We start from the raw sequence: 57,671 nt of genomic DNA, 5'->3' as shown, positions 1-57,671 counted from the left end.
ATCTTCACGCGCGCGGTGACCTTGGCGATCTTGCCCGGTCCCTGGCCGATCGGGCCGATCTGGAATTCGTCGCCCGCGATCGCTCCGATCGCGTCGCCGACGCGGTCCTCGGAGACGGCAATCTCGAAGAATCTGCGACCGAATTCCTCGTAGGTGATGTAGTCGTGGTCAGCCATGGTCCTGATACGGTCTCACGTCCGCCTGCCGCGGCGGTACAACCGGGCCGAAACCCGTGCGCCGTTTCGGCTCACACAGCGAAGTATCGCAACCGGCTGACCGTGAGCGGTTTCGGCGTCAGATCCGCGATCAGCACCGCGCGGCCGCGCTCGCTTCGCAGCCCCGCCGCCAGGCTGTAACCCGACGCGACGAGTTTGTCCCACTGTGCGCCCGCACACAGCTCGATCAGGTGCGATACGGCGAGCGGTCCGGTTTCCCCGGCATGTACCGCGGTGCCGCGGGACAGCCTGCGGCGCACGGCGACCTCGTTGCCTGAACACAGCTCGTCGAGGAGCCCGGTGACCAGCCGCTTTCCCCGTCTGCCCGCACCACGGAAGCCTTCGGCAAAGCCCATCGCGCCGGTCGGGCCCTGGTTGCGCAGCAGGGCCCGGGACAGCTGCAGGCCGGCCGGCAGCGCCGCGAGCCCGGCTCGCACGAACTGGACCACCATCGTGGGCAGCTCCCAGTACGCCTGCAGCTCGGCGATCCGCAGCTCCGGCGTCAGCGCGTACCGCAGGTAGGCCGGGATGCGCATGGTCACGGCCCCCATGACCACCTGCAGTTCGAGGTCGCGGATGACCGTGGTGTCGGAGACGATGTCGACGTTGGGGTGAAAGGTGATCTGCCGCGGCCCGATGAACGTGTCGTAGAACCTCCCGATCTGCCCGGCCCCGCAGTGCGGACGAGAGCCGACCGGGTCCTCGACCCGTCCGCCGTCAGCGAACAACCCGACCCAGCTCTCACGGTCGCGCGCGCCCGCCGCCTGCAGTGATCGGCGGGCTGCGGCGAGTCGGTCAGCGGGTGTGAAAGCCATATGGTTCGTTTACCACCCTGGTGTTCACCGGATGCGCGCACACTGGTGTTTGACGCCCGGTTGGCTGAGGAGGACGTGATGAGCGGCAACGGACCATTCGGATTCGATCCCGAGGATTTCGACCGCGCCGCGCGTGAAGCATTGGACGGTATCGGAAGGCTACTCGGGAGTGGCAGGCCGGGTTGGAGCGGTCTGGTCGATGAACTCGGCCGGTTCACGCGGCCCCGGACCGACCCGGAGACGACGGGCGAGGCCGGCGATGGGGTGTGGGCGATCTACACCGTGGACAGTGACGGCGGCGCACACATCGAACAGGTGTTTCCCACCGAGCTCGACGCGCTGCGCGCCAACAAGACCAACACCGATCCGACCCGGCGGGTCCGTTTCCTGCCGTACGGCATCGCGGTCAGCGTGCTCGACACCGACACCGACACCGACACCGACACCGACACCGACACCGAGGACTGACTCGCAGCAAAAGGTGACCGGGCCGCCGCGCCACCGACTAGGCTGCAGCCCCAGGGCCGACGAGCCCGGCCGGTGGGCCGGTGAACCTGAGGGTGGGACATGATTCGCGAACTTTTGGTCACCGCGGCAGTCGCCGCGGCCGCTGTGGCAGCCGCACCGGGGGCAGCGGCCGACAACACCAACATGTATTTCGATCAGCCGGGCCACTACGCCACCGATGTGCCGGGCATGAGTTACGACGCGTCAAACGGAGCGCCGTGCTTCAGCTGGGAGACCAACGTCTTCGGCCGGGGCCCCGGCGGCGAGGCCATGCAGTGCCGGTGGATCCCCAACCAGTGGCCTCCGGTCGACACGGGCTTCTGGACCTACGCCTACCCGCTGCAGGGTGTGCAGCAGATCGGTTCGCCGTGCCCGGGCCCGCAGACCGCGGCGCAATCGCCCGACGGCCGACCGCTGTTGTGCCTCGGAGCTCAGGGCTGGCAGGCGGGCGTGCTGACGGGGGACGGCTTCTTCCCGCAGTGAGTACGTAACGCCGGCGCTGCACACGTGACCCGGACCACTCGGCCATACAGTGGTGTGATCGATGTATGGTCGAGTGGCCTTTGAGTCCGCGCACACAGGAGTGCCATGAGCGGTGACGTGTTGTTCAACCTGTCGACAGTCTTTTCCTCGGTGGCCCGAGCCATCCCCGAGCAACCCTTTCTGGTGTGGCGGGACCGCCGGTTGAGCTATGCCGAGTTCGACGCGCGGGTCGACGGCTTCGCGCACTACCTGGTCTCGGCCGGTTTCGGGGTGCACACCGACCGCGACGCCCTCGCGGGTCACGAGTCGGGCCAGGACCACCTCGGGATCTACCTGCGCAACGGCAACGAGTACCTCGAGGCCATGATCGGCAGCTACCGGGCGCGGGTGGCCCCGTTCAACGTCAGCTACCGCTACGTCGAGGAGGAGCTGCTCTATCTGCTCACCGACTCGAACGCCTCGGCGCTGGCCTACAACGCCGAGTTCGCGCCGCGCGTCGCGGCGATCCGCGACCGGCTGCCGAACCTGCGGGTGCTCATCCAGGTGGCCGACGACTCCGGCAACGCACTGCTGCCGGGCGCCGTCGACTACGAGACGGCACTGACCACCCCCGTCCCCGATGCCGGGATGCCCGAGCCCTCAGGCGAGGACCTGTACATCCTCTACACCGGAGGCACGACGGGCATGCCGAAGGGTGTGCTGTGGCGCCAGCACGACATCTTCCTGTCCTCGATGGGTGGCCGGCCGTTCGGCAGTGACACCGCTATCGCGTCGTACGACGAGCTCGCGGAGCGTGCCCGAACCGCCGCGGGCGGGATGTCGCTGTTGATGATTCCGCCGTTCATGCACGGAGCCGCGCAATGGGCGGCCTACAACACCGTCACCATGGGCGGACGTCTGGTGATCCCCGACGACGTCGTGCGGATGCGTCCCGACGCGGTCCTGCGCCTCGCGGAACGCGAACGGGTGCTTGGCATTCCGGTGGTGGGCGATGCCATCGCGCGGCCGTTGGTGGACGAGATCGAGACCGGCGACTACGACCTTTCGGGCCTGATGACGATCACCAACGGTGGCGCGCCGCTGTCCCCGACGGTCCGGGCGCGCATCCTGGCCGCACTGCCGCACCTGATGCTGCTCGACGCGGTGGGTGCGTCCGAGTCCGGCGCACAGATGAGCACCTATGCGACCGCGGGCGCGGATACCGAGGTGGCGACGTTCAATCCGCAGTCCGACACGGCGGTGATCGCCGAGGACCTGTCCCGGGTGCTCAGCCCCGGCGAGGGCGGCGGTTGGCTGGCCCGGCGCGACCTGATTCCGCTGGGCTATCTCGGCGACGCGGAGAAAACTGCACGCACCTTCCCGACCGTCGCAGGCGTGCGTTGGTCGGTGCCGGGCGATCGGGCAAACGTGTTGGCTGACGGTCGGATTCAGCTGCTGGGCCGTGACTCGGTGACCATCAACTCCGGTGGGGAGAAGATCTTCGCCGAAGAGGTCGAACGGGCCGTCGCGGCGCACCCCGCCGTCTACGACGTGGTGGTGGTCGGCCGCCCGTCCGAACGCTGGGGCAATGAGGTGGTGGCCGTCGTCCAATTCGCCGAGGGCGCCACGGCGACCGACGATGAACTGGCCGCCGCCTGTGAGCGCTCGATCGCGCGGTACAAGATCCCCAAGGCGTTCGTCCGGTCGGCGCAGATCGTCCGCTCCCCCGCCGGCAAGGCCGACTATCGCTGGGCCAAAGCTGTTGCTACCGAGAACGATTCGGTTGACGCCTAAACCATCGCGATGACATCGGTACTGCACGAGCTTATTTCGCAGGCGCCGACGCCGGATCGCCCCGCGCTGATCAGCGACGACGGAACCATGACCACGTTCGCCGAGTTCGAACGTCAAATCCGTTGTGTTGCAGCCTGGGTCACCGCACGGACCGCCCCGGGCGACCGCATTGCCGTCGTCGCCGACAACAGCACCGCTTACGCGGCGCTGTATTACGGGGTGCCGCGCAGCGGGCGGGTGCTCACGATGATCAACCAGCGACTCGCCGCCGCAGAGCAGGCCGCTCACCTGGCCCTTACCCGGCCCACCGTACTGTTCGGCGACCGCCGCTATCTGGCGGCGCTGCCCGCCGCGGCCGCCGAGCACATCGTCGCGTTCGACTCGGCCGACTGGCAGGCCAGCCTCAGCGGCGCCCCGCACGTCGTCGACGTGGCCCAACCCGAAGACGCTGCGTGGTTGCTGTTCACCAGTGGTTCGACCGGCGTGCCGAAAGGCGTTGTCCACAGCCATCGTTCGCTCTTGGCCGCGGTCAGGGGCACGGTGCAGGGGCGGTCGGTCGAATCCGGCGGGGTCTATCTGCTGCCCTTCCCGATGTGCCACATCGCCGGTTACAACATGCTTGTGCACCACTCCACCGGGTCGACGGTGGTGCTCACCGCCCAGTTCCGCCCGGAGACGTTCGCCGACCTGGTCGCCAGGCACGAAGTGCGGTCGTGTTCGCTGGCCCCGACCATGCTGCATGCGCTGCTGGGCTACCTTGAGCGCTCGGGCCGGTCGCTTCCGACACTGCGCTCGGTGGCCTACGGCTCGGCCGCCATGCCGCCGGACTTGCTGCACCGGGCCATCGACACCCTCGGCGTGGACTTCCACCAGGGTTACGGCATGACCGAAACCGGCGGAAACGTCACGTTTCTCGGGCCGGCAGAGCACCGGGCCGGGGCTGCGGGCGATGCCGCGATCCTGACCAGCGCCGGCTATCCGCACCGCGAGGTTGAGGTGGCCATAGTCGATCAGACCGGAAACCGGCTGCCACCGTCGGGCGTCGGCGAGATCATGATCCGCGGCGATCAGGTCACCCCCGGGTACTGGCCGGACGGCGTCGGTACCACCTCCGACGGATGGCTGGCGACGGGCGACGTGGGGCGGATGGACGACGACGGCCGGCTCTATGTGGTGGACCGGCTCAAGGACATCATCGTCACCGGTGGGGAGAACGTGTCGTCGCGCGAAGTGGAAAACGTGCTGTCGCTGCATCCCGACGTGGACATGGTGGCCGTGGTCGGGGTGCCAGACGAGTATTGGGGCGAGGCGGTCTGCGCGGTGGTGGTCCCAGCGGCCGGTCAGCAGCCGACCGCGGCCGATCTCATCGCTCATGTCCGTTCGGCCATCGCGGGTTTCAAGCGACCTCGGGAGGTGCTCTTCGTCGAAGAGCTGCCGCTGACCGGTAACGGCAAGGTGGCCAAGGCGCGGGTGCGCGACTACGCACGGTCGGCCCTGGGACGCGGTGACGTCAACGCTGCGACGCCGCCCCCAGCGTCGTGAGCAGATCGGGCTTCATGCGCTGCAGTTCCTGACCCCAGTAACCCCAGCTGTGGATGCCGTCGGGAAAGTTGAACACGCCGTTGTGCCCACCGGCGGCGATGTAGGCGTCGGTGAATGCGTGGTTGGAGTCGATCGCGAAGCCTTCGAGGAAACCCAGCCCACCGATGGGCGCGTCCGGGCTGGCGAGCGACGGGTCGCGCGCGGTGCCGTTGCCGCAATAGATCCAGATGCGGGTGTTGTTGGCGACCAGGCGCCCGACGTTGACCGTGGGGTCGTTACGGGCCCAGGCGGGGTCACCGGGCGGCCCCCACATGGCATCGGGGTTGAATCCGCCGTTCCACATCATGGCGATCCGCACCTTGGCGGGCCAGTCGGCCGCTGAGAGGTTCAGAAAGCCCGACAGCGAGCCCACGTAGATGAACTGCTGGGGGTGATAGGCGGCCAGCACCAGGGCCGAGGAGCCGCCCATCGACAGACCGACCACCGCGTTGCCTGACGATGCGACATCTCGGTTGGCACTCAGCCAGGCAGGCAGTTCCTCGGTGAGGAACGTCTCCCACTTGTAGGTGTAGGTGCCCCCGTTGCCCACCGCAGGGGCATACCAGTCGCTGTAGAAGCTCGATTTGCCGCCGACCGGCATCACCACCGATATTCCGGTGCCCTGGTACCAGTCGAACGCGGCGGTGTTGATGTCCCAGCCGTTGCGGTCGTCGCCGGCCTCCATGCTGTCGAGGAGGTACAGCGCGTGCGACCCCCGTCCGCCGTCGAGAAACTGGACCCGCACGTCACGGGCCATCACCGCGGACGGCACCACCAGGATTTCGCTCGGGGCATTCGAATATGCCCGTGCCAGTGGGGAACCGGCGGTGCCAGAGAGGCCCGGCGCGGCGAGCGATAACAGGGCCGCCAGTATCGCGACCATCCATCGCCGTGAGACTCCAACGATGGTCATCAGCGCCCCATCCCGCCGCGCGCGTGCGCTCACATGGACGACGCGGCCAACCCCTCGAACGGCCCCGACACCGCTTGACAATACGCGATGTCCAACAGTTTTCGACGCGTTTTGCAGAATGCCGACAATTGTCAATTTGACGGTCGCGATAATCGATGACACGGACAGGAGGTCGAATATGACGGACAAAGAACAAGACTGGAGCAGGCCGGCCGCAATGGCCATCCCCAAAGAGGGGTACTTCGAGCTGCAGCGCGGCCGCTACGGGCCGCTCTACCCGAAAACGCCCGCCTGCTACGGGTTTTCCATCATCGCCAAGGTCAAAGAAGGGCGTGAGGAGGCGGTCCGAGCCTACGGCAAACAGATCGAGGACGCCGTCGCCGGCAGCCCAGAGGTATTGGCTCCATTGCGCCTGCACTATTTGCGATGGCAATTATTCGACGTGGGCTCAGGATTGCATTTCCAGTACCAGGGCATCTTCGACACCGACTTCGACAAATACACCGAGGATGCCGTCGCCCTGTTCAGCGCCACCGGTATCACGACCGTATTCACCAACTTGGAGGGCTTCCCCGAGGATTGGAAGGAGAACCCGGCGGCATTCGTGAAATTCGTTCGGGAGCATCAGGTACCGAGTTTTCTCGAGTACGGCGAGTACCCCTACGTCACCGCCGACGAGATCAAGAAGGCGCTACGGCTCAAGGCGGCGTTCTCCGACATGCTCGATCAGATGCAATGACCGATACGCCACTGAACGCCGTCCAGGCCTACCTGGACGGCTTCAACGCCGGCGATGCCACGGCGATGTCGGCGGTGTTCGCACCCGACGGCTCCATCCTCGACGGTATGGTCCAGGCCACGATGGACTCGTCGGATCGCTGGGTCACCCTCGCGTTCACCTGGACGGGCCTGCGGGCGCTCAGGATGCCCGAGGACGCGCTGGCCAGCTTTCCCGACGCCTTCCGCGAGGGAATGGCCGCGCGCGCAAGCATTCTCGGCGATACCGGCGCTCTTTGGAGCCCGGGGAGTTCATCCTGGGCTACCCCGACGAGGACGGCCCCGTCACGCTGCTGCCGCAACCGTCCGAACTGTCGCGCAACGGTAGCTACCTGGCCTACCGGCGGCTGGAAGACTACGTCGCGCTGTTCCGCGAGTATCTCCGGGATCACTCACAGAGCCCCGAGGGTGCGGATCTGCTGGCCGCGAAGTTCATGGGCCGGTGGCGCAGCGGTGCCCCACTGGTGCTGACCCCCCACCACGATGACCCCGAGTTGGGCGCAGACCCCATGCGCAACAACGACTTCGGCTACAAGGAGATGGATCCGTTCGGCTACGCCTGCCCACTGGGCTCACACGCCCGCAGGCTCAATCCCCGTGACACCGCGCACAACATGAACCGGCGACGGATGATCCGATCTGCGGCACCCAGGACGGAACGCTCGACTTCACCCTCCCCCGCGGCCGATTCGCAAGGTGTACAAGGGAATTCCCGCGTTCACCAGGCTGCGGGGTGGCGCGTGCTTATTCCTGCCGGGGCTGCGGGCCCTGCATTACCTCGCTTCACTTCAGGAGTCGTCATGACCGGCGCACAGTGGGGTCTGCGGCCTGCCGTCGTGCCGGGTACCACCGAGATCGCCCCGCTGACGGGCAACCATGACCTGGACGCACCCCGCTTGCTGGCCAACGTCACCACGTTCAACTTCCACCCGCATCTACCGGACTACGAGCTCACCGCGCCCGAAAGCGACGCGCTGCGGGTGCTGGGACGCCAACTCGTCGACCCCACCCGGCCGCATCCGTTCACCGCGGCGGGCGACATCGTGCTGGTCGACTCCACCAACTTCACGACGCTGTTCGGCGGCACCGAGAGCCTGAAGAACTTCTGGAACAACCTCGCGACGATGCGCTAGCGACCGTTACGGCAGGCTGGCGAAGATGTCGAACGGGTTCACCGGGGCGGCCGGGGCCGGCTGCGCGGGCGCCGGTGGTTGCGGCGTGGGTACCTGACTTGCCGCCGCAGGTGAAGCCTGGGTGGCAGACGGGGCCGCAGTGGCCGGCGCGGCGGTGGTCGTCGGTGCGGCCTGTGCGGGAGCCGCAGGCGCCACGGCGTCAGCCGGGCCAGGGGCGATCGGCCCCGGCAGGTTCTGCGGCAGGTGGGCCGTGGCCGCGCCCGGTGCGTTTTCGGCGGCGAGCGGGGCGGCGGGCACCGCCGAGGTCGGCGCAGCAGCAGTCGTCGGCGCGGCAGCAGTCGTCGGCGCGGCAGCAGTCGTCGGCGCGGCAGCAGTCGTCGGCGCGGCAGCGGCGACCACGGCCGGGTGAGCGGCCGGAGTCACCGGTTTGGCTGGCTCCTCGACAGGCGGCGTCCACGTGGTGACCGGCGCTTCAGCCTCGGGACGGCCCACTCGTGCGGCCACCTTCCTGGCCGGCTGCACGTCCTGCGCCTGCACGGCGATCGTGGGCGGTGTCAGGCGCGGAGCCGCGGCGGTGACGATTTCCGGGGATCCGGCCGCGGTCAGGGCGGCCGCGTCGGTGGCCGGCTCGGTGTCACCCACCATGAACAGTGCGCCGGCCGCGACCACGCCGATCACCACGGCTGCTGCGCTGGCACCGCCGATCCACACCCACTTGGCGGGCCGGCGAGGTGTCGGCGCCGGCTCGGTCATCTGTGCAGGCACGGCGTCGGTGACAACAGCACGGGCGGCGCCGTGGGCCCCGGACGACGCGTCATCGGCGACGAGGGCCGCGGGAACGACACGGACATCGTCGAACCCCGCAGACTTCAGCGCCGCGATCAGCTTGTCAGCCTCGGCCGCGGTGTCGTCGTCGCAGGTCAGGCCGACTGTGCGCACGTCGTGGCCGCTGGAGGCCGCGATCGCTTGCGCGCCGCGGGCTGCGGCGATACCGCGTTCGGCCAGGTCATCGCCCTCATCGACGGCGAATGCGTCGTCATCGAGGACGGCGTCATCGGTCACGTCACCGGCGAGCAAGGCCCAGCTGACGTCTGTCGACGTCAGTGCCAGTCCGAGCACCGTCTTCAACCGCTGACTCCAATTCCTTCGTCGCCCCGACGCTCTGCCGCCGCGCAGGAGCATATTTTGCTTCGTCGCGGACGGCATCTCATCGAAAACGCCCAAATTGCCGATACGTGGCATCTATCGGCGCCACCGAATCAGGTGTTACCTGCGCCGTTGAGGATTTTTCGGCCGCGGTTCCCCAGGCGCCTGTTCACCCGTCGATCACAAAGAATTCATCCGTGCGGCACGATGCAAACGTCGCGATGCGACAGCGATGACCGAACAGGAGAGCATCATCGGCACATACGCGGTGACCGGGTCGGCATCCGGCATGGGAAACCAAGCGGCGCAACGATTGCGCGACCGAGGCCATACGGTCGTCGGGGTGGATCTGCGCGACGCCGAGGTGGTCGCCGACCTGTCCACCCCGTTGGGCCGGCGCGCCGCGGCCGACGGGGTGCTCGCGCGGTGCGATGGACGCCTCGACGGTGCGGTGCTGGCCGCCGGTCTCGGCCCGGGGTCGGGGGCGGACCGGACACGGCTGATCGCGGAGGTCAACGTCCTCGGAGTCGTCGAACTGCTCGATGCGTGGCGTGCGGCGCTGGCGACTGCCGACCGCGCCAAAGTAGTGGTGCTGGCGAGCAATTCCGCGACGACCACGCCCGCCGTGCCGGGTCGCACCATCCGTGCGCTGCTTGCCGGCGACATCGGCAAGGCTGTCCGGTCGGTGCGCGTGCTCGGGCCCGGCTCATCGGCCATCATGTACGCCGCGTCCAAGATCGCGGTCAGCCGGTGGGTGCGCCGCACCGCGGTGACACCCGGATGGGCCGGCGCCGGTATCCGGCTCAACGCCCTGGCGCCGGGCGCCGTCATGACACCCCTGCTGCAGGGCCAATTGGCCGAGCGCCGCGAGGGTGCGGCGGTGCGGGCGTTTCCGCTGCCGGTCGGTGGCTTCGGCGATGCCGGCCAGCTCGCCGAGTGGATCTGCTTCATGCTCTCGGACTCTGCCGATTTCCTCTGCGGCAGTGTGGTTTTCGTTGATGGCGGCTCGGATGCCTTCTTCCGCCCCGACGACTGGCCGCGCGCGGTGCCGCTGCGCAGGCTGCCGCGGTATCTGTGGCGGTTCAAGCGCGGTGTGCGGCGCTGAGGCGGGTGACTTATTCAGGTGCACAGCAGGTTTCATCGAACGCACAAGCAAAATCGGACTGGTTTCCGCCAGCCATTGCCAGGCCTTGCCGGTGGTAGGACGATGGACTGGTCCGGCGGCGCCGTCGAGACGCTGCCCCACATCGACGGAGGCAGATAATGTACGCACGAAGTAGCACAATCCAGGCACAACCCTCAAACCTTGACGTCGGCATTGCCCACGTGCGCGACAGCGTGATGCCCGCGCTCAAGCGCATCGAGGGATGCATTGGCCTGTCCTTGTTGGTCGACCGGACGTCCTGCCGCTGCATCGCCACCAGCTCCTGGGTATCCGAGGATGCGATGCACGCGAGCGCGGGGACCGTCCGGCCAATTCGTGACCGAGCTGCCGAACTCTTCGGTGGCAGCTCGCATGTCGCCGAATGGGAGATCGCCGCCATGCACCGCGAGCATCGCGCAAGTGAGGGCGCCTGGGCCCGACTCACCTGGGTCAAGTCCAACCCGGCCCAGCTGGACCGAGGCATCGATATCTACAAGATGACCATTCTGCCCGCCCTCGAGGAGCTGGAAGGCTTCGCCAGTGCCAGCCTGCTTGTCGACCGAGCGTCCGGTCGTGGCGTGGCCGCCGCGAGTTTCGACAGCGCCGAAGCGCTCGAGCAGAACAAGCCGGCGTTACAGAGGATCAGAGCCATGGGCAGCCAGCACGCAAACGCGGAGATTCTCGAGCAGCGCGACTTCGAATTGACGCTCGCCCACCTGCGGGTGCCGGAACTGGTCTGATCGCCCCGCCGCCGCCTTTACCTAACTTGCCATCGCGTCGAACAGCCTCGCGATGTCTGCGGGCGCAACCTGCACGTTGCACTGTTGGCGCAATGCGCGCAACGGCTGCGCAATGCGTTGCAGGTCGGCCCACTCCTGCGGATGAGCGACAAAGTACGTCCGGATCGCGCCCTCAGGGTCCGGCGAACCACCGGCGTTCGTGACCGCGTCGTTTGCGCCAGGATGGCTGGCCAGGTAGTCGCCCGTCTGCGCACCGACTGAGCCGATCGCGCTGGACAGCCCTGCCGCCGTGCATCCCGGCTGGGCGGCAGCTGTCGGCAACGCAATTGTGGTGGCCACGAGTGTTCCGACAGCACCCCCGATACATGCGCTGACGACTCCACGACGAATGCCGATGGTTGGAATATGCATTTCCTCACCCCTTATGATCGCGACCCCGACGCTGGGCTAAAAGTACCCAGATCGCGGGCAAATTATCGGGTTGTTGCCTGCAGATCGCTTTCTTCTGCGGATCAGTCAGTCATCGCATCCCCTGCTGCGGTCTCGGCGGCGTCGAGGCCATCGACAGATGCGTTCTGCGGTAGGCACTTCGGCGAACCCGTTCCGCAGCCGCTCGGCGCCCGCGATGATGGATACCAGACCCGAGTTCGACGAGGAGCGGAGATTCATGTCCACGATCGAAACCAACGCACCCGCCAGCACCCCCTTCGACCAGGACGTGGCCGCGACGCAGGAGTATTTCGACAGTCCGCGCTTCGACGGCATCATCCGGCTGTACTCAGCCCGTCAGGTGGCCGAGCAGCGCGGCACGATCCCGTCCGACTATCCGGTGGCGCGCGAGGCGGCTGCGGCGTTCTACCCGCATCTGCGGCAACTCTTCGCCCAGAAGAAGAGCATCACGACGTTCGGCCCGTACTCGCCGGGTCAGGCGGTGGTGATGAAGCGGATGGGTATCGGCGGCATCTATCTGGGTGGGTGGGCCACCTCGGCCAAAGGATCCATCAGCGAGGATCCGGGGCCTGATCTGGCCAGCTACCCGCTGAGCCAGGTGCCCGACGAGGCGGCCGGGCTGGTGCGCGCGCTGCTGACCGCCGACCGGAATCAGCAGTATCTGCGTTTGAAGATGACCCCCGAGCAGCGTGCAGCCACCCCCGCAGTCGACTACCGGCCGTTCATCATCGCCGACGCCGACACCGGCCACGGCGGTGATCCCCACGTACGCAACCTGATCCGGCGTTTCGTGGAGGCCGGAGTTCCTGGTTATCACATCGAGGACCAGCGGCCCGGCACCAAGAAGTGCGGCCATCAGGGCGGCAAGGTGCTGGTCCCGTCGGACGAGCAGATCAAGCGGCTCAACACCGCCCGCTTCCAGCTCGACATCATGCGGGTCCCCGGCATCATCGTGGCGCGGACCGACGCCGAGGCGGCCAACCTGATCGAGGGCCGGGCCGACGAACGTGACCAGCCCTTCCTGCTCGGCGCCACGAACCTGAAGATCCCGTCGTACAAGTCCTGTTTCCTGGCGATGATGCGACGCTTCTACACCCTCGGCGTCACCGACATCAAAGGCCATCTGCTCTACGCCCTTCCCGAAGGTGAGTACGCCACCGCGGAGGCCTGGCTGGAGCACCAGGGCATCATGGGCTTGATCGCCGAGGCAGCCGCCTCGTGGCAACAGGACCCCGACCAGTCCCTCGACACGCTGTTCGACGGTGTGGAATCGCGGTTCGTCGAGGCCTGGCAGGACGACGCCGGGCTGCAGACCTACGGGGACGCGGTCGCCGAACTGCTTGAGTTCCGCGAGCGCGAGGGTGAGCAGACCGCGATGACGACTGCGGAATGGCGCAAATTCGCCAAAGACGCGTCGCTGTATGCAGCCCGGGAGAAGGCCAAGGAGCTCGGCGCCGACGTAGGTTGGGATCCCGAGCGGGTCAAGACCTCCGAGGGTTACTACCAGATCCGTGGCGGCATCCCGTATGCGATCGCCAAGTCACTGGCCGCCGCGCCGTTCGCCGACATCCTGTGGATGGAGACCAAGACGGCCGATCTCGACGACGCGCGCGAGTTCGCCACCGCCGTCCACGCCGTGTACCCCGACAAGATGCTGGCCTACAACCTGTCCCCGTCGTTCAACTGGGACACCACGGGCATGACAGACGACGAGATGCGCCGATTCCCTGAGGAACTCGGCAAGATGGGTTTCGTCTTCAACTTCATGACCTACGGCGGGCATCAGATCGACGGGGTGGCCGCCGAGGAGTTCGCCACCGCCCTGCGCCAGGACGGCATGCTGGCGCTGGCCCGGTTGCAGCGCAAGATGCGGCTCGTCGAATCTCCTTACCGCACACCGCAAACGCTTGTCGGCGGGCCGCGCAGCGACGCCGCGTTGGCGGCCTCCTCCGGACGTACGGCCACCACCAAGGCCATGGGTAAAGGGTCCACCCAGCATCAGCATCTGGTGCAGACCGAGGTGCCCAAGAAGCTGCTCGAAGAGTGGCTCAAGCTGTGGAGCGAGCACTATCAGCTCGGCGAAACGCTCAGCGTGCAGCTTCGGCCGCGGCGCGCGGGCTCCGATGTCCTGGAACTCGGCATCTACGGCGACAGCGACCACAAGCTCGCCGACGTCGTCGTCGACCCGATCAAGGATCGTCACGGCCGCAACATCCTCACGGTGCGCGATCAGAACACCTACGCCGAAAAGCTTCGGAAGAAGCGCCTGATGGATCTCATCCACCTGTGGCTGATCCATCGGTTCAAGCCCGAGATCGTCTACTACGTGACGCCTACCGAGGACAACATCTATCAGACCGAGAAGATGAAGGCGCACGGCATCTTCAGCGATGTGTACCAGGAGGTCGGCGAGATCATCGTCGCCGATGTCAACAAGCCGCGCATCGAAGAGCTGCTGGCGCCCGACCGCGAGGCGCTGGGTCGGCTGATCCGCAAGGAGGATTAGAAACGCGTCAATCCGCGGGGCTGCGTGCGGTGAGCTGCTCCAGTTCGGCACGCAGCGCACGGATTTCCGACCGAAGGTCCTCAATGTGCTCGACAGTGGCGGCCTGCGCTGTGGTGTCTTCCTCGGCGACCCTCTGCACGATCCAGGACGCGATCGTGGCGGTGATCGACCCGACGAGGCTGATGCCGCCGATCATCAACAGCGCGGCGATGATCCGGCCGGTGGTGGTGACGGGGTATTCGTCGCCGTAGCCGACGGTGGTGATCGTCGTGATGGACCACCACAGCGCTTGGCCGAACGTGGTGATCCCTGCGTTGGGAGCGTCACGTTCGGCCTGCAGGACAGCCAACGACGCGACGTACACCAGCAGCGTCGCCCCGGCGAACGTGTAGACCACCACCCGCCCGCGAATCGCGTTGCCGACGGCTTTCTGCAGCACCGTGATCAGAATCACCAAGCGCACGAGGCGCAATGGCCTGATGAGCGGGAGCACCACGATCGCAAGATCGAGCAGGTGCCGGTAGAACCACTGCCACCGGTCGGGTGCCAACCAGAGGCGCACCGCGTAGTCGACCGCGAACGCGGCCCAGCACAGCGCCGTCAACACGCGTACCACCTGCGCGGCGATCCCGTGCGGCTGTTCCAGGACGTCAACCGAATACCCGATCAGGAAGACCACGGCGACCGCGGCGAGCGGCCATTCGACGCGATGCTCCCAGCGGTCCAGCGGTGCTTGTGCAGTCACCCGGAAAGTGTGCGCCACGCTCGATCCGCAGAGTCGCTCGGATTGTTGTGTTCGTGTGGCAGAAATCTAAGCAAACGGTTACGTTACGGCGATGACTGCAGAGCTATCCGTGGCCGCGGCCAGGACGGCGGATGCGTCCCAGGCGGCGTACTTCCGCAGCATGCTCGCCGACGAACGTGTCCAGCTGGCAAGTGAACTCGCGCGCAGCCGAGCTCACCTGCGCGCATGTTCGGAAGGCGGGCGGGTCGTCGGGCTGCGCGCGATGGCGCGGGCCCGCGCGGAGGCCCGTGAGCTGGAAGCCAGAAACCGGGAGGTCCAACGGCTCCTCGCGCAGCTCGACCAGCGGTTCCCGCGCGGGTGGTTCGCCGACTGACGTCGGTCAGTCGGCGGCACGCCCCGCGCAGGCCCGGGCGCCCAGCACCGCAATCAGGAAGCAGCCCAACGCCGTCCAGCCGACGACACCGCTGAGTCCGCTCTTGGCCATCAGCACCAGGCCTGCCCCGGCCACGCAGACCAGCACACCGGTGGCCAACGCCCGGGCTCCGATCGGGCGCACCCGGCCGTCCCACCACGGCAACGGGCGGTGCTCCAGCGGCGACAGCAACCGGAAGGCCACCGCCATCACGACGGCGAACACCACCGCACGCAACGCCAGCAGGCCCCAGAAACCGGGAGCATGCGGGTCGAAGGCATCAAGACCGAACGCGTGCAAGGTGAATGTGGCGATCGCGATGGCCGGAATGTGCCACAGGTACAGCGTCATCGCTCCCCCGTTGCCGACCGCGACGACCTGCCAGACCCGGGGCCGTGCTGCCCAGCGCCGGATGGCTCCGGCGGCCGCGACGAACAAACACGACATCCATGTGCAGTGCAGTGCCAGAAGCAGGGTCGGGGGCGATACGTTCGACACCCGCTCGGTGCCGGTGACCACCAGAGACACGTCGTACGGGCCGTAGATCGCGAGAATGACCTGCGCGACGAACGCGGCCGCCGCGCCGAGGACGGCCGCACGGACACCGATCAGCCGACGCGCGTAGGCCACCCCGATGACCACGGGGATCAGCCAGACGACGAGCAAGTTCGCGGTGCCTGCCGCGGCGTCGTCGACCGCGAACCGCACAGCGTCCATCACCGCAGAGGCCACGATGAGCGAGACCACCACGACCGCGGCGGCCGTACCGCTGGACAGCCGCGTCAACGCGGGAACGAACGCCAGCGCCACCAGGTAGACGCCCAGAAACCACAGCAGCGCAACGCATTCCCGCCCGAGCGCTTCGGCGGATTCGGCGCCCATCGTCAGCTGCACCGCGATCAGGGCCACGGTCCACACCGCGAGGTACCAGAAGGCCGGCCGGCACAGTCGCTGAGCGCGGGTCAGCAGCCACGCGCCCCACGACGTCGTCGAGGCGCCGGGGTGCCAGCTATAGGCGCCAGCGGCACCGCCCGCGAGGAAGAACAGCGGCATCACCTGCACGATCCAGGTGATCGGCGCCAGCCCGGGGATCGCGCCGAGGATGTTGCCGATGCGGACGCCGCCGGCATCGATGGTGGCCAGCAGCAGCGCGCAGTGCCCGAACATGACCACTACGAGCGCGGCCAACCGGGCCACGTCGACGGCCCGGTCGCGCTCGGGCTTGGTCACATCGGCCACGGCGCCGGCGGACGACATCACATGAGAATCGGGCATGCCCACAGTCTGCCGCCGAGTCGGGGTGGCGCTGCAGAGTACTTGTACCTATGTTCGGAAACCCGTGTCATGACCGGCCCCTCGCCACGCGGGTGGAGCCGCCGAACTCGACGGCACCGCGCGTGGCCAGTTGGTCGGCGAGTTCATTGCCTTCGTGTCCAGCGTGGCCTTTCACCCAGCGCCATTCGACGGCGTACTGCGCCGCGGCTGCGTCCAGACGCCGCCACAGATCGTCGTTCTTGACCGGTTGGCCTGCTGCGGTTTTCCAGCCTTTGCGCTTCCACCCCTCGATCCAACCCGTGATGCCTTGGCGCACATACTGACTGTCGGTCCACAGCTGGACCGGGTGCGGCGTGGTGATCGCTTCGAGAGCCATGATCGCGGCTGTCAGTTCCATGCGGTTGTTGGTGGTGGCCGTCTCGCCGCCGTAGAGCTGCTTCTCGTGCGCGCCGAAGCGCAGCACCACGCCCCAGCCGCCGGGGCCGGGATTGCCGTGGCACGCACCGTCGGTGTAGATCACGATCGTCTGGGTGGCGGTATCAGTCACGCAGACCATCACATCAGGGATCGCGGCGGCCGGATCCGACGGGGGCGGCACACCGCGCGGCTGTGTCGCCGACGAGATTGCCGAGTCCGCGATGCAGCGTCCGGCACCTCAGTAAAGTAGCTGCCCGTGAGCGGGAAACTGTTAGCCAACGGCCGGGGTCGGCTGTTGGCGCTCGCGGCCTCGGTGGCCGCTGCAGCCGCCATGTTCTACGTTCAGAGCACAGAGCATCCGGGGGCCGTCGAGAACCCGACGCCGGTCCCGGCCGCGCAATCCGCCCCGGCCGCACCGCTGTCGGTCGCCGCGGTCCCGCCGGAGGCGGCTCTCGTGGCGGCCAATGCGCCCGTGGCGGCCCGCGACTTCCAGTTCCCACTGTCAGCAGGCAAAGCACCCGAGCAGGGCTTGCAGGTCCACACCATCTGGGTGGCCCGCGCCATCAGCATGATGTTTCCCGACATCACCACCATCGGCGGATACCGCCAGGATCCACTGAAGTGGCATCCCAACGGTTTGGCGATCGACGTGATGATCCCGAATTACCACTCCGAGAAAGGCATCGAGCTCGGTAATCAGATCGCAGGTTTCGCCTTGGCGAACGCGAAACGCTGGGGTGTGCTGCACGTGATCTGGCGTCAGGGCTTCTATCCGGGTATCGGCGCACCGAGTTGGACGGCTGACTATGGAAATGAAACGGCCAACCATTTCGACCACGTCCACATCGCGACCGATGGGGGCGGGTACCCGACCGGCCACGAAACGTACTACCTGGGTTCGATGGACCCGTAGGACGAATTCGACTGTGCCGCAGTCAGGCTGCGCTGCCGACGTGCGCCGCCGACGCACCGATGCTGGCCGCGCTGTCGCCGATGATGGTGTGCAGCAGGGCGTGCTGCTCGGCCCGGCCACGCGCGACCGAACGTGCCATGCCGCCGGGCAGCGTCACCGCCACAAGGCTGCGGATCACGTTCACCGGTACGCGCAGCACCGGGTACCACGGCGGCATGTAGGCCGGCAGCCCGAGGGTGCGCATGGCCCCGGGCCCGAGAAAGGCACTGGTGATCGACAGGTGTTGGGCCCACGCCAGTCGACGGCGCAGGCTGCTCATGTCGCGGTAGTGCCATGACAGCGGGTCGTCGGCCATCGGCACAGACAGCTGCTGGGTGGTTTCGTCGGGGCTCGCCAGCGCCGTGGAGGTGTGGTACAGCACGCGCACACTCTCGCGGAAGCTGCCTGGCAGCCATTCGTCTTCGACACCGATGAGCCAGCCGACGTACCGGGTCACGTGCGCGATGGCGTCGAGTTCGCCTGGCGCAGGGACGATCCCCATGCCCAGTCCCGCCACGGAAGGCGCGACGAGGGCGCCGACGAGCGTCGCGGCCATATCGGTCTGGTTGACGGGCACGCCCCACTCGTCGGCCCGCCAATCCGGCATGGCCGCCACGTGTCGACGTACGAACGCATGGATCAGCCTCACCCGCAGGGTCGACCGGTATCCGATGCCGAGCGGGTCGAGTCCGCCGTCGGAGATGACGTCCATCGCCCACTGCATGGTCTCGGCGAATCGCTGGTTCGAGCCTTTCTCCAAAGCCCCTGTGCGCAAAAGGGTTTTGTTGAAACCCGAGAATTGGTACCCGCCGAGCAGCGATACGTCGCGGGCGATGGACATGCCATCGGAACCACCCCGCACCAGCGCCCGCTGCCCTTTGCGGAGCTTGTCGCGGTCGACCCAGTCTGGAACGGCCTCGACGCGAATGAAGAACTCCCGCAACGGTTCCGGCGCCTCTGGCACGTTGGCGATACCTTCGGCGAGCACCCGCTCGAACAACGGCTTCATCTGCGCCATACCCACTGACGCCATCCAGTCGACCAGGCGGTCCATCGGTTCGTCACCGACGGTCAACCGCTCCCCCAGTCGGCACCACTGCTCGGCGTCGGGCTCCCGAATGCCGAGCATCCGCGCGAACGCCCGGATCCCAGCCGGTACCGGAAGTGGCCGTTCGGGGTGACGAGCGGGGATCATCGACGACCTCCTGAACATAACTGACTACATGCGTAGTCCGAACATAGGCTTGCCGGTAGGCTGCTGTCAATGAAGCGCACGCAGGTGGTGCGCGGATACGGCGGCATCAGTGCGGCCGACCGCCGCACCGAACGTCGGAGCAAGCTGCTCGCGGCAGGCCGCCAGATCTGGGGCGAATCCGGGGTCACCGAGGTGACCGTGCGCGGTGTGTGCGCCGCCGCCGGTCTCACCTCGCGGTACTTCTACGAACAGTTCCCGAGTCGCGAAGACCTGCTGTTCGCCATTTCCGACGACGTGCGTGACGAATTGATCGACGCGCTCGTGAATGCGGGAGTCGGCGATCCCGGCACTCTCGCCAACAAGCTCACGTCGGCGCTGACAGCGTTTCTCGACATCATCGCCGCCGACCCGCACGTCCACCGCATCGCCACCGGCGACGTGAGCAGCGTTGCGGGCCTGGCGCAGCACCGCACCCACATCCTCGACATGATCACCGATCTGGTGGTACAGCACGCTCCATCGGTCCTCAGCACCGAGACCCCGAACGAAACCGACCTACGCCGCAGCGCACGCTTCATGGTCGGCGGCGTGAACCAACTGATCGAGGCCTGGCTCGACGACCCGCAGGAGAGCAGCCAGGAATTGGCCGCGGTGTGCGCCGACCTGTGCGTCGCCGTCGTTCGCGGAGTCGCACCGCCCGACCACTAGCCGGCGGATCAATCTTCGACCGTCTCGCCGCCGTCGCGGGGGCGCCAGCCTGCCAGCAACTGCTCCATGTCGGTCAACTCTTCGGTGAACACGTCGCGTCGGACGCGCTGACCGCACGCCTGTAGCAACCGGACGAAGTCGTCGGCGGCCTTGCCGATCCGCAGGGCGAGCCCTGAGCCTCGCCCACCGAAGTCATCGGTGGCGGCGTACACACCGGTGGGTGACACGACCGCGTGCAGATACGAGAACATCGGCCGCAACGCGTGTTCGAGTACCAGTGAATGCCGTTCGGTGCCGCCGGTCGCGGCGATCAGTACCGGCATGTCCGAGAGCGCTTCTTCGGGAAGCACATCGAAGAACGACTTGAACAGCCCGCTGAACGAGGCGTTGAACGCGGGGGTCACGGCGATGACACCGTCGGCATCCGCGACGGTCTCGAATACCGAATTCAGTTCAGCCGAGGCGAATCCGGCCAGCATCGCGTCCACGATCGCGCGGCCCAGAGGCCGCAACTCGATCACCGTGGTGCTCACCGGAAGACTCCGGTCGGTCATCGCCGACTCGACGGCGGCGGTGATACGGTCCGCGAGAAGCCGGGTCGACGACGGCTCGCGCAGGCCGCCACTGATGACTGCCAACTTGGTCATGGCTGCTCCTCTGCGCCCGCTGCGCCCGCTGCGGCGGCTCGCACGAGCGAGTCACGCGTAGGAGCGTCGGGTACGTGATCGGGCCGACCGATCGCAAACTCCTTGCGCAGCACCGGGATGACTTCCTCACCCAACAGGTCGAGCTGCTCCAGCACCACCTTCAACGGCAGGCCGGCATGGTCGATGAGGAACAACTGTCGTTGATAGTCACCCGCGTAATCGCGGAAACCCAACGTCCGATCGATCACCTGCTGCGGCGAACCCACCGTCAGCGGCGTCTCGGCGGCGAACTCTTCCAAGCTCGGTCCGTGCCCGTACACCGGAGCATTGTCGAAGTAGGGCCGGAACTCGGCGATCGCATCCTGACTGCGGGGCCGCATGAACACCTGCCCGCCGAGACCCACGATGGCCTGATCGGCGCTGCCGTGCCCATAGTGTTCGAACCGTTGCCGGTACAACTGCACCATACGTTTCGTGTGCGAGGACGGCCAGAAGATGTGGTTGGCGAAAAACCCGTCACCGTAATAGGCGGCCAGTTCGGCGATTTCCGGGGTACGGATCGAACCGTGCCAGACGAATGGCGGCACACCGTCGAGCGGTTGCGGTGCAAGCGTGAAACCCTGTAGGGGCGTGCGGAATTCACCGCTCCAGTCAACACTCTGCTCGCGCCAGAGCCGCCGCAGCAACCGATAGTGCTCGACGGTCAACGGAATCGCAGCCCGGATGTCCTGCCCGAACCAGGGGTACACCGGTCCGGTGTTGCCCCGGCCCAGCATCACGTCGACTCGGCCATCCGAAAGGTGTTGCAGCACACTGAAGTCCTCGGCGATCTTCACCGGATCGTTGGTCGTGATCAACGTTGTCGACGTGGACAGGATGATGCGCTCGGTCAGAGCCGCGATGTAGCCCAGCAGGGTGGTCGGCGACGAGGGCACAAACGGCGGGTTGTGGTGCTCGCCGGTGGCGAACACGTCGAGCCCCACCTCCTCGGCCTTCCTCGCGATGGTCACGGTGGCGCGAATCCGCTCGGCTTCGGTCGGTTTTCGACCGGTCGTCGGATCCGCCGTGACATCGCCGACGGTGAATATGCCGAATTGCATGCCCGACAACCGCATCCCCCATTCGTTGGATATCGCGATACCAACCGTACGCGCCGCCACGATTGCGCATCAACGGACTGCGTTGTGACAATCATGGGTGCATGGACGACACGCGCACAGGGCACGGCCGCGGCGATTCTCCGGGCAACCCGCCACGGGTGCCCCTGGCGTCGTCGGCTGCCCGGTGGCTGGTTGCCGCCGCGGTCCTCGGCTCGGGCATCGCGTTTCTCGACAGCACCGTGGTCAACGTCGCACTGCCGGCGATCGGGCGGGATCTGGACACCGGGCTGACAGGCCAGCAGTGGGTGCTCGACGGCTATCTGCTGTCGTTGAGCGCGTTGTTGCTCTCCGGTGGCGCCGCGGGCGATCGGTACGGCCGCCGCCGCGTTTTTCTCGGCGGCTTGGTGGTTTTCACGGTGGCATCGGTCGTGTGCGGCCTGGCTCCGAGCGTCGGCTGGTTGATCGCCGCGCGCGTGGTCCAGGGCATCGGGGCAGCTGCCCTGGTGCCGGGCAGCCTCGCCATGATCGACGTCGGGATCCGGAACGACGACAGGGCTCAGGCCGTGGGGCTGTGGGCAGGGATGTCAGGCGTCACCTCAGCCCTCGGCCCGTTCATCGGGGGGTGGCTCGTCGACGCCGCGTCGTGGCGGTGGGTTTTCTTGTTGAACGTTCCGCTCGCTGTGGCCGCGATGTGGATAACGGTCCGCCACGTCCCGGAGTCCCGCGCGACCACTACCCACGGGCACCCGGACCTCGCGGGCGCCGCAGCAGTCATGATCGGACTCGCAGGCGTGATCTACCCGCTGATCGAAGTTCCGTCGCATGGTTGGACCGCAGCGGCGGTGACGGCCGTCGCCATCGGTGTTGTCGCGCTGGTGGTCTTCGCCGTGATCGAGACGCATGTGCAGGCACCGCTCCTGCCGTTGGGACTGTTTCGATCGCGCCAGTTCAGCGGTGCGAATCTCACCACATTCGCGGTGTACGCCGCACTCGGGGGTGCGCTGTTCCTGCTGACGTTGCAGCTGCAGCAGAGCCTGCACTACTCGGCCCTGATGGCCGGTGTGGCAACGCTGCCCATCACGGTCATCATGCTGATCGGCTCCCCATGGGCGGGCTCCATCGCGCAGCGCACCGGTCCGCGATTGCCGATGTCCGTGGGTCCGCTGGTCGCGGCCTGCGGGCTGGCATTGATGGCCCGTATCACTCCAGGAGCGTCATACCTCTCGGTGGTGCTGCCTGCCGTCGTCGTCTTCGGCGTCGGGCTGATGATCACCGTCACCCCGCTCACCGCGGCCGTCCTGGCAGCCGTGCCGGAAAGTCAGGCCGGAACCGCGTCCGGGGTGAACAACGCTGTCGCACGGCTGGCCGGGTTGCTGGCCGTCGCGATGCTGCCGGTGGCGGCCGGCATCAATCCTGGTGTCGGAGAGCCTTTGGGCCACGGCTTTTCGACAGCGATGCTCATCGCCGCGGCCGCATCCGGATGCGGCGGGATCATCGCGGCGGTGACCATCCGCACCGGCACCGACGTCGCCCACCACGTGTTGGCCGGGACGAGCCAGGCCTGCCAGCATCCGTGCACCAAGAGTCCCGATTCGGGTATTAGGCGCCGGGACTGACGGTGAGGTCCGGGCAGTAGTTGTGCAGCGCAGCGGCCACGACCAGTTGGGCTTTGCCGTAGGGATAGGCCGACCGGGCCTCGGCGATCTGCATCGCCAGATCACCCGTCTGCATCGCCGGGTCCTCGCGTGCGGTCAAGCATGTCTGCTGACCGAGCTGGATGAGGGTGTCGCGGTTGTCGTCGGACACCGGCAGGCCCGTCGAGGACAACTCATCCAGGTAGCCCTGATCGTCGGCAACAGCGGCTGGCGCGAAGGCGATCCCGGCGAGCACCACCAGCACCGGGAGGATCAGCGTCTTCATGGTTCGACATCGTGTCAGATTCCGCCCGGACTCCTCGGACGCGCGCCGGGCCGACGCGCTACACCGCTGCCACGGCGTCGACCGCCATCACCTCCGTGGCCGCCCGCTCACCGGATCGAACGGCGCCGTCGATCCAGCCGCACATGACCGCCGAACTCTCCGTGCCTGCCCAGTGGATTCGCCCGCACGCCTCCCGCAGGGTGTGGCCGAACTCGGTCAGCACCCCCGGTGGTGCATGGCTGATCATCCCGCCACCCGAGTAGCGCTCGACGGTCCAGTTCTGCTCGTGATAGCTCACCGCGCACGCGGCCTTCGCGCCGAATCGGTCGATCAACTCGCCGAGCACGGCGGTCCTGCGCTGGTCCGGGTCGAGGAGACCGAGCCGGCGTGCGGCAGGGCCTTCGGTGATGACGCACATGATCCCCGGCACAGCGATGTCGGTGCACGCGTCGGTGGTGAGCGTGGCAGGGCTGCCCGGTGCGGCCGACTGCCCGCACAACCCGTCGGCGCGCCAGAACGCGCTGTCGTAGACCACCGAGATCTTGAACACGGCGCCGCCGGGCATGCGCCGGTGCAGAAACGCGCGGTCGACGGGAAGCATTGGCTCGTAATCGATCTGGTCGGCCACGGCCAGAGGTACGGCGACGATCACGCGGCCCGCCCGGACGGTCTCGCCGTCGGCGTGCACGCTCACGCCGGTCTCGTCCTGCGCGATCAGGCGCACGGGTCGCGAAAGATGCAGTGCGTCACCGAGTTCGGCGGCCATCGGGCCGTAGACGGCGCCCATACCGCCGTGCACCCGCGCGTCCTGCGAGCCGTCCTTGGTGGAGATCACGAAGATCGGTCCACCGCCCGAGCCCATCTGATGAAGGGCCCACAGCAACGAGACTTCCGATGCCGCCGACGTGTAGACGCCTGCCATGGCCATGTCGAGCATGTCGCGAGCCTGCTTGGAGTGGACGTGGTCATGCAGCCACTCCCCCAACGTGATTCGGTCCCACTCGGCCGCTCTCTTGGCCTCCCATGGCGCCTCGAACGGGATCGACTTGCACATGTGCCCCACTTCGAGCAGGCCCGCGCCGAGGTTGGCGATCGCCCACGGACTCATCGACCACGGAATCGTGCCGGAGTACCGGTGCTGCTTACCGTCGACGATCATCATCGCGTCACCGTCGACGTACTGCTTGTACTCCTTGATACCGAATTCCGTCATCAACGCCTTGATGCGGTCCTGCCCGGGCCCGATCCAGGCTCCACCGCGGTCGATCCACGTCCCGTCGGGCCGCACCTCGGTGAACGTCCGGCCGCCGACCCGGTCGCTCGCCTCCAGCAGCACCACAGATCGGCCCGCCCGCTTGAGCCTCAGCGCCGCGGTCAGTCCGGCAAAACCCGCACCCACCACGCAGTAGTCGACGTCGGCCATGGGTCACCCCTTCGTTGAGTGGGCCCGGTGAGCAGACATCAACCTACGCCGATCCGCACGGAGGCGGTATCCGATCAGCAAATAATGACGGGGCGGTCAACCCGGTGGTCGCGTGGCATCACAGCCAGCTGGGCGGCCTGATCGCATTCGCGAAATCGACCAGCGTGTAGCGGTGCCGCCGCCGCGGCGAGTGCCGCGCCAGCTCCCGGAGCGCTTCCTCGATGCCTACGCGCAGGCCCCGCTGGTCCAGCGGATGACCGAAGAAAGGATCCTCCGACGACGCCACCGCGCCCGCGCGGACCCAGTCCAGGGCGATACCGAGCACGAACGCGCGGATCTGCAGGGCGCGCGGCTCGGTGTCGGACAACCGGTCCAGTCGACGCGCCGCGTCGCGCAGGTCCGACTCGGTGATCTCATCGACGGGGCGGCCCCCCAACAGGATCACCACCGAGGTCAGTTGAGCTTCGCCGTAGTGGCGCGACGTCAACGGAACCTGGTCGAGCACCTCGATCGCGCCGGTCCGATCTTCACGGCCGGCCAGCAGTCGTGCCAGGCCGAATGCCGCGTTGACCATCGACGTGTCGGTGCGCCACAACGTCCGGTAATACCGTTCTGCCAGCGGCCGCAGTCGTTCGACGTCCGGCGCGTCCGGGGTGTCCAGCAGCAGCTCTGCCGTCGCCGCCGCAGCAAGCTTGGGTGCGGCTTCGCCTGGCAGCAGAGCCACCACCCGCTCGAAACAGGCAAGGGCCCCACCGAGATCGCCGCTGTGGAGCCCCGAAATCCCGTCCTCCCAGTCCTCACGCCACTCGTCGTCGGGATCCTCGACGGGGATCGGGCTCGGCAGGGCACGGGCGACGTCGCCGGCGTTGAGCCGAACATTGCGTCGGCGACCGTCGACGAACACGTCGGTGCCCTGCAACGCCAGATCTGCACCGCACGTCGAGCGAGGCACGCTGAACAGCGTCGACACCCGCGGACACGGTGAGCCGGTCTGTTCGGCGAGGATCTCGTGCAGCACGCCCTTGCACTGGTCGGCCATCTCGTCGACCGACGAGAACCGTTGCATGGGGCGAGGATTGGTGGCACGGACCAGGAGCCGATAAAAGGATTCATACCGTTCGAACAGCGGTACCTCGTCGCGGCCGGGCAAGCTCTCGGCATACCGGTCGTTGGGCAGGTCGACCGTGAGCTTGGCCAGCGTGCGGCCCACCGTGTAGACGTCCGTGGCGATCGTCGGTCCGGTGCGCACGATCTCGGGGGCTTGAAAACCCTTGGTGCCGTATATGTATCCGAAATCACCGGCGCCCGACACCGCACCCATGTCGATCAATTCGATGTTGTCTTCGGTGAGCATGATGTTCTCGGGCTTGAGGTCGTTGTAGACCAACCCGAGCGAGTGCAGGTAGGACAACGCGGGCATGACATCGAGCAGGTAACCGAGCGCCTGCTCGACGGGCATCATCTGGGTGTGTTCACCCGTGCTCGCGGCACGCTGCTTGGCCAGGACGGCTTCGAGCGTGGTTCCGCCGATGTACTCCATCACGATGTAACCGACTGGGCGCCCGTCGAATCCCGGGTGTTCGACGAAGTTGTAGATCTTGACGATGCCGGGGTGGTTCACCATCGCGAGAAACTGACGTTCCGCGACGGCGATCGCCTGCGCCTGCTCCCCTCCGGGCTGAAGCAGCCCCTTGAGCACCACCCAGCGGTCGCTGACGTTGCGGTCCACCGCCAGATAGATCCAGCCGACTCCGCCGTGAGCGATACAGCCCTGGACCTCGTACTGGCCCGCCACCAGTTCGCCGGTCTCCAGTTGCGGCGAGAACGAATACAGCGTGCCGCAGTGCGGACATACCCCGTCGGCCGGCCCGGGCTTACCGGCAGTTCCCCGTCCAACCGGCCGCCCGCAGTTACCGCACACCCGTTTTGACTCGGCCACAACGGGATTGGTGAGGATCGCGCTCGCAGGCTCGATGTCCTGCCGGATCGGGATCTCGACAAGACCCTCACCGATCCGTCGCCGCCCGGTACGCAGCCGCGGGCGGGTGGCCTCGACCTTGACCGGTGCCGATTCGGTGACCAGAACGGCTCGCGTTCCCTCTTCTTCTGCCATGCTCAATCCCGGTACCGCGGCTCCGGCGGACTCGGCGCAACGCCGAGAACGTTGAACCACTTGCGGTACAGCGCCTCCCATGTCCCGTCCCGCCGGATCCGGTCGAGGCTGGCATTGACCGCCCTGACCAGATCCTCGCGGGATTTGTTCACTCCGATACCGTATGGCTCGTTTTCCAGACTGGGTCCGACCAGGTGCAGGTTGGGATCCTGGACGGCCATGCCTGCCAGGATCGAGTCATCGGTGGTGACCGCGTCGGTCTGCCCCTGCTGAATCGCCACCAGGCAATCGTCCCAGTTCTGAACGCCCAGCAGGGTTGCCGCGGGCGCCACCCGGGCGGCGGTGGCCAGCGATGTGGTGTCCACCTGTGAGCACACCCGTTTCCCCGCCAGATCACCCGGACCCTGAATCTGCGAATCCTTCGGTACGAGCAATCGCTGATGCGCATCGAAATACTCCGTGGAGAACGCGATCTGCTCAGCGCGGGCGCAGGTGATCGTCATTGCCTTGACGACGATGTCGACGGTCCCGTTCTGCAGGTTGCTGATCCGCTCGGGCGACGTGAGCAGGCGGAACTCCACCTTGTCGGGGTCGCCGGTCAGGTCACGGGCCACCTCGCGGGCGATGTCGACGTCGAATCCCTGCAGGTGCCCGGACGCAGGATCGCGAAAGCTCAGCAGATTGGTGCTCTGGTCGATGCCCACGATCAGCCTGCCGCGCTGCCGGATCGCCTCGACGGTCGGCCCGCCCTCAGTTGATGGGCGCAAACTCGCTGTGGCATCACAGCTCTCGACCGGTACACCGGGAACCCGTGATGCCACGGCAGCGCCACTGGGCAGCGGCAGGGTCGTCAGCGAGGCCGGCACCTCGACGAGCGGTTGCACTGCCGAACATCCCGTCACTGCTGTCGCAGCGAGGACGACAAGTCTGGTGACCGCGCGCATACTCTGTTCGACGGCCATGTCAGTCCCGATACTTCGGTTCGGGTGGAGTGGCCGGGCCGAGCATGCTGAACCACTTGCGGTACAGCGCTTCCCAGGTCCCGTCCCGTCGAATCCGGTCCAGGCTGGCGTTGACCGCGCGCACCAGATCCTCTTCGGATTTGTTGACCCCGATGCCGTACGGCTCGTTCTCCAGGGCGGGCCCGACGATCTCCAGATTGGGATCCTGTCCGGCCATGCCGACCAGAAGCGAATCGTCGGTGCTGGCAGCATCCACCTGGCCCTGCTGAAGCGCGACCAGGCAGTCGTCGAAGTTCTGCACGCCCACGATGGTGGCCGCCGGAGCGACCCGGGCGACCGTGGCGATGGACGTCGTCGCCAGCGCGGAGCACACCCGCTTGCCGGCCAGATCGGCAGGTCCGCGCACCGGCGAACCCCGTGGCACCAGCAGCCTTTGATGTCCTTCGAAGTACACCGTCGAGAACGCGATCAGCTCGGCGCGGGGGCAGGTGATGGTGGTCGCCTTGGTCAGGATGTCGACGGTGTTGTTCTGCACCGCAGGCATCCGCTCCGGTTCGGTCAGCAGCCGGAAGTCCACCTTGTCGGGATCACCGACCAGGTCTCGGGCGACTTCATGGGAGAGGTCGACGAGGAAACCCCGCAGTTCGCCGGTCACGGGGTCACGGAAGCTCAGCGGATTGGTGTTCTGGTCTATGCCGACAACCACCCACCCGCGCCGCCGAATCGCATCCACCGTGGGCGCGGGCGCGGCCGACGGGCGCAAACTCGCTGTGGCATCGCAGCTTTCGACTGCCGCGCCGGTAACTGTCGGCGCTACCTCGGCACCGCTCGGCAACGGCATGGTCGTGAGCGAGGCCGGTACCTGGACGAGCGGCTGCACCGTGGCGCATCCCGTCAGCACGGTCGCTGCGAGGACGAGAAGCCCGGTGCCGGCTCGCATCAGTGGTACTCGTTCAGTCTCGGCGCGACGCCTGCGGCAATCGCAAGTGCCGCAAGCACGCTGATGGCCGCGGCACCAGCCGGAAGTGCGCTCAACGCAACGTAGGCGTGCGTGATGCCGTCCCGCTGGCGTTGACGCAATCGCGCGATGTCGTCCCCCAGCGCCTGATCCAGCCGGGCGAACTGGGCCGTCGAATGTTGGAGCCCACTGTCTCTCGCGATCGCCACCGCCCCCGGATAATCACCGCCGACCAGCTTGTTCCGGATCTCGTTGTGAGCGCTGATCCAGCCGTGCAGGGCGTCGGATGCCCCGTCAACCGGATGCTTGTCCAGCAGCCAACCGACCTGTGCGGTCCGCTCATCGAATCTGATGTCGGACAGCGTGTCGGAGCCCCGCTTGAGCAGCCCGAGGATCTCGTCCGCGCGGGCCTGCTGCACGAGGATGCGGGCGGCCACCGCGACGCCGAGCGGTTCGCCTCCCTGCGTGCGTGCACTGTTCGCGGCGTGCGCCGACACCAGTCCGGCAGCGGTCAGCCACACCGTGAGTACCGCCATCAACACCGACGCCACTGCCAACCCCGGGTTGAGCCGCCGATGACTGTGCCTGGCCAGGAAGATCTGCGCGATGATCAACAGCCCTGCGGCGACCGCGGCACCTGCGATCACCGCATAGGCAGGCGCCGCCGAACGCTGCGACGCGGTGACGGCGTCGATCTGGCTTCGGTACAACCGATCGGCATCCGGCAGCATGGACTCCTGCATCAGCGTGGACGCTCCGCTGAGATACGCGACACCGATCGGGAGGCCGTCGCGGTTGCTCGCACGAGCCGTCGCCATCATTCCGGTGTACAGCGCCAATTGATTGGACAGGTCCGTAAGCAGGGTCAACGACTCGGTGTCGTCGGCCGCCACGCCGTTCGCCGCGGTCACCAGGCCGGCGGAGGCCTGTCCGATGTCTGCGTCGTAGCGGTCGCGGATCTCGCGGGGTTCCACCCCGCCGGCCAGAAACGCGGTCGCCGCAGTGGTGTTGGCCGACGACAAGGCGCTGTAGATCCGCTGCGCGGCATCGGAGAGCGGTTCGGTGTGTGAGCCCAAGGTGCCCAACTGTTGTTGCCGACCGGACACTGTCGCCGACGCCACCACGCCCACGGCCAGGACGATCGCCACCAGGACGACGGCCATCACCGCGATCCGGCCGGGGGTGGCTCGCAGGAAGTCGATGATCGGACGGTCCGGCTCGTCGAGGTCGACGAGCAGCGACTCATCGAGTGTGCGCGTCTGCCGACGCTCCACCTGACCGCTGTCCACTCGCCATCTCCTCCTAGCAGGATGAATCGCACGGTAGCGCCTGCAAACGCGTTGCGTGGGGGGTTACCTCACACAAAAGTCATCCCCCTTGGTCCGGGCGGGCCAAGGGGGATGACGGGTTGAGCGGGACTTCAGAACTGCTGGGTACCGGGCTCGCGCTCAAGAACCTCGCGGCGGCACTTCAGCAGGTAGCCCAGGTACACCGCGCCGGAGAGGACCAGGCCGCCGACGATCAGGAAGGTCGTCACCGTCGCCTCGGAGACGCTGACCACGAATATCGCGATGAAGACCCACACCAGCGCGATCACCGCGACCGGAACCTCGAAGCGCCCCAGGCTGAAAGCGCCTGCCTTGCGACCGAGCTTCTTACGCACCACCAGGTAGAGAACGATGGTCAAGGCGTAGGGGATGTTGTTGAAGATCGCGCCTGCCGTGATGAGCTGGATCAGGGCTCCGCCCGGCATCGCCAGCATCACCACCACACCGAGGGCCAGCACCAGCAGCGTGGCCGGGATCGGGGTGCGGGTGTGCGGGTTGACCCGGCTGAACATGCGGTGTGCGGGGAAGCGCTCGTCGCGGGCCATCGCGAAGACGATGCGGGAGGTTCCGGCGATGGTCACCAGGGCGGCACCGAAGAACGCGATCGCGATCACCAGCAGCAGCGGCCGTTCCAGAGCGGGACCGAACTGCTGATTCATGATCTCGGCGACTGGCGACGCGCTGTTGGAGGCTGCGCCCATGTCCCGGATCGCCACGGTCAGCGCGACGATGAGGAACATTCCCAGGATCGCGGCGGCGACAACAGATCCGACGATCGCCCGGGGAACGGTGCGGTGCGCGTCCTTGGCTTCCTCAGCCATGTTCGCCGAAGCCTCGAAGCCGACCAGCGTCGACAGCCCCATGATCATCGCTGCCATCAATCCGCCACCGATGGCGAAGTAGCTCGTCGACCCTGTGGCGATGCCTTGCGAGAAGAGATTCTGAGTCGAGCCGTGGCCCGTGAGGATGACCGCGGCGAACAGGGCGACGCCCAGCACTACGACGATCGCCAGTTCGACACCGACGGCCAGCGAGTTGGTCCAGCCCACGATGCGGGTCGAGTAGATCACGATGACGGCTTGGATCAGCAGCAGGATCACGGTGATCACGCGGCCGGTGGTCTCGCTCGGTGCCATGTTGAACAGCGGCATCAGACATTGGGTCGCCAGCGCGTTGTCGATCGCGACCGGGCTGAGCCCGATGTTCCACGCCGCGATCCAGCCGAAGATCCAGCCGATCTTCGGATTGGCCAACCGCGATGCCCATTGGTAGGACGAACCGCTGAGCGGGATCCGCGCCGCGAACTGTGCGAACACCAGGGCCACCAGAATCTGCCCCACCGCGACGATCGGGAAGAGCCAGATGCCCAGCGGGCCCGAGTTCTTCAGCACCTGGCTGTAGGTGGCGAAGATGCCGATCACCACGGAAACCGACGCGAAGGAGATCGCGAACATCTGGAAAGAACTGAGCGAGCGCTTCAGCTCGGGCTTGTAACCGGACTCTTCACAGAAGTCCTTGGCAGGAGCGGTCGTCGCCGCTGCCGGCTTGTCCAGGAGGGTCGTCACTTCGTCGCTCCGGAGGTGATGTTCATGGCGTCGGTGGCCTTTCGTGGAGTGGTCCGGGGTTTCACCGGGTGATCAATAAGCTATGAGCGGCGCCACCCCCCGATCTTCGGGCGAAAGATGTGTTTGCCCGGCGACCCGATGGTGCAAATGATGTAGACGCATGCAGAAGACCCGTGCATTCGCGGAACACGGCGGCTGCCCCGGGGATACCGTTATGCCGATCGATATGGCAGCGGACGCATCCGAACTCCTCGCCGCGCGCGACGCGTACTCGCGTGGCGATTGGCGCGCGGCCTACGACCTGTTCAGCCGGACCCCGGAAACCGACCTGACCACCGATGACCTGTCCTCGTACGGCATGGCGGCGTGGCGGCTGGGCCATGGCAGGCAGTCCATGCAGCTCTCCGAGCAGGCGTTCAACCGGCTGATCTCCGCCGGGGAATCGCACAACGCTGCGATGAAGGCCGTGGAGGTGGCGCTGCAGTGGTTCAACGGCGGCGACCTCACCATCGCTCGCGTCTGGCTCAACCGCGCGCGTCGGCTGCAGGACAAGGAACCTGACGACCAGGTCCTCGCCTACGTGCTGTACGTCGATTCCCTTGTTGCCATCGACGAGGGCCGCAACGAGGCCGCCGCGCAGCTCGCCGATGAGCTACATGAAGTGACCGAGCGGCTCAACTTGCCCGGGTTCAACGCACTGTGTTCGACGGCCAGCGGGGTCTCGAAGATTCCTTTCGCCCGCACCAGCGAGGCCTTCGCGCAATTGGACGAGGCGATGATGCCGGTGCTGGCCGACCAGGTCCCGGTCGACTGGGCCGGTGACATCTATTGCGCGGTGATCTACGAGTGCCACCGGCTCGCCGATCTCGGCCGCATGAAGACCTGGTTCGAAGCGATGGAGCAGTGGCGCACCGGGCCACAGGTCTCCGCATCCTGGTACGGCACGACGTGCGAGTTCCACAAGATGGATCTGCACAGTGCCACAAAGGATTACCGCCAGGTCGAGGAGCGATTGGTCAACGCTCTGGCCGCGATGGGCGACTTCCCGGCGACGGCAGGCAAGGGCTACTACGAGCTCGGCGAGATCCGGCGCAGGCAGGGCAACATCGACGGCGCGCGCACCGCGTTCGCCAGGGCAAGGGAGCTGGGCCGTGAGCCCCAGCCCGGCGAGGCGCTGCTGCGGTGCCGGCTCGGCGAGACCGCCGCTGCCGCAAGCGATCTGAGAATCGGCATCGACTCCGAGCACGATCCGATCAACTGTGTCCGGCTGCTGCCCGCAGCCGTCGAAATCGCGCTGGCCCGCGATCGTATCGACGAGGCGGAACAGTACTGCGCCGAACTGGAAGCCGCCGCCGAGAAGTTCGACTCCCCCGGCTTCCGGGCATGGGCAATGCAGGCCCGCGGCGAGGTGCTGGTCAAGCAGGGACGTGAGACCGAAGCGCTACCGATCCTGCAAGACGCCTTGCGCCGGTACCGCAACACGCAGTGCCGCTATGAGATGGCGCAGGTGTACGACGTGATGGCCCAAGCCCGTCGCGCGTGCGGCGACGCCACCGGAGCCGAATCCGACACTGCAAGCGCCGAGTCGATTTATCAGCAACTCGGCGCCGAGCCGAACCGGGCAGCCCCCACCGAGGCACCGGGCGGGCTCACCAAACGCGAGGTCGAAGTGCTCGCCCGTATCGCTGCCGGTGCGTCCAATCGTGAAGTCGCCAAGCAGTTGTTCATCAGCGAGAAGACGGTCGGCCGGCACCTCGCGAACATCTACGTCAAGCTCGGCGTGTCATCACGGACCGCCGCGGCGGCGTGGGCACATGAGAACAAGGTGCTGCCGACGGCTTGAATGACGGTTCCTCCGGCGTGCTCATCACCGAAACTCACACCAGGGACAAATTTCGCGGCACACGTGTCCCTGGTGTGAGTCTCGGCGCAGTTGAGTCGGTATCTACATCATTTGACCCATAGCGCCGTCGCGAAACACAGGTTTTGCCCGATTCGCCTCGCCTGCCTGCGCCCATAACTTGGTGGTCAACCGGTTGATCCGGACCGATCGCACAAGGTAGGTGCACTATGACGCGCCGTTGGCTGGCCCTGGCCGTGCCGAGCCTTGGAATCCTGCTGATCGGTGTCGACGGCACGGTGCTGGCTGTGGCGACGCCCTTCATCAGCAAGGACCTCGGCGCGACGGCGACGCAGGTGTTGTGGATCGGTGACATCTTCTCGTTCGTGTTGGCCGGCCTGCTCGTCACGATGGGCAGCCTCGGAGACCGGATCGGCCACAAGAAGCTTCTCCTGTACGGCGCAACGGCTTTCGGCATCGCCTCGGCGGCCACAGCGTACGCGCCGAACGCCGAACTGTTGATCGCGGCACGGGCCCTGCTGGGCGTCGCCGGTGCGACCCTCGCACCGTCGACATTGGCGTTGATCCGCGGACTTTTCCCCCAGCCTCGAGAACGCGGGGTGGCCATCGGTATCTGGGCGTCGGTGTTCTCCGCGGGCACCGCGCTCGGTCCCGTCATCGCCGGGCTGCTCCTGGAGCACTTCTGGTGGGGCTCAGTCTTTTTGATCAACATTCCGGCGATCGCCATCGTCGTCGCAGCCGGCGCCGTGCTGCTGCCCGAACACCGCGTTCCAGGTCCCGGGCCGTGGGACCTACGTAGCGTCGGGCTGTCACTGGTCGGTGTGCTGGCACTCGTGTACGCCCTGAAAGAAGGCGTCGCCAACGGGCTACGCATCGACGTTGCGCTGGCTGCCGGGATCGGAGCCGTCGCGCTGATGCGGTTCGCCCGGCGTCAACTGAGGCTCCCCATCCCGTTGATCGACATCCGGCTGTTCTGCGATCGCACGTTCACCGGCGTCGTCGCCGCGAATCTGCTTTCGGTACTGGGCCTTTCCGGCGTGACGTTCTTCCTGTCGCAGTACTTCCAGCTCGTCGACGGGTACAGCCCGCTCGCCGCCGGACTCGCCGAGCTGCCCGCTGCGCTGGCGGCGGCGGTGTTCGGTGTGCTGGCCGGGCTCGCCGTGCGGTTCTGGCCGCCACGCGCGATCCTCACGACGGGGCTGGTGCTCATTGGTGGTGCGCTCGCGTCGCTGACGTCGATCACGCCGTCGACCACCTATGTGCAACTCGGTCTCACGCTGTTGGTCGTCGGCATCGGCCTCGGGCTGGCCTATACCGTCTCCAACGATGTGCTGCTGGCCGTCGTACCCGCGGAGCGCACCGGCGCTGCGGCCGGAATCTCAGAAACCGCATGCGAATTGGGAATGGCGCTTGGTATTGCGGTCCTCGGCTCGATCGTCGCCGACGTGTACCGCGGCCTCACCATTCCACCCGGCGCCCTCGACGGCGTGGCCGTCCACGCCAGGGACTCGCTGGCCGCCGCGCGGCTGGCGGCCGAAACCTTGCCGCAAGGTCCCGCGCACGCGTTGCTGACGGCCGCACAAGCCGCGTTCACCGACGGGTTGGCGACCGCTGCCGGTGTCGGTGCGGTCCTTCTGCTGGTTTCGGCGGCATCGGTTTGGCTGTTGCTGAAGCCGCGGGCAGTCCCGGATTCGCCTGTTAGCCAGTGCATGCGAACGGAAAACTAGATATGGTCCGTTGCACAAGCAAATGCCAGCTAACTGTGACGTCAATTTTGTGTCGTCGCGGCACCGGCGCGCCTAATGTGCAGCTAGCCCTTCGAGGAAGCCAGGTGTCGCAATGACGGCTGAGCGCGTTGCCGAGGCCCGGTCGGCCGATGACGAGGTCCGGCACTCTGGCTATGCACCGGAACTGAAGCGAACCCTCGGCCCGTACCAGACGTTCGCGATCTCATTCGCCTTCATCTCAGTCGCGGTCGGCATCTTCGCAACCTACGGCGCGGTCCTCCAGACTGCCGGACCCGTTGGGATTTGGCTGTGGGTCCTCGCGGCATTCGGGCAGACGCTCGTCGCACTGGTGGTCGCTCAGTTCGCCGCGCGCATCGCGCTGAGCGGCTCGGCGTACCAGTGGGCCTCCCGGCTGGCAAACCCGAAGATCGGGTGGTTGTTCGGTTGGCTCACGTTCTGGTTCCTGGCCATCGGCGTGGTCGCGATGGACAACGCGCTGACGAGCCAGACCCTCATGCCGCTGCTGGGTATGACGCCCGACGAGAACACCGCACGGTTGATCACGTTGGGTGTGCTGCTCATCCAGACCATGCTCGTCATCGTGTCGACCCGTTTGCTCGGCGTGGTCAGCTCAGCGGCGGTCGCGCTCGAGGTCGCGGTGCTGGTCGTGCTGGTGATCGGACTGGGTACGGCCGCAGCGACCAGCAGTGGCACCGTCGGCAACCTCGTCTCGCGGGGCATCACCGTGGACGCACCGGGCTATTTCGCCATCGGTGGCGGTCTGATGGCCGGGATGATCATGGGCGTCACCACGCTGGTCGGGTTCGACTCTGCGGCCAATCTGGCCGAGGAGGCCAAAGACCCGTTCCGCACCGTCCCCTTCGCGGTTGTCGCATCGGTGGTGGTTTCGGCGGTGCTGGGGCTCGTATTCGTCATCACCCTGACCATCGCCATCACCGACATATCCCAGGTGAGCAGCAGCGCATCACCGGTGGCCACCATCATCGATGACCAACTGGGCCCGATCATGCAACGAATTCTGTTGTCGGGAATCGCCTTTGCGATGTTCAGTGCCGGGATGGTGATGCTGGCCTCGTGTTCGCGGCTGGCGTTCGCCATGGCACGCGACGCGCGGTTCCCCGCTCACAGTGTGGTTCGGCGCGTCAACGCGCACACCCGGACGCCCGTCGCAGCGACCGTTCTGGTTCTCCTCATCGGGGTCGTCCTGATGATCGCATTACCGGGCGCCGCGTTGCTGCAATTGATCATCGGGTCGACCATCCTGCCCGCACTCATCTACGGCGCGATCACCGTGCTTTACCTTTCGGTGCGAAAACGGCTCGGCCGCAAGCCCGGTGCGTTCAGTCTCGGAAGCTTCGAGCTGCCCGTGGCGGTCGCGGCCCTCGTGTGGGTCTCTTTCGCCCTGCTCACGCTCGTGTCACCACACGCCGCCCTGGTGCCCGATCTGATCGTGGCCGGCCTCATCCTCGTCGGCGGCCTGTACTTCGTCAAGATGCTCATCTTCAACCTCGACGTGCTGGACACGGAACCCGGTGACCCCGATGACTTCTGACGCCCGCTCGGTCACGGACGACGAATTCAAGAACCGCTTCCTCGATCCGTTGATCGCAAACCTGCGCGCGACACTTGTCGCCCGCACCCGGTACCGGCCACAAGGAGGCTGACCGAAATGTCCCATTCCACCGACCTACCGGATAAGGCTCATCGTGAGTTGCCCCACGGCGCTGAAGCCGCCGACGAATTCTGTGAGGATTGCGGTTACGAGCCGCAACTGAAACGAAGTCTCGGCACCTTCCAGGTTTTCGCGATCTCGTTCGCGTTCATCTCCGTCGCCGTCGGCGTCTTCGGCACGTACGACGACGTATTGCAGAACGCCGGGCCGGTCGGGATCTGGCTGTGGGTGATCGTGGCGATCGGCCAGACGCTCGTGGCATTGGTGATCGCTCAGTTCGCCGCCCGGATTCCGCTGAGTGGCTCGTCGTACCAATGGGGTTCGCGGCTGGCGAATCCGAAGGTCGGCTGGTGGTTCGGTTGGTTCAACTTCTGCACCCTCACCGCGGGCGTGGTGGCTATCGACAATGCGCTCGCCAAGGATGCCCTGATGCCGATGCTCGGAATGGCCTCCGACGAGCGAACCGCACGCATCATCACGGTGGTGATGCTGATCATCCAAGCTGCGATCGCGATCGGCTCGACACACCTCGTCGCCATGATCAACACCAGCGCAGTCGGTTTGGAGCTGGCGCTGGTCGTCGTACTGGTGATCGCGCTGTTCGTCGCCGTCGCGGTCTCTGGCAAGGGCTCGATCAGCAACCTGACTTCCCGAGGCATCACCGAGGGCGCCCCCAACTACTTCGCCATCGGTGGAGGTCTGATGCTGGCCACCGTGCTCGGCCTGACCACTCTCGTCGGATTCGATGCCGCAGCCAACCTTGCTGAGGAAGCCAAAGACCCGTACCGCAGCGTGCCCAAGGCTGTCGTGGGTTCCGTTGTCGCGGCGGCGGTTCTGGGGTTGCTGTTCCTCATCGCGCTCACCGTGGCAATTGACGACATGCCGCGGATCAGTGCCAGTGACTCACCGGTCGTGGTGATCATGCACGATCAGCTCGGGACGGTCACGGAGAAGCTGCTGTTGGTGGCCATCGTGTTCGCGTTCTTCGGTGCCGGAATGGTGACCATGGCGACCGGCTCGCGCATCGTCTACGCGATGGCGCGTGACTCGCGATTCCCCGGGCACAAGGTGATGCGCCGCGTAGACCCCCGCACGCATACCCCGATTCCGGCGACGGTCCTGATCGTCGTGTTGGGAATCATCCTGATGCTCGCGCTGCCTGGCGACTCGCTGCTGGAGTTGATCACCACCGGCACGATCATCGGCCCGAGCCTCTACGGCGCGACCATCATCCTGTACCTGTCCGTGCGCAAGCGGCTCGACCGGGTCGACGGCGCCTTCGACCTCGGGCGTTACGAGATGCCTGTGGCGGTCAGTGCGCTCATCTGGTCGGGCATCGCAGTGTTCATCATGGTCACGCCGACGTCTGCACACGTGCCGATCGTCATCGTGCTCGGACTGACCCTGCTGGGCGGCCTCTATTTCCTGAAGCTGTGGAAATTCAACCGCATCGTGCTCGAGACCGAACCCGGCAAAGTCGATGTCTTCAAACACTGAGGTGATCCAGTGACTGCCACCGCCATTGAACTGACCGGTGAGGTCGTCCGGCCAGGAGACGCCGGCTACGAGCAAGCCCGTCTCGGCTGGAACAAGCTCTATTCGCATTATCCCGCCGCGATCGTGTACTGCCACGATGCGCAAGACGTGCTCAATGCCGTCAAATGGGCTCGGCGCCAAGGTGTTGCGTTCCGCGCTCGCAGCGGCGGCCACTGCATTGAAGGCTGGTCGGCGCTCGACGGCGGTGTGGTGATCGACGTCAGTCGGATGAAGAGCGCCGAATTCGACGAGGCCGCGGGCACCGTCAGGGTCGGCACCGGTCTGATCCAGCGTGAGGCCGTCGCCACCCTGGGCGCGCGCGGGTATGTGATGTCGACCGGCGCCGAAGGCACCGTCGGACTCGGCGGGGTGATCCTCGGTGGCGGATTCGGCTTGCTGACCCGCCAACTCGGCATGGCGTGCGACGCTCTGCTCGCCGCCGAGATCGTGGTCGCCGACGAAGCCGAGTCCGCGAAAATCATTGAGGTCGATCAGGATACGCATGCCGATCTGCTGTGGGCATGCCGCGGTGGCGGCGGCGGCAACTTCGGCATCGCGACTGCGTACACGCTCAAGCTGGCCGAGCTGCACGAGGTCCAATTCGTCATCGCCAAGTGGGACGGACACGACGACCTGGCTGAAGTCCTGCGCGTCTGGCAACGCGATGCGCCCTTCGCCGACGAACGACTGTCCAGCGCTGTGGAAGCCGACGCCACGCACTTCGAGATGACGGCGGTGATGCACGGCGCCACCCGCGCCGAAGCCGAGGCCGGGCTGGTGTCGGTGCTTGCGGTCGGCCATCCCGAAGTGGACTTCCGTGAAGGATCATGGCCGGACTTCTACGCCGACGCCGACCGTGGACCGGACCTGCCGTATTGGAAGTTCCAGTCTCAGTTCATCACTGAGCCGTTCCCCGACGAGGCGATCGACACCGTCCTGCATTACCTCGCCAACTGCCCGACCCCGGAGAGCAACTTCTTCGTGTCGAGTTTCGGTGGGGCGGTGCGCCACGAGCCACCGGGCGGGTCGGCATTTCCGCACCGCGACGCGCTGTTCTACTGTGAGCCCGGCGCGGCGTGGGATGACCGGGCACTCAACGCGAAGGCGCTGGCGTGGGCGAACGACTTCTGGCGAGCTTTACGCCCCTACGGCACAGCCGGCTACGTCAACGTGCCCAACGCCCAGGCCGCCGACTGGGAACGCGAATACTACGGCCCGAACGTCGATCGGTTACGGCAGGTCAAGGCCACCTACGACCCGCACAACGTGTTCAACTTCGAACAGAGCGTGCCACCTCACTGAGGGTGCGCCGCAAGGTAATCGGCGACGGCGATCGGTGCGGTGGCCAGGTAGCCGACCGGCAGTAGAACGTCACCGGCTGTCGTGCGGTAGTAGATCTCCCACCGGTAGTAGCCGGCGAATGCCCCGGGGTCGGCGGCGAGAACATCGGCGTAGTCGCTCACTGCCCGGACGTAGTCGTTCGAATGGTTGTACGCGTAGATCGCGCCGTCGGGGTTGTATGCAAATCCGTTGGCGGCCAGCTTGCGCCCGGCGGCGATGATGCTGTCGCGGGGCGCATGGATGTCGCCGCCGTCTCCGTACGCGGCGAACGTCGACGGCAGAAACTGCATAGGGCCCTGCGCGCCTGCGGAGCTCGGGCCCACGATGCGGCCGAAGGTGGTCTCGACGAAGTTGATGGCCGCGAGGTAATTCCAGCCCACACCCGTGGCCGCGTCCGCCTCGTGGTAGTAGCGCAACAGCTCGTCGGCCGGCGCGGGTGCGTCGATGCGCCACGCGGGAACGGTGGCCTTCGTGTCGCTGGAGACCAACCTGTCCAGGTGCCGACGAGCGTCGACGTTGAGGTCGTAGATCGGCAGCAATGCGGGTGGGATGCGCGGGCGCACAACCTCGTCCCACTCGGGATGACGGCCGATCGCCCGGTAGGCGGCCTGTTGGCGTCGGGCTGCCGCAGCCAGAACGGGCTCCGATGCCGACCGGTCGCGCAGCGTCTGCTCGTCGTCGGCCAGGTCGTCGGCCAGTTTCACCGGGTCCGGAGCCAACCGCGGCTGCGCGGGAGCGGGTGCCGCCTGCGGTGGCGCGGGGGCCGGCGTCGCTGTGCGTACGGAGGTCGGCGGCGGTGCCGGGGACGTCGCCTCTGAGCATCCCGCGAGCACCGCCGCGGTCGCGACGGCGAGCAGCACGGCATGCATGCGCACCGTGAGTGCTCGATGCGCATGCTCGTGTGCCGACCGACGGTTCGCGGTGCCCCTCCCCTGCCGTCAGAAATTAGGGTGTGCGCCTACCCTATGCGCCCGCTGTGCGCCGTCCGAGACTGGTTGGGTCCTATCCCCTCGAGCGGAGGTTTCCGCCATGGCCATCGTCGCGACCACAATCATCCATCCGAATCCCGGCGTGACCTGGGACGTCATTCAGAGCCAGCTCAAGCGCGCCACGGCGCTCGCCCGTAAGCACGGCGGGGAGAACGTCACCGCACTGGTCACCATGGTCGGGGGCCAGGGCACCAACGCCATCGGCATGATGTCGACCGTCGCCGACTGGGCCACCTACGGCAAGGTCCAGGAGAGCCTCAACGCCGACCCCGAGTACCAATCGCTGCTCGTGGACGCGAGCCAGCTCGCCACCTGGGAGAACTACCTCAGCCAGACAATTCCCGATCTCTGACCATCCCCCCGCCGAGTGGCCACTTGCTCACGCATTTCTCGAAAAAGCGTGCGACAACTGGCCATTCGATGCGGGTGCTGCGCTCCAATTACTCCTTTGGGCTCTATGCATTGGGGTCCAACGGCCATAGCGCTCGGCATGTGACGCGCCACATCATGGCATCGTGCCGCAAACCGCGAAGTGACAGCACCGTCGCTGGCACTCAGCCGGGCACACCGAACTCGCCTATGACAGCGACTCAGGAGTGCATTCGTGTCCTCACGGCCCGAACCCGATGCCCTAGACAAAAACGTATCCCCCGCAGACCGTGAGCTGACGCGGCTGCTCGGGCTGATCGATGATCTGCTCGACCGGCTCGAAGAGGCTGATGCGCCCTGGCAGGTGTGGCTTGCCGAGGTGACGGCGGACTATCGGTCCAGTGCGGCGAACATGGTCCATTACTGGGCCATTCGTCAATGCGATCTGCGTGAGCTGCAGCGCCGGCTGGCCGCCTTCGGGCTGTCTTCTCTCGGTCGCAGTGAACCACACGTCCAGGCCACCCTGCGGCTGGTGCGCTGCGCCGCACTGGCAATGCTCAAAGGCTCCTGGGCACCGCCGGCACCCGCAGTAGTGCAGCCCGAGCAGAGTCGGCACCTGCTGCGGCGCCGCGCTGTCGAGCTGCTGGGACCGGCGCCGGTCGGCCACGAAGCGCGCATCATGGTCACCCTGCCGTCGGAGGCCGCGACCGACCCTGACCTGGTTCGCCGGCTCATCGAGGGCGGAATGAGTATCGCTCGCATCAATTGCGCTCACGACGACGCGGAGGCCTGGCGCGCGATGGCACACCATGTACGGCAAGCAAGCCGGCTCACCGGTCACGGCTGCCTTGTCGCGATGGATCTCGCGGGGCCCAAGCTGCGCACAGGTCCGATCCAGCCGGGTCCCCGCTGCCTGAAGCTGCGCCCGAGCCGCGATGTGTTGGGCCGCGTCCTCGCCCCGGCCCGCGCGTGGCTGACCGCCGCGGAGCATCCTGCTGCCCCACCGGAACCCGGCATGACGACGCTGCCGGTATCCGGGCAGTGGCTGGCGCGACGGCGGGAAGGTGACGTGGTGCGAATGCGCGACGCCCGCGGTGCGAACCGGCACCTGCTGCTGAGCAGCGACGCGGGTGGAGCACACGGCTTCGTCGGAACGACCGACAAGGCAACCTATCTGGTCACCGGCATGACGCTGGAGGTGGATCACGCCGACGATCCAACCGCTGTGGGGGCGTTGCCCGAGCACGAACAGAGCCTGGTGCTGCATCCGGGCGATCTGCTCAACGTCACCCAGGACTGCTCGCCGGCATCCGTCGACTTCGATCGGGCCGCACAGATCGGGTGCACGCTGCCCGAACTTTTCGACAACGCCCAGGTAGGCGAATCGATCTACTTCGATGACGGCAAAATCGGGGGTCAGATCATCGAGGTACATGCCGGCATGGTCCAAGTACGTATCACGCGTGCCGACGTGGGCGGTACAAAGCTCCGGGCGGCAAAGGGCATCAACGTACCGGATACGCGCCTACCCGTGCCGGCGTTGACGGACAAGGACTTTGCCGACTTGGCAACGGTGGTGGAGATCGCCGATCTCGTCGAACTGTCGTTTGTGCAAGACCCCTCCGATATCGTCGGGTTGCACGAGGCTCTCACCAGGCTCGACGCGGACAAGCTCGGTGTCGTACTCAAGATCGAAACCCGCCGGGCATTCGAGCATCTGCCCCAACTGCTTCTCACGGCGATGCGACGACCGCGTGTCGGCGTGATGATCGCCCGTGGCGACCTCGCCGTGGAGGTGGGCTATGAGCGACTTGCCGAATTGCAGGAGGAGATCCTGTGGTTGTGCGAAGCCGCGCATCTGCCGGTCATCTGGGCCACCCAGGTCCTCGAGCAACTCGCCACGAGCGGGCTGCCGTCACGCGCGGAGATCAGCGACGCCGCGATGGGTGAGCGGGCCGAGTGCGTCATGCTCAACAAGGGACCGCACGTCGAGGAGGCCGTGCGCGTCCTCGACGACATCCTGCGCCGGATGGCCCGGCACCACTACAAGAAGAACGCATTGCTGCGCCGACTGCGCTCGTGGCATCCAGAGCCCGTCACCTAAGCGTCCAGGGCGGATACGGGCCGGCACGCCCAAATGGACTTTGGCGGCAACGTCTGTGACGTAGTGCCCTGTCCGTGCGCGCGTTCGTCCATACATGCTCGGGTAGACAGTGATCGGGGAAGGACCCCTCAGCTATGGAACTCGCTTCGTCCGCATCTTTGAAACCCGCCCGCCATCTGGAGATCGAGCGCAAATTCGACGTCGCCGAGTCCGCGGTCGTGCCGTCGTTCGAGGGGCTGGCCTCGATCACCAGGGTGAGCCGGTCGCCATCCGAGGTGCTCGACGCCGTGTACTTCGACACCCCCGAGCACGATCTGGTGGCTCATCGGATCACGTTGCGGCGACGCACAGGCGGCAGCGATCCGGGCTGGCACCTGAAACTGCCGGCCGGTGTGAACACTCGCACCGAGATCCGCATGCCGCTGAGCGACGGCGATGACGTGCCGGCCGATCTGCGCGACATCGTCCTTGCAATCGTGCGAGACCGCCCGCTGCTGCCAGTGGCCCGCATCAGTACCAACAGAACAGTTGACACGTTGTACGGCACCGATGGGAACACGCTGGCCGAATTTGCCGACGACCAGGTGACCACGTCTACAGGTGGTGCTGACATCCACTGGCGTGAATGGGAATTGGAGCTTTCCGAGAACGCCGTCGCACAAGACGATGCCGCTGAGCAGACGGCGCAGCGCGTGGCCGGCCGATTGCGGGATGCCGGCGCCGTGGCCGCCGGCCACGCGTCGAAATTGGCGCGGGTACTCGGCTCTTCAGCTGGACGGACTGAACATGCTGCGGGGCAGCGTGATTCGGTTCACCGAGCCATCGCCGAGCAGCTCCAGAAACTATTGGAATGGGATCGGGCGGTGCGAGCAAACGAGACGGATTCAGTGCATCAGATGCGGGTCACCACCCGCACCATCCGCAGCCTGCTGCAAGCTTCGCCCGCGGCGTTCGGGCTGCCGGAGGACGGCCGGATCCTCGATGAGTTGCAGGAGTTGGGCGCGGTGTTGGGCACAGCTCGTGACGCCGAAGTGCTGGGCGAGCGATATGCGCGGGCGCTCGACGATCTGCCGGAGATACTGGTGCGTGGACCTGTCCGGCATCGACTCGTCGACGGTGCACGGGACCGGTATCAGTCGGGGCTGCAGGCAGCGCTTGCCGCGATGCGATGCGATGACTACTTCCAACTGCTCGATCAGCTCGAAGCGGTAATCACGGCCGAACCCCTGGCCCAGGCGCAAGACACCAAGAAACTGGCCGAGGCAACGATCGCCGACGGATACCGACGCCTGCGCCGCCGCGTCAAGGCTGCGGCTGTGGTGGACGTCGAACATCACGACATCGCATTGCACCAGATTCGCAAGAGCGCGAAGCGGTTACGCTACACCGCCGCGGCGACGGGACAGATGAAGGTGGCGGACGCTGCGAAAGCCATCCAGACCCTGTTGGGCGATCACCAGGACAGCGTCGTCAGCCGCGGCCACCTCATCGAGCAGGCCGACAATGCCCATAACGCCGGAGAGGACACACTCACCTACGGCGTGCTCTACCACCGGGAAGCCGAGATCGCCGCCCGCTGCGAACAGGGTCTGACCGCTGCACTGAAGGCGCTCGCCAAGGCCGTCCGCGCAGCGCTGTGATGGGCAGACGCGATGCACGAACCGTACTGTGGTAGGCCATGTTTCGTATAGTTTGCATTCACCGACCGTTTACGATGAACGCGGCGAACACCCACTCCGCACCGTCTTGAGGACCAAAGGCCATATCGCACAGGGCTACTGGCGATACACGATTACGGCATGACCGAAGCGCACCAGGTGCCGCAATGCGGCGACCACCCCGTAACAGCCCATCCCTGTCTTCCGCGCCATCGCCTGCGCCTGACGGGTCACCGCGCGCCCGCTGAACACGTCGACGGCGCGTGGTGGCCCGCATCACGACGGCTCGATGTTGAACTACCCCATCTCATAGCAGCCATCGAAGACCGCCTGCCGGCGGTCGTGCTCGTGGCCTATAGCCGCCAGGGTTGGATCGCGCCCTCCCACCGGATCGATCGTGGCGACCGGCCTCCTGTCGAATTGGTCAGTTTTGACAGTGACGAGCCACCCGTTGTCATCGCGATTGGCGAAGACGGCCACCACCTGACGCTGCGTGTCATCGATCCCGACACCGACCAACATGAGGCGGAGTCGGCGCTCGACGAGATACCCCGACGAGCCCTCGTGTCACAACAGGCGAACACACCGAGCGCCCGGTCGGCGGCCGACGTCGCCAAGAAGCTCGCCGATCACGAAGGCCTCAACCGCCCAGACCGAGACACCCAGATTCTGGACTGGTGCCGTGAGGCCGCCGAACGGTTCGACGACGCCCGCATCCAGACCTTTGTGCCCATCCTCGTCGAGCACATCGTCAACAATCGCATCCACAGCGAACACCGACGGGACCATGCGGCCAGACTCGCGGAGCACTGACACACCCGCATCTACAGCTTCCACACAGCAAAACGCCTGAGGTTTGTGGTTGTGGTGTTCGGCTCACTGTCGTACCGTCAACCTAGTTGATTAGCCGTCCTAGCGGAGCTTCCCCCCACCGGTCCGCGCCTGGTCGCCGCTCATTGAAAGGGTTACGGATGCAGCGGGTTTCGATCAGACGTCGGCTGAGTCGACGGTGGATGCTGCTCGTCGCGGTGGTGGTGGTCGCAGTAGCCGCCTTCGCCGTGTATCGCCTGCACGGCGTATTTGCCTCGCACGATGTCACGTCGACTCCCAGCGGCGCGGTCAACGACATCGTCCCGTTCAACCCGAAACATGTGGTCATGGAGGTGTTCGGCCCGCCGGGCACGGTGGCGACCATCACGTATCTGGACGTGAACGCCCAACCGCAGCGCGCCGACGGCGTTGCGTTGCCGTGGGCCTACGACACCACAACGACCCAGCCCGCGGTGTTCGTCAACGTCCAGGCCCAAGGTGACAGCGATTCGATCGGCTGCCGGATCAAGATCGATGACGTGGTCAAGGACGAGAGAACGGTGAACACGCTGAACGCCTACACCTACTGCCTGGACAAGTCCGGATGAGTGGCGACAACGACGCTCGCCACCGGGTTCCGGACCTGATCCGGCGGTTCTCGGTGGTCATCGCGCTGTTCTGGCTGGGCCTGGCGGTGGTGACCAATGTGTTCGTGCCGCAGTTGGAGACCGTTGCCGAATCGCACAACGTGTCCCTGAGCCCGAAGGACGCGCCGTCACTGCAGGCCGCCAAACGTATCGGCAAGGTGTTCGGAGAGTTCGATTCGGACAGTTCGGCGATGATCGTGCTGGAGGGCGACCAGCCGCTCGGCGCCGACGCGCACCATTACTACGACGGTTTGATCCAGAAGCTGCGTCAGGACACCAAACACGTCCAGCACATCCAGGATTTCTGGGGCGATCCGCTGACGGCGGCCGGCTCGCAGAGCACCGACGGCAAAGCTGCGTTGGTGCAGGTATATCTCGCCGGTAATCAGGGCGAGTCGTTGGCCAATGAGTCCGTCGACTCGGTCCGGCGCATCGTCGACGACACTCCGCCGCCCCCGGGGGTGAAGGCGTATGTCACCGGCCCGGCGCCCCTGGTCACCGATCAGTTCGAGGTGGGCAGGCACGGCACGCTGAAGACCACGCTGATCACCATCGGGGTGATCCTGGTGATGCTGTTGTCGCTGTACCGTCGCGTCACCACCGCAATTCTCGTGATCTTCACGGTGATGATCGAGTTGACCGCGTCGCGCGGCGTCGTTGCCGTGTTGGCCAACGCCGGCGTCATCGAGCTGTCGACCTATTCGACGAATCTGCTGACGCTACTGGTGATCGCCGCAGGCACCGATTACGCGATCTTCATCCTCGGGCGTTTTCACGAAGCGCGGTACGCCGGGCAGGACCGCGTGACGGCGTTCAACACGATGTACCACGGAACGTCGCACATCATCCTGGGGTCGGGCCTGACCATCGCCGGAGCCGTGTTCTGTCTGACTTTCACCCGGCTCCCCTATTTCCAGAGCCTCGGCATACCCGCCGGCATCGGCGTTCTCGTGGCCGTGGTGGCGGCGTTGACCCTGGCGCCCGCGGTGCTGGTGATCGGCCGTCATTTCGGTCTGTTCGAGCCAGCTCGCCGGCTGCAGACCCGGGGCTGGCGACGCATCGGGACGGCCATCGTGCGCTGGCCCGGTCCCGTGCTGGTGGTGACGGTCGGGGTGGCTCTCATCGGGCTGCTCGCGCTGCCGGGATACAAGACGAGCTACGACGCCCGGCCCTATATGCCGGCCGATGCCCCGGCGAATGTGGGCTACGCGGCCGCCGAACGGCACTTCTCACAAGCGCGGCTGAATCCCGAGCTTCTGATGGTCGAGGCCGACCACGACCTGCGAAACTCCACCGACATGATCCTGTTGGAGCGCGTCGCCAAGGCGGTGTTCCACACGGACGGCATCGCTCAGGTGCAGTCCATCACGCGGCCGCTGGGCACGCCGCTGGACCACACGTCGATACCGTTCCAGATCAGCGCGGGCAGCTCGGCGCAGATCAACAACCTGCCCTTCCAGCAGGCCCGCGGCGCCGATCTGCTCAAACAGGTTGACGTGATCAACAATTCGATCGACATCCTGCGCCAGCAATATGCGCTGCAACAGCAGTCCAGCGCCGTCACCGACGAGCAGGCCAAGGCCTTCCAGCAGACCGTCGCCACCGCGCAAGATCTGCGGGACAAGATCGCCAACTTCGATGACCAGTTCCGCCCGCTGCGCAATTACTTCTATTGGGAACCACACTGTTTCGACATCCCGATGTGCGCGGCACTGCGGTCGGTGTTCGACGCGCTCGACGGTATCGACGCGCTGACCGATCAGTTGGCCAGCGTCTCGGGCAGCATCACGAAACTCGATGAGCTGCAGCCCAAGCTGCTGGCGCTGATTCCGCCGCAGATCGCCAGCCAGCAGACCAACCGCGACCTGACGCTGACCAACTACGCCACCACCTCGGGCATCAACGACCAGACGCAGGCCGCCCTGCAGAACTCGACCGCGCTGGGTCAAGCATTCGACGCATCGAAGACGGACGACTCGTTCTACCTGCCGCCGGAGGCGTTCACCAACCCCGAATTCCAGCGCGGGCTCAAGCTGTTCCTGTCACCGGACGGCAAGGCGGCCCGCATGATCATCACCCATGACGGCGATCCCGCTACGCCCGAAGGCATTTCGCACATCGACGGCATCAGGCACGCGGCCCAGGAGGCCGTCAAGGGCACTCCCCTGGCCGGCTCCAAGATCTACCTCGCCGGCACCGCAGCCACCTACAAGGACATCCAGGACGGCGCCAAATACGACCTCATGATCGCCGGGATCGCCGCGCTGAGCCTGATTCTGCTGGTCATGATGTTCATCACCCGCAGCATCGTCGCCGCATTCGTCATCGTGGGCACGGTCGCCCTGTCGTTGGGCGCCTCGTTCGGGCTGTCGGTACTGATCTGGCAGGATCTTCTTGGCATCCAACTGTTTTGGATTGTTCTGGCGCTGGCCGTCATCCTGCTGTTGGCGGTCGGGTCGGACTACAACCTGCTGTTGATCTCCCGGTTCAAGGAGGAGATCGGCGCGGGCTTGAACACCGGCATCATCCGGGCGATGGCCGGCTCGGGTGCGGTGGTGACCGCGGCAGGCCTGGTCTTCGCGGCCACCATGGCGTCCTTCGTGTTCGCCGATCTCCGGGTGCTCGGCCAGATCGGGACGACGATCGCGTTCGGATTGCTGTTCGACACGCTGATCGTGCGATCGTTCATGACACCGTCCATCGCCGCATTGATCGGCCGCTGGTTCTGGTGGCCGCTGAGGGTGCGTCCGCGGCCCGCGAGCCAGATGCTGCAGCCCTACGGATCCCGCGCTTCAGTCCGTCAACTACTGCTGTGGGAGGACGGCGACCCGATCGCGGGAACGGCGCCCCGGAGCTAGGCCGGAGCTAGGCCGCCGGTTCGCCTATAAGTTAGTCGAGGTGGCCGGACGACCCACTGCTGAGCAGTTGACTAGCAAACGGCCACTGCCGTCGCGAGTGTGAATCGTCGGTGAAAACTCGGCCCTCAAATCGCCGACGTTTCACAATCGCGAGAGGCCTGGAACTGACCCCGCTGAAATTTCGATCGAGACCATCAAGCCGTCGGCTCAGGGGCCAACAACGGAGCAGCGGGCAGCTTCTTTTTCAACCTGGCCACCCGACGCAACTGCGCGACGATATTCATGGACGTCAGCATGGGAATTCCGCCGATGAACGTCCGGAACGACGGATTGCCGCCGTGGACATGCAGCTCGTACAGGCAGCCGACGACATAGAAGAACCCCATGGTGAAGAGCACGGCCGGGATCGCGTACGCGAGCGGGTTGCGCGCGTCGTTGACCAGTTCGGTCGCGTACTCGAACTCCTCCTCGGTCAACGGTTCACGCTTGCGTACCTTCGCCAGCACCGCCTTGTGGGCGCCCACCTGTTCGCCCATCGGCGCCGGTATCCGGTTCTCCAACCGAGTGATGTACAGAAACACGCAGGTGGCGAAGACAATTGCCATCACCGCGGCGAGGATTGTGAGATCGCCCCAGATACCGAGATCCACCGTGGCAGCTCCTTTACTGAGATCTGCTAAGTACGCTACCTCAGTCGAGGGTTTCCAGGCGCTCGTTCACTCTTGCCAGCGCCTCGTCGAAGACTTCTACCTTTTCGCCGCGCTTCTCGTTGGCGGGCTGCGCGGCGCCGCGAGCGCCTTCAGCCCCCACGCGCGCGGCACCCTGGCGCCGCAGCAGGCTGAAGTTCTTCTCGCGAGCTTGCCGGAGCCGGCTCTGCAGGTCCCTCAGCGCCTTCTCATCCATCCGAGCCAACGCTTCGGGATGCGACTCGGCGATCAAGGAGCTTTCCTGCGGGGTCAGGTTCACGTGGTTGCTCATCCTTGATTCATAGCGTGCACCGCGCAGCCGCACCCGAAGAATCGCCCGAGATCTTCGCGAACCGTGGCACCCCGGCCAGTCCGAGTTCATATCACTGGCCGGTCTCCAACAGCCGCGGCAGGTTCAGCACCAGTTGCGCGTCTCTGGTGACCTCCAGGCTGAGGATTCTCGAGGCGCCGAGTCCGTCGAGCAGATCACTGAGTGGGCCGCCATGGCGAGTGATTGTCACGTCTCGCGGCAAGGTGCGTTGAGCGAATGCCAGCGTGTTGGATTGCACCGAGGTCTGATGCCATTGCCCATCGACCAGGTGGACCATGGTGTTGGTCCCCATCCGGGACTGCGACGGCACTTCGGCGAATTCCGGCAGCGGCGCTTGCAGGGTCACATCCGGTTGCCCTGTGGGACCGATGATTTCGGCGTGCACAGTGTCGCGCATACTCACACTGATGTCGGTGCGCCACTTCGGGAGCTGGTAGCCGCTGACGCCGCGTACCCGGGCGATCTCGGTGGTGACGGGCAAGGCAAGCACGTGGGCGTAGAACTTTCTATGCCGCATCGCGTTGATCAATTCGAGCTCGGGCAACAGCTCGGAGACCAGACCGCGCTGACCGGGTTTCCGGACGACGACCGCGACCGACACCTCGTCGTAGGGATCGTTGTCGCACACCGCGTACGAGAAGAAGGTCAGTGCAGCCACACCGAAACCGGGTGCCGCACGCAGTGGTTCGAGCGGGGCCGGCAGCATCGCGCCCAGGCGGTCGAGTGGCGCCAGCATGTTGGCCTGGACGATGCAGGCGCGATAGTAGAAGTTCGGCGCCCAGATCGGCCCGACGCGGGATTCGACTTTGACCTTCGGGATCCTGCGGAACCAATCGATGTTGCCCACCGCGGGATCCTGCGCCACCTCATCCAGATTCGGGTGCGAACGGTAACGGTCGTAGTACCCGCCTTTCGGCACTTCGACGGTCTGGCCTGCGAATTCGACCTCGGTGAGCTGGATACTCATCGTGCTGTACCTCGTCTTTCATCGGGATTGGTAGCTCCAGGCTGACAGCGGGACACCGAGACCCACAGGTGACGGATGGCCAAAAAGTTGTGATAAGCGGCCAGATGCGTGTGTGGCGAGGCCGATTGGGCGAGCATCGTGCGTGAGGAGGCAACCATGACCGAGATCAAGCCAGTACTGGAGCCCGAGGCCGCCGAGTTCTGCAAGGCCACCGACTCCCCTCCGTTTCTGTACCAACTACCACCCCAGGAGGGGCGCAGGGCGGTCGACGAGGTGCAGTCCGGTGCCCTGGAGATGCCCGCGATCGATGAGGAGTGGATCACCGTCGACGGCGGACCCACCGGCTCGGTGAAAGTGTGCATAGTCAAACCCGCCGGAACGAGCGCGACGCTGCCGGTCATCTTCTACATCCACGGCGCGGGCTGGGTGTTCGGCAATGCGCACACACACGACCGGCTGGTTCGCGAGTTGGCTGTCGGTGCGGGTGCCGCCGTGGTATTTCCCGACTATGACCTGTGCCTGGAGGCGAAGTATCCGACCGCCATCGAGCAGAACTACGCCGCTGCACAGTGGTTCTTTGCACATGGTGATGAAAAGGGCTTGGATGCTTCACTATTCGCTGTCGCAGGCGATTCCGTGGGCGGCGACATGGCCGCGGTGCTGACCCTCATGGCCAAAGACCGCGACGACGTCACCATCTGCCACCAGGTGCTGCTCTACCCGGTCACCGCAGCAGACTTCGACACCGCGTCGTACCACCAGTTCGCCGAGCACCATTTCCTGACGCGCGAAGGCATGAAGTGGTTCTGGGATCAATACACCGCTGGACGAACTCGTCACCGGCTGCGCCGAAAGTGGCCTTGTGCAGGTGTGATTGCTCGATAAGCTTCTGCAAAACGCAAGGGAGACAAGGATGACCGACAGCTCATCGGATTGGGAGGTGGTCGGCCGGGCGAACTACGTGTCGTTCACCAGCTACCGCAAGGACGGTAGCGCAGTGTCAACTCCGGTATGGATCGCCCCGGCCGAGGGCAAGCTCTACTTCTTCTCGGAGGTCGGCGCATACAAGGTTAAACGCGTCCGCCGCAATCCGTCTGTGACGCTGCAGCCCTGCGATGTTCGAGGGAAGACCAGGCCCGGCGCGCCCGTCGTCGAGGGCACCGCACGCGTGCTCGACCACACCGAGACCCCGAAGGTCCGCAAGATCGTCAATCGCAAGTACCGGTTGTTGGGACCGCTGAGCGAATTCGGTGTGTGGCTCACCCGTCGTCAGAGAGCGTCGTTCGCCATCGAGATCGCCCCGAGGCAGTAGCCGGTCAGCTACCGAACACGGACACGACTTTTTTGGCAGTGGCCTTCGCTGATCCCGGATTCTGGCCGGTTACCAGCCGACCATCGGCGACGACGTAGGAGGTAAAGGGAATCAGGCCCTTTTCGTACCGGGCGCCGCGCTTCTTCATCTCCTCTTCGACGTTGTAGGGCACCAGCTTGTCGACGCGTGCGAGCACCTCCTCCGACCAGGAGAACCCGGTCAGCTTGCGCCCGGCCACCAGAAGCGAACCGTCCGACAGGGTGGTGTTGAGCAGTCCGGCATAGCCGTGGCAGACCGAGGACACGATTCCGCCGCGCTCGAAGATCTCACGGGTGATACGTTGCAGCCCTTCACTATCGGGGAAGTCGAACATCACCGCATGGCCGCCGGTGAAGTAGATCGCGTCGAAGTCCGCGGCGTCGATCTCGTCAGGCGAAGCGGTGTTGGCCAGCAGTTCCATCTTGGCGGGGTCGGCCTTCCACGACTTTGCGCTCTTGTCGTAGTTCGGAAACTTCAGCGAGCGCGGTTCCAACGGGGACAAGCCGCCCTTCGGGCTGACGATCGTCTGTTGATAACCCGCCTCGGCGAAGATGTCATACGCGTGTGTCAGCTCCGAGAGCCACAACCCGGTCGGTTCGGACGGATCCTCGTAATGGGAGACGTTGGTGACGACGTTCAGGATGCGCTTGGTCATGTCCCAAGGATTCCGGTGGCGAGCCAGCATTGCCAGCAAGTGGCCACTTCTCACAACTTGTTGGCCATCCATCACCTGTCGAGCGATGCGTGCTCGTTCCTAACCTGGATAACGCATGATGAGAGCAAACAGCCAGACACGGCGACGCGAGGTGTATGTGAGTACGCACGAGGTTCTGCGTTCGCCGGCGAGCGCTGCGCTACTCGTCGATCTGGCCGCCGAGCACGGGATGCCCCACTCCGACGCACTGCACGGCACGCCCCTGACCCGAGAAGCGCTCGACGACCTCGACGCCGAAGTCCGCCTTCGCGACGAGTTGCAGATCCTCACCAACATCCTCGACGCACTGCCTGACGTTGCGGGGCTCGGAGTCGAGGCCGGACTGCGCTGCCATGCCGCATCGCCCGGGATCTGGGGGCTCGCGCTCATGAGCTCCCGGACACTGGGAGACGCGATGTCGGTGGGGATGTCACTCGCTGCGCTGAGCTTCTGCCTGTGTCGGCTCAGTGTCACCACAGATACGGCCGACGGTACCGGCAGGTTGGTTCTCGATCCCACGGCACTGCCGTTCGGCATCCGCCGATTCGCCGTCGAGCGCGACAGCACGGGCATCCAGACACTGCAGCGCGACCTGCTCATGAACCCCGATGCCCAACTGCGGGTTGCCTATACGATGAAGCGCCCACTAGAAGACGAGGTTCGGAGGTACACCGAGGTATTCGGCGTTGAACCTGAATTCGATGCACCGCAGAACTGCCTGATCGTCAGCCTGGAATCCCTGAGCGCGCCGCTGCCCCAAGCCAATCAGTACGCCCGGTCGATGGCGGAGAAACAAGCGGTCGAACTGCTCAGGCAGCGATCGGCGCGGGCCGGTGTCGCCGGCCTGCTACGCGACCTGATGCTGGCGAATCCGTCGCCGGTGCTGTCGCTCGACGAGGCCGCGCGGCAACTCGCCGTCAGCTCACGTACGCTGCGGCGGCACCTCGCCCAAGAAGGGGTGTCGCTGCGGGTGCTACAGGAAGAGGTGCGCGAAGCACTGGCCGAGGAACTGCTGGTCACCGACGGGCAGTCGGTCGCGGAAATCGCTGAACGCCTTGGTTATTCTCAGGTTTCCAGCTTCACCCAGGCCTTCCGGCGGTGGAAGGGTGTCGGGCCCCAAGAGTATCGGCGGCGGGCACGCCCTCGATGACTACGCCAGATCTTCATGCCAAGCGACCCGCAGCGAGCCTGGTGCTGATGCTCGACTGGGCCGCCGAGTTCGGCTTGACCGCACAACAGTGTCTGGCAGGCACCAGGATCGCTCCGGCCACAGTCCGAGGCCCCGCCGCCGAGGTGAGCGGACAACAGGAACTCAGGGCCATCGCGAATATCGTTGCGACCCTTGGGGACCGACCAGGACTCGGCCTGCAGGCCGCGGCGAGGTATCCGGTCACTGCCTTCGGGGTGTGGGGATTTGCCATTCTCACCAGTCCGACCCTGGGCGAAGCTATCGACGTCGCAGTGAAATTCGTGCGACTGAGCTACGCCTTCTGCACCTTTGAAACTCGACGCCACGGCGACGAACTCTCGATCGTGATCGATGCCCGCTCCGTGCCGCAGCCCGTCCGCAGGTTCGTGCTGGAACGTGACGCAGCCGCCATTCCCAATCTCTACCGCGAGATCCTCGGCACCCCGCCGCCACCGAGCCGCATCTCGTTCGCACTCCCCGACCCCGGACCGGCCGTCGGGTTGTACGAGGAGATGTTCGGCGCAGTACCCGAATTCGGCGACGCGATAACCTCGGTCACCTTGCCGGCCGAGCTGCTGAATGTGCCACTGCCGCAGGCCAGTGCCCGCACCGCCAAGCTCACCGAACAGCAGTGCCGGCTGCTGCTCGAGCAGCAGGAAGCCAGAACGGGACGGGCAGGTCTGGTGCGCGATCTGTTGCTGGTCGACCCCGCCCGGCCCCCGACACTGGCACAGGTGGCGGAGCGGCTGTCGTGCAGTACGCGAACGCTGCGAAGACAATTGGAGGCAGAAGGCACCTCATTCCGGAAGCTCCTCGACGAGGTGCGCCACCACCTCGGCACAGAACTGCTGCAGAGCGGCATGACGGTCGAGCAGGTCTCAAACCGGCTGGGATACAACGACGTCAGCAATTTTTCGCATGCATTCCACCGATGGAAGGGCGACAGCCCACGGGCTTATCTGGCCCGGCAGAACACGACAACATATCCGAGAAACAGGTAGAGGAGTTCACCGCATGTACGCGATAACGTTCGACGGTTTTGGCGATCCGGAGGTGATGGAGTGGGCTCAGGTCGACGACCTGCCCGCACCGGGTCCCGGTCAGGTTGCCATCGACGTGGTGGCCGCCGGAGTGAATCGCGCCGATGTGATGCAACGGATGGGCTTCTACCCACCGCCTCCCGGCGTCAGTGATGTCCCTGGCCTCGAAGTCTCCGGGTACATCGCCGAAGTGGGTGCCGGAGTGCAAGATTGGTCTCCCGGCGATGCGGTGTGCGCCCTTTTGGCCGGCGGCGGATACGCCGAGCGGGTAAACGTGGCGGCCAGCCAGGTGCTACCCGTACCCGATGGCGTCAGCGTCACCGCCGCGGCGGCCCTGCCCGAGACCGCCGCGACCGTGTGGTCCAACGTGGTGATGACCGGCGAACTACAGAGCGGGCAGGCTCTGCTGGTCCACGGCGGCGGCAGCGGAATCGGCACGCATGCAATACAAGTCGGCCGCGCGCTTGGCGCCGACGTGGCGGTGACCGCCGGTTCGCAATTCAAGCTGGACCGCTGCCGCGATCTCGGCGCGCAAACGTTGATCAACTATCGGGATCAGGATTTCCCAGCCGTGGTCAATGCCGAGTATTCCGGTGCCAATGTCATTCTCGACATCATGGGCGGCAGCTATCTCGCCAAGAACGTCGAGGCACTGGCTGAGAACGGTCACCTGACGATCATCGGGCTCCAGGGTGGTGCCACAGCCGAACTCAATCTCGGTGCGCTGCTGTTCAAACGGGGATCAGTGCACGTGACAAACCTGCGCCGGCGGCCCGAGCAAGGGCCAGGCTCCAAGGCCGAGATCATCTCCGAACTGCGTAAGCACCTGTGGCCGTTGATCGCCGAGGGCGCCGTCGCGCCCGTTGTCGCGGCAGAAATCCCGATCACCGATGCTGCGGAAGCCCACAAGCTCCTCGACTCCAACGAGACGGTCGGAAAGGTTCTACTGGTGGTGCGCGAAGCCTGAAGGGCCAGGTGGCTTGGCGCGACCCTCGAACATGTGTTCCAATAGGCCTCAGCCCGGCCCGCCCAGTGTGGGCGAAGTTTTCGAGGAGATCGCCACAACAATGACTGTAGAAACCCTGGTAGCAGGCACGTCGTCGACCGACTCCGACACCGCAGACGTCTCGGCTCCGTCGATCGAGAACACCGCGCCCGCGAGTGCGCCCAGGAAGGCACCGGCCAAGAGGACGACCGCCAGGAAGACCAAGACCCTCGAGCTGACCCTCACGGTCACCGGCACAGCCGACGGCGAATGGCGGGCGGACCTCAGACAGGGCTCCACATACCTGGCCCGCGACCTCGCCGTCGCGGCCGCCGCAGTCTCCCGAGCAGCCAAGGAACTTCATGAAGACCTCTCCACACCGATCGATGAGGTGATCGAAGAGGCTCGTGCCCAGCAGGCCGCCAAGGTCGCCGCCTTGGAGTCTGAGCTGGAAGCGGCCCGCAAGGCGCTCGCCGACCTGGACTGAGCGGTCACCGTTCGACGTCTGCTCGTCGAGCTCGACTCTGGCGGAGCGTCGGTGCCCACGACGCGAATGTCAGTGGAGCCATCGCCCGCCAGGATGGTGATTCGAACCGGACAGGTAGTCGTCGGGATCGCGGCCCTGATGCTCACTCAATGGTGGCGAAGCAAAATCACACGTACAGCGAAGCAAATGGCTCGAACGGCAGATTCCTGATGCCGAACCAGACCATCACCACCACCAGAGCGATCATCGCGGACCAACGGTAGTTCTGCCAACTTCGTACCCGTTGGCCGGAGATGCGCCCATAGGTCCACGCACCAAAAGCCCATGCGAGGAGCCCGACCGCCAGAAGTCCGATCGCGTTAAACCTCAGCGCCGCGAACAAATCGCCATGCATCAGGGAGTACAACATTCTCTTATACACATCTGACGCTGCCGACGATCGCAT

Annotated in this window: 55 protein-coding genes and 1 pseudogene (1 of these 56 running past the window's edge); 31 read left to right on the top strand and 25 right to left on the bottom strand. The window is 65.9% G+C overall.

The genetic code is table 11. The features are described 5' to 3' along the window. Together A5784_RS33795 and A5784_RS33790 are read right to left on the bottom strand one after the other, a co-directional pair. Positions 1-176, bottom strand: partial view of a hypothetical protein gene (locus tag A5784_RS33795; RefSeq protein WP_064949225.1) — the 5' portion only. The gene continues 388 nt to the left of window position 1, outside the view; only the first 176 of its 564 coding nucleotides appear in the window; it begins with the start codon at positions 174-176; its stop codon lies off the left edge, out of view. Positions 177-247: 71 nt separating this feature from the next. Beyond that, positions 248-1,030, bottom strand: coding sequence for a nuclear transport factor 2 family protein (locus A5784_RS33790; RefSeq protein ID WP_064949224.1), 783 nt, complete (start codon positions 1,028-1,030; stop codon positions 248-250). A 78-nt stretch (positions 1,031-1,108) separates the two neighbouring features. Here A5784_RS33790 and A5784_RS33785 point away from each other — a divergent pair, with 78 nt between their 5' ends. The 4 genes from A5784_RS33785 to A5784_RS33770 all read left to right on the top strand — a co-directional run bounded on the left by A5784_RS33785 (position 1,109) and on the right by A5784_RS33770 (position 5,335). Then, positions 1,109-1,498, top strand: coding sequence for an Rv0313 family protein (locus tag A5784_RS33785; RefSeq protein WP_064949223.1), 390 nt, complete (start codon positions 1,109-1,111; stop codon positions 1,496-1,498). 99 nt (positions 1,499-1,597) lie between these two features. Then, positions 1,598-2,020 carry a hypothetical protein gene (locus tag A5784_RS33780; RefSeq protein WP_064949222.1) on the top strand — a complete coding sequence of 141 codons (423 nt, stop codon included), beginning with the start codon at positions 1,598-1,600 and terminating at the stop codon, positions 2,018-2,020. 105 nt (positions 2,021-2,125) lie between these two features. Further along, on the top strand, positions 2,126-3,793 hold the full coding sequence (locus A5784_RS33775) for an acyl-CoA synthetase (protein WP_064949221.1): 1,668 nt from the start codon (positions 2,126-2,128) through the stop codon (positions 3,791-3,793). Between the two features lie 9 nt (positions 3,794-3,802). After that, positions 3,803-5,335 (top strand): AMP-binding protein, encoded by a 1,533-nt coding sequence (locus A5784_RS33770; RefSeq protein WP_064949220.1) that lies wholly within the window; start codon positions 3,803-3,805, stop codon positions 5,333-5,335. On the opposite strand, the gene A5784_RS33765 is transcribed toward A5784_RS33770, so the two are convergent. Further along, positions 5,304-6,287, bottom strand: a complete 984-nt coding sequence (locus A5784_RS33765; RefSeq protein WP_064949248.1) for an esterase family protein — start codon at positions 6,285-6,287, stop codon at positions 5,304-5,306. The two genes, A5784_RS33770 and A5784_RS33765, sit on opposite strands and share 32 nt — an antisense overlap. A 178-nt stretch (positions 6,288-6,465) precedes the next feature. Between A5784_RS33765 and A5784_RS33760 the strand changes: the two genes are divergently transcribed. Continuing rightward, positions 6,466-7,026: a hypothetical protein gene (locus tag A5784_RS33760; protein ID WP_064949219.1), complete on the top strand. Its 561-nt coding sequence runs from the start codon at positions 6,466-6,468 to the stop codon at positions 7,024-7,026. 28 nt (positions 7,027-7,054) lie between these two features. Here A5784_RS33760 and A5784_RS39500 read toward each other — a convergent pair whose 3' ends face one another. Further along, positions 7,055-7,279, bottom strand: coding sequence for a hypothetical protein (locus tag A5784_RS39500; protein ID WP_064949218.1), 225 nt, complete (start codon positions 7,277-7,279; stop codon positions 7,055-7,057). A gap of 21 nt (positions 7,280-7,300) precedes the next feature. On the opposite strand from A5784_RS39500, the gene A5784_RS39495 reads away from it, so the two are divergent. Next, positions 7,301-8,197 (top strand): hypothetical protein, encoded by an 897-nt coding sequence (locus A5784_RS39495; protein WP_064949217.1) that lies wholly within the window; start codon positions 7,301-7,303, stop codon positions 8,195-8,197. A 6-nt stretch (positions 8,198-8,203) separates the two neighbouring features. Here A5784_RS39495 and A5784_RS33745 read toward each other — a convergent pair whose 3' ends face one another. Continuing rightward, positions 8,204-9,316, bottom strand: a complete 1,113-nt coding sequence (locus A5784_RS33745) for a DUF7159 family protein (protein WP_232006354.1) — start codon at positions 9,314-9,316, stop codon at positions 8,204-8,206. 280 nt (positions 9,317-9,596) lie between these two features. Here A5784_RS33745 and A5784_RS33740 point away from each other — a divergent pair, with 280 nt between their 5' ends. Beyond that, a complete protein-coding gene (locus A5784_RS33740) occupies positions 9,597-10,448 on the top strand; it encodes an SDR family oxidoreductase (RefSeq protein WP_064949247.1) in 852 nt (283 codons plus the stop codon). A gap of 158 nt (positions 10,449-10,606) precedes the next feature. Continuing rightward, complete coding sequence (locus A5784_RS33735; RefSeq protein ID WP_064949215.1) at positions 10,607-11,227, top strand: hypothetical protein; 621 nt, start codon at positions 10,607-10,609, stop codon at positions 11,225-11,227. 21 nt (positions 11,228-11,248) lie between these two features. Here A5784_RS33735 and A5784_RS33730 read toward each other — a convergent pair whose 3' ends face one another. Then, positions 11,249-11,566 (bottom strand): heme-binding protein, encoded by a 318-nt coding sequence (locus A5784_RS33730; RefSeq protein ID WP_232006351.1) that lies wholly within the window; start codon positions 11,564-11,566, stop codon positions 11,249-11,251. Between the two features lie 328 nt (positions 11,567-11,894). Between A5784_RS33730 and aceA the strand changes: the two genes are divergently transcribed. Beyond that, positions 11,895-14,183, top strand: a complete 2,289-nt coding sequence (gene aceA, locus A5784_RS33725) for an isocitrate lyase ICL2 (RefSeq protein WP_064949246.1) — start codon at positions 11,895-11,897, stop codon at positions 14,181-14,183. A gap of 7 nt (positions 14,184-14,190) precedes the next feature. On the opposite strand, the gene A5784_RS33720 is transcribed toward aceA, so the two are convergent. Next, positions 14,191-14,928, bottom strand: a complete 738-nt coding sequence (locus tag A5784_RS33720; RefSeq protein ID WP_064949213.1) for a potassium channel family protein — start codon at positions 14,926-14,928, stop codon at positions 14,191-14,193. Between the two features lie 91 nt (positions 14,929-15,019). Between A5784_RS33720 and A5784_RS33715 the strand changes: the two genes are divergently transcribed. Further along, on the top strand, positions 15,020-15,301 hold the full coding sequence (locus tag A5784_RS33715) for a hypothetical protein (RefSeq protein ID WP_064949212.1): 282 nt from the start codon (positions 15,020-15,022) through the stop codon (positions 15,299-15,301). Positions 15,302-15,307: 6 nt separating this feature from the next. Here A5784_RS33715 and A5784_RS33710 read toward each other — a convergent pair whose 3' ends face one another. Together A5784_RS33710 and rnhA are read right to left on the bottom strand one after the other, a co-directional pair. Next, complete coding sequence (locus A5784_RS33710; protein ID WP_064949211.1) at positions 15,308-16,615, bottom strand: acyltransferase family protein; 1,308 nt, start codon at positions 16,613-16,615, stop codon at positions 15,308-15,310. A gap of 67 nt (positions 16,616-16,682) precedes the next feature. Then, entirely contained in the window at positions 16,683-17,138 is a 456-nt protein-coding gene (gene rnhA / locus A5784_RS33705; RefSeq protein ID WP_232006353.1) for a ribonuclease HI, read from the bottom strand. Between the two features lie 150 nt (positions 17,139-17,288). Between rnhA and A5784_RS33700 the strand changes: the two genes are divergently transcribed. Continuing rightward, a complete protein-coding gene (locus A5784_RS33700) occupies positions 17,289-17,945 on the top strand; it encodes a VldE C-terminal domain-containing protein (protein WP_064949210.1) in 657 nt (218 codons plus the stop codon). Positions 17,946-17,967: 22 nt separating this feature from the next. Here A5784_RS33700 and A5784_RS33695 read toward each other — a convergent pair whose 3' ends face one another. After that, a complete protein-coding gene (locus tag A5784_RS33695; RefSeq protein WP_232006350.1) occupies positions 17,968-19,179 on the bottom strand; it encodes an oxygenase MpaB family protein in 1,212 nt (403 codons plus the stop codon). A 69-nt stretch (positions 19,180-19,248) separates the two neighbouring features. Between A5784_RS33695 and A5784_RS33690 the strand changes: the two genes are divergently transcribed. After that, positions 19,249-19,887, top strand: coding sequence for a TetR/AcrR family transcriptional regulator (locus A5784_RS33690; protein WP_064949208.1), 639 nt, complete (start codon positions 19,249-19,251; stop codon positions 19,885-19,887). 8 nt (positions 19,888-19,895) lie between these two features. Here the strand turns inward: A5784_RS33690 and A5784_RS33685 are convergent, their stop codons facing one another. Next, on the bottom strand, positions 19,896-20,534 hold the full coding sequence (locus tag A5784_RS33685; protein ID WP_064949207.1) for an FMN reductase: 639 nt from the start codon (positions 20,532-20,534) through the stop codon (positions 19,896-19,898). Next, positions 20,531-21,634 (bottom strand): LLM class flavin-dependent oxidoreductase, encoded by a 1,104-nt coding sequence (locus A5784_RS33680; protein ID WP_064949244.1) that lies wholly within the window; start codon positions 21,632-21,634, stop codon positions 20,531-20,533. The genes A5784_RS33685 and A5784_RS33680 overlap by 4 nt, the downstream gene beginning before the upstream one ends. A gap of 101 nt (positions 21,635-21,735) precedes the next feature. Here A5784_RS33680 and A5784_RS33675 point away from each other — a divergent pair, with 101 nt between their 5' ends. Beyond that, the gene (locus tag A5784_RS33675) at positions 21,736-23,250 is read left to right on the top strand and encodes an MFS transporter (protein WP_082945241.1); all 1,515 of its coding nucleotides are present in this window, start codon (positions 21,736-21,738) and stop codon (positions 23,248-23,250) included. Here A5784_RS33675 and A5784_RS33670 read toward each other — a convergent pair. The 7 genes from A5784_RS33670 to A5784_RS33640 form a co-directional block, all read right to left on the bottom strand. Then, positions 23,234-23,554, bottom strand: a complete 321-nt coding sequence (locus A5784_RS33670) for a DUF732 domain-containing protein (RefSeq protein WP_064949206.1) — start codon at positions 23,552-23,554, stop codon at positions 23,234-23,236. The genes A5784_RS33675 and A5784_RS33670 overlap by 17 nt on opposite strands. A 58-nt stretch (positions 23,555-23,612) precedes the next feature. Next, positions 23,613-24,977 carry a flavin monoamine oxidase family protein gene (locus A5784_RS33665; protein ID WP_064949205.1) on the bottom strand — a complete coding sequence of 455 codons (1,365 nt, stop codon included), beginning with the start codon at positions 24,975-24,977 and terminating at the stop codon, positions 23,613-23,615. Positions 24,978-25,095: 118 nt separating this feature from the next. Then, positions 25,096-27,090: a serine/threonine-protein kinase gene (locus tag A5784_RS33660; RefSeq protein ID WP_064949204.1), complete on the bottom strand. Its 1,995-nt coding sequence runs from the start codon at positions 27,088-27,090 to the stop codon at positions 25,096-25,098. Positions 27,091-27,092: 2 nt separating this feature from the next. Further along, positions 27,093-28,034 (bottom strand): glutamate ABC transporter substrate-binding protein, encoded by a 942-nt coding sequence (locus tag A5784_RS33655; protein ID WP_064949242.1) that lies wholly within the window; start codon positions 28,032-28,034, stop codon positions 27,093-27,095. Between the two features lie 19 nt (positions 28,035-28,053). Then, on the bottom strand, positions 28,054-28,992 hold the full coding sequence (locus tag A5784_RS33650; protein ID WP_064949203.1) for a glutamate ABC transporter substrate-binding protein: 939 nt from the start codon (positions 28,990-28,992) through the stop codon (positions 28,054-28,056). After that, positions 28,992-30,299 (bottom strand): GlnX family signal transduction membrane protein, encoded by a 1,308-nt coding sequence (locus A5784_RS33645; RefSeq protein ID WP_064949202.1) that lies wholly within the window; start codon positions 30,297-30,299, stop codon positions 28,992-28,994. The genes A5784_RS33650 and A5784_RS33645 overlap by 1 nt, the downstream gene beginning before the upstream one ends. 131 nt (positions 30,300-30,430) lie before the next feature. Continuing rightward, the gene (locus tag A5784_RS33640; protein ID WP_286159456.1) at positions 30,431-31,903 is read right to left on the bottom strand and encodes an APC family permease; all 1,473 of its coding nucleotides are present in this window, start codon (positions 31,901-31,903) and stop codon (positions 30,431-30,433) included. A gap of 214 nt (positions 31,904-32,117) precedes the next feature. Between A5784_RS33640 and A5784_RS33635 the strand changes: the two genes are divergently transcribed. From A5784_RS33635 to A5784_RS33615, 6 genes are all read left to right on the top strand, one after another. Further along, entirely contained in the window at positions 32,118-33,746 is a 1,629-nt protein-coding gene (locus A5784_RS33635) for a LuxR family transcriptional regulator (protein WP_064949201.1), read from the top strand. Positions 33,747-33,973: 227 nt separating this feature from the next. Continuing rightward, positions 33,974-35,491: an MFS transporter gene (locus A5784_RS33630; RefSeq protein ID WP_064949200.1), complete on the top strand. Its 1,518-nt coding sequence runs from the start codon at positions 33,974-33,976 to the stop codon at positions 35,489-35,491. 112 nt (positions 35,492-35,603) lie between these two features. Next, positions 35,604-37,064, top strand: coding sequence for an APC family permease (locus A5784_RS33625; RefSeq protein WP_064949199.1), 1,461 nt, complete (start codon positions 35,604-35,606; stop codon positions 37,062-37,064). Continuing rightward, positions 37,054-37,176 carry a hypothetical protein gene (locus tag A5784_RS39745; RefSeq protein ID WP_286159455.1) on the top strand — a complete coding sequence of 41 codons (123 nt, stop codon included), beginning with the start codon at positions 37,054-37,056 and terminating at the stop codon, positions 37,174-37,176. Before A5784_RS33625 ends, A5784_RS39745 begins: the two co-directional genes overlap by 11 nt. Before the next feature lie 5 nt (positions 37,177-37,181). Then, positions 37,182-38,681: an APC family permease gene (locus A5784_RS33620; RefSeq protein WP_064949198.1), complete on the top strand. Its 1,500-nt coding sequence runs from the start codon at positions 37,182-37,184 to the stop codon at positions 38,679-38,681. A 9-nt stretch (positions 38,682-38,690) separates the two neighbouring features. Continuing rightward, positions 38,691-40,022 (top strand): FAD-binding oxidoreductase, encoded by a 1,332-nt coding sequence (locus A5784_RS33615; RefSeq protein ID WP_064949197.1) that lies wholly within the window; start codon positions 38,691-38,693, stop codon positions 40,020-40,022. Here the strand turns inward: A5784_RS33615 and A5784_RS33610 are convergent. After that, entirely contained in the window at positions 40,016-40,930 is a 915-nt protein-coding gene (locus A5784_RS33610; RefSeq protein ID WP_064949196.1) for a lytic transglycosylase domain-containing protein, read from the bottom strand. The genes A5784_RS33615 and A5784_RS33610 overlap by 7 nt on opposite strands. 160 nt (positions 40,931-41,090) lie before the next feature. On the opposite strand from A5784_RS33610, the gene A5784_RS33605 reads away from it, so the two are divergent. From A5784_RS33605 to A5784_RS33580, 6 genes are all read left to right on the top strand, one after another. Then, entirely contained in the window at positions 41,091-41,402 is a 312-nt protein-coding gene (locus A5784_RS33605; protein ID WP_064949195.1) for a hypothetical protein, read from the top strand. A 252-nt stretch (positions 41,403-41,654) separates the two neighbouring features. Further along, on the top strand, positions 41,655-43,523 hold the full coding sequence (locus A5784_RS33600; protein ID WP_064949194.1) for a pyruvate kinase: 1,869 nt from the start codon (positions 41,655-41,657) through the stop codon (positions 43,521-43,523). A gap of 134 nt (positions 43,524-43,657) precedes the next feature. Then, positions 43,658-45,163, top strand: a complete 1,506-nt coding sequence (locus A5784_RS33595; RefSeq protein WP_064949193.1) for a CYTH and CHAD domain-containing protein — start codon at positions 43,658-43,660, stop codon at positions 45,161-45,163. 159 nt (positions 45,164-45,322) lie between these two features. Next, positions 45,323-45,994, top strand: coding sequence for a DUF5994 family protein (locus A5784_RS33590; protein WP_064949192.1), 672 nt, complete (start codon positions 45,323-45,325; stop codon positions 45,992-45,994). A gap of 158 nt (positions 45,995-46,152) precedes the next feature. Beyond that, positions 46,153-46,599, top strand: a complete 447-nt coding sequence (locus A5784_RS33585) for an MmpS family transport accessory protein (protein ID WP_197514974.1) — start codon at positions 46,153-46,155, stop codon at positions 46,597-46,599. Then, entirely contained in the window at positions 46,596-49,496 is a 2,901-nt protein-coding gene (locus tag A5784_RS33580) for an MMPL/RND family transporter (RefSeq protein ID WP_064949190.1), read from the top strand. The genes A5784_RS33585 and A5784_RS33580 overlap by 4 nt, the downstream gene beginning before the upstream one ends. Positions 49,497-49,690: 194 nt before the next feature. On the opposite strand, the gene A5784_RS33575 is transcribed toward A5784_RS33580, so the two are convergent. The 3 genes from A5784_RS33575 to A5784_RS33565 all read right to left on the bottom strand — a co-directional run bounded on the left by A5784_RS33575 (position 49,691) and on the right by A5784_RS33565 (position 51,480). Further along, complete coding sequence (locus tag A5784_RS33575) at positions 49,691-50,146, bottom strand: hypothetical protein (protein ID WP_232006349.1); 456 nt, start codon at positions 50,144-50,146, stop codon at positions 49,691-49,693. Positions 50,147-50,186: 40 nt separating this feature from the next. Further along, on the bottom strand, positions 50,187-50,474 hold the full coding sequence (locus A5784_RS33570; RefSeq protein WP_064949189.1) for a hypothetical protein: 288 nt from the start codon (positions 50,472-50,474) through the stop codon (positions 50,187-50,189). 91 nt (positions 50,475-50,565) lie between these two features. Further along, positions 50,566-51,480: a hypothetical protein gene (locus A5784_RS33565; RefSeq protein WP_064949188.1), complete on the bottom strand. Its 915-nt coding sequence runs from the start codon at positions 51,478-51,480 to the stop codon at positions 50,566-50,568. Positions 51,481-51,636: 156 nt separating this feature from the next. On the opposite strand from A5784_RS33565, the pseudogene A5784_RS33560 reads away from it, so the two are divergent. Next, positions 51,637-52,308: pseudogene (locus A5784_RS33560) on the top strand (alpha/beta hydrolase); the annotation flags it as partial. 85 nt (positions 52,309-52,393) lie between these two features. Then, complete coding sequence (locus A5784_RS33555) at positions 52,394-52,792, top strand: PPOX class F420-dependent oxidoreductase (RefSeq protein ID WP_064949187.1); 399 nt, start codon at positions 52,394-52,396, stop codon at positions 52,790-52,792. A 4-nt stretch (positions 52,793-52,796) separates the two neighbouring features. On the opposite strand, the gene A5784_RS33550 is transcribed toward A5784_RS33555, so the two are convergent. Continuing rightward, entirely contained in the window at positions 52,797-53,486 is a 690-nt protein-coding gene (locus tag A5784_RS33550; protein ID WP_064949186.1) for a type 1 glutamine amidotransferase domain-containing protein, read from the bottom strand. A gap of 157 nt (positions 53,487-53,643) precedes the next feature. Between A5784_RS33550 and A5784_RS33545 the strand changes: the two genes are divergently transcribed. The 4 genes from A5784_RS33545 (at position 53,644) to A5784_RS33530 (ending at position 57,226) form a co-directional block, all read left to right on the top strand. Further along, positions 53,644-54,675: an AraC family transcriptional regulator gene (locus tag A5784_RS33545; protein ID WP_232006348.1), complete on the top strand. Its 1,032-nt coding sequence runs from the start codon at positions 53,644-53,646 to the stop codon at positions 54,673-54,675. Further along, the gene (locus A5784_RS33540; RefSeq protein WP_064949185.1) at positions 54,672-55,715 is read left to right on the top strand and encodes an AraC family transcriptional regulator; all 1,044 of its coding nucleotides are present in this window, start codon (positions 54,672-54,674) and stop codon (positions 55,713-55,715) included. The genes A5784_RS33545 and A5784_RS33540 overlap by 4 nt, the downstream gene beginning before the upstream one ends. Before the next feature lie 13 nt (positions 55,716-55,728). Continuing rightward, positions 55,729-56,721, top strand: coding sequence for an NAD(P)H-quinone oxidoreductase (locus tag A5784_RS33535; protein ID WP_064949184.1), 993 nt, complete (start codon positions 55,729-55,731; stop codon positions 56,719-56,721). Positions 56,722-56,821: 100 nt separating this feature from the next. Continuing rightward, positions 56,822-57,226 (top strand): DUF6319 family protein, encoded by a 405-nt coding sequence (locus A5784_RS33530; protein ID WP_197514973.1) that lies wholly within the window; start codon positions 56,822-56,824, stop codon positions 57,224-57,226. A gap of 166 nt (positions 57,227-57,392) precedes the next feature. Here the strand turns inward: A5784_RS33530 and A5784_RS33525 are convergent. After that, on the bottom strand, positions 57,393-57,671 hold a 279-nt coding region (locus A5784_RS33525; protein WP_064949183.1), incomplete at its 5' end, for a DUF2752 domain-containing protein.

The organism is Mycobacterium sp. 852013-50091_SCH5140682 (genome assembly GCF_001665685.1).
Lineage (GTDB): Bacteria > Actinomycetota > Actinomycetes > Mycobacteriales > Mycobacteriaceae > Mycobacterium.
The sequence above is the reverse complement of the archived record's forward strand: the minus strand, read 5'-3'. Positions and strand labels throughout refer to the sequence as shown.

Coding starts and splice junctions, on each gene's coding strand:
- A5784_RS33660 (WP_064949204.1), bottom strand. CDS start 27,090: ATGGCAGAAGAAGAGGGAACGCGAGCCGTTCTGGTCACCGAATCGGCA.
- A5784_RS33680 (WP_064949244.1), bottom strand. CDS start 21,634: ATGCAATTCGGCATATTCACCGTCGGCGATGTCACGGCGGATCCGACG.
- A5784_RS33570 (WP_064949189.1), bottom strand. CDS start 50,474: ATGAGCAACCACGTGAACCTGACCCCGCAGGAAAGCTCCTTGATCGCC.
- A5784_RS33670 (WP_064949206.1), bottom strand. CDS start 23,554: ATGAAGACGCTGATCCTCCCGGTGCTGGTGGTGCTCGCCGGGATCGCC.
- A5784_RS33685 (WP_064949207.1), bottom strand. CDS start 20,534: ATGACCAAGTTGGCAGTCATCAGTGGCGGCCTGCGCGAGCCGTCGTCG.
- A5784_RS33550 (WP_064949186.1), bottom strand. CDS start 53,486: ATGACCAAGCGCATCCTGAACGTCGTCACCAACGTCTCCCATTACGAG.
- A5784_RS33715 (WP_064949212.1), top strand. CDS start 15,020: ATGACTGCAGAGCTATCCGTGGCCGCGGCCAGGACGGCGGATGCGTCC.
- A5784_RS33775 (WP_064949221.1), top strand. CDS start 2,126: ATGAGCGGTGACGTGTTGTTCAACCTGTCGACAGTCTTTTCCTCGGTG.
- A5784_RS33735 (WP_064949215.1), top strand. CDS start 10,607: ATGTACGCACGAAGTAGCACAATCCAGGCACAACCCTCAAACCTTGAC.
- A5784_RS33675 (WP_082945241.1), top strand. CDS start 21,736: ATGGACGACACGCGCACAGGGCACGGCCGCGGCGATTCTCCGGGCAAC.
- A5784_RS33565 (WP_064949188.1), bottom strand. CDS start 51,480: ATGAGTATCCAGCTCACCGAGGTCGAATTCGCAGGCCAGACCGTCGAA.
- A5784_RS33765 (WP_064949248.1), bottom strand. CDS start 6,287: ATGACCATCGTTGGAGTCTCACGGCGATGGATGGTCGCGATACTGGCG.
- A5784_RS33785 (WP_064949223.1), top strand. CDS start 1,109: ATGAGCGGCAACGGACCATTCGGATTCGATCCCGAGGATTTCGACCGC.
- A5784_RS33580 (WP_064949190.1), top strand. CDS start 46,596: ATGAGTGGCGACAACGACGCTCGCCACCGGGTTCCGGACCTGATCCGG.
- A5784_RS33630 (WP_064949200.1), top strand. CDS start 33,974: ATGACGCGCCGTTGGCTGGCCCTGGCCGTGCCGAGCCTTGGAATCCTG.
- A5784_RS33535 (WP_064949184.1), top strand. CDS start 55,729: ATGTACGCGATAACGTTCGACGGTTTTGGCGATCCGGAGGTGATGGAG.
- A5784_RS33595 (WP_064949193.1), top strand. CDS start 43,658: ATGGAACTCGCTTCGTCCGCATCTTTGAAACCCGCCCGCCATCTGGAG.
- aceA (WP_064949246.1), top strand. CDS start 11,895: ATGTCCACGATCGAAACCAACGCACCCGCCAGCACCCCCTTCGACCAG.
- A5784_RS39745 (WP_286159455.1), top strand. CDS start 37,054: ATGACTTCTGACGCCCGCTCGGTCACGGACGACGAATTCAAGAACCGC.
- A5784_RS33635 (WP_064949201.1), top strand. CDS start 32,118: ATGCCGATCGATATGGCAGCGGACGCATCCGAACTCCTCGCCGCGCGC.
- A5784_RS33780 (WP_064949222.1), top strand. CDS start 1,598: ATGATTCGCGAACTTTTGGTCACCGCGGCAGTCGCCGCGGCCGCTGTG.
- A5784_RS33650 (WP_064949203.1), bottom strand. CDS start 28,992: ATGCGAGCCGGCACCGGGCTTCTCGTCCTCGCAGCGACCGTGCTGACG.
- A5784_RS33585 (WP_197514974.1), top strand. CDS start 46,153: ATGCAGCGGGTTTCGATCAGACGTCGGCTGAGTCGACGGTGGATGCTG.
- A5784_RS33690 (WP_064949208.1), top strand. CDS start 19,249: ATGAAGCGCACGCAGGTGGTGCGCGGATACGGCGGCATCAGTGCGGCC.
- A5784_RS33610 (WP_064949196.1), bottom strand. CDS start 40,930: ATGCATGCCGTGCTGCTCGCCGTCGCGACCGCGGCGGTGCTCGCGGGA.
- A5784_RS33665 (WP_064949205.1), bottom strand. CDS start 24,977: ATGGCCGACGTCGACTACTGCGTGGTGGGTGCGGGTTTTGCCGGACTG.
- A5784_RS33790 (WP_064949224.1), bottom strand. CDS start 1,030: ATGGCTTTCACACCCGCTGACCGACTCGCCGCAGCCCGCCGATCACTG.
- A5784_RS33770 (WP_064949220.1), top strand. CDS start 3,803: ATGACATCGGTACTGCACGAGCTTATTTCGCAGGCGCCGACGCCGGAT.
- A5784_RS33760 (WP_064949219.1), top strand. CDS start 6,466: ATGACGGACAAAGAACAAGACTGGAGCAGGCCGGCCGCAATGGCCATC.
- A5784_RS33625 (WP_064949199.1), top strand. CDS start 35,604: ATGACGGCTGAGCGCGTTGCCGAGGCCCGGTCGGCCGATGACGAGGTC.
- A5784_RS33555 (WP_064949187.1), top strand. CDS start 52,394: ATGACCGACAGCTCATCGGATTGGGAGGTGGTCGGCCGGGCGAACTAC.
- A5784_RS33530 (WP_197514973.1), top strand. CDS start 56,822: ATGACTGTAGAAACCCTGGTAGCAGGCACGTCGTCGACCGACTCCGAC.
- A5784_RS33695 (WP_232006350.1), bottom strand. CDS start 19,179: ATGATCCCCGCTCGTCACCCCGAACGGCCACTTCCGGTACCGGCTGGG.
- A5784_RS33540 (WP_064949185.1), top strand. CDS start 54,672: ATGACTACGCCAGATCTTCATGCCAAGCGACCCGCAGCGAGCCTGGTG.
- A5784_RS33655 (WP_064949242.1), bottom strand. CDS start 28,034: ATGCGCGCGGTCACCAGACTTGTCGTCCTCGCTGCGACAGCAGTGACG.
- A5784_RS33590 (WP_064949192.1), top strand. CDS start 45,323: ATGACCGAAGCGCACCAGGTGCCGCAATGCGGCGACCACCCCGTAACA.
- A5784_RS33620 (WP_064949198.1), top strand. CDS start 37,182: ATGTCCCATTCCACCGACCTACCGGATAAGGCTCATCGTGAGTTGCCC.
- A5784_RS33710 (WP_064949211.1), bottom strand. CDS start 16,615: ATGCCCGATTCTCATGTGATGTCGTCCGCCGGCGCCGTGGCCGATGTG.
- A5784_RS39500 (WP_064949218.1), bottom strand. CDS start 7,279: ATGCTTGCGCGCGCGGCCATTCCCTCGCGGAAGGCGTCGGGAAAGCTG.
- A5784_RS33605 (WP_064949195.1), top strand. CDS start 41,091: ATGGCCATCGTCGCGACCACAATCATCCATCCGAATCCCGGCGTGACC.